Here is a 57,671-nt window from a genome sequence, read left to right on the forward strand (position 1 = left end):
AAAATAAGCTAAACAATTTATTTCGATCACAAGTGCTAGTTATTAGTAAATATATCGGTATTTGGCTAATGTTTATAATTGGTATTTATATATTTGGATGGTCAGTAGGTTGGATTATCCGTGGGTTCAAAAGAAAAGAAAACTGAGGTATACTTCTGTGAGTAGTAGGGAAACTCTGGCATCAAGTCACTATGGCTCGGATACGGGACGGGATACGGGACGTATTTGAAATAAGGAATTAAGCAGGGGGCTTCCTTGGATACTTAATTCAAAGATGCCTTCCGATCATTGATCGGTGCCGGAGTGATCTTGCCCCATAAAAAATGACACACCGTTAAGATACATTCTTCAACCGCTCAAATTCAGCCGGATTCTTGTAGTTCAAATATGAATGCCGACGATAACTATTATAAAACAATTCGATGTAGTTGAAGAGGCTGGATTCAGCCTCTTCAACAGATTCATAATGACACCAGTAAACGTGTTCCATTTTCAGTGTGTGGAAAAATGATTCCATCACGGCATTATCCCAACAATTACCTTGCCGATTCATACTGGCAACAAACCCATGTTCCTTTAAGAAATCTCTGTAGTCATAGCTTGCATATTGACTACCTCTATCTGAATGAACCATCAATCCTGGTTCTGGTTTTCTTTTCCAGAGAGCACGAAGCATTGCTTCTTTTAATAGTTGCGTGTTTGGTTGTTTACCAATCGCCCAACCAACGATCCTTCTTGAGAATAAATCCAACACCGCTACTAAATAAGCACCACCTTTTCGAGTCCACATATAGGTGAAGTCAGTTACCCAAGTTTGATTGGGTTGCTCAACATCGAATTTCCTCTGCAACAAATTATCTGAATAGGTTGCTAATACCGCTTTGCTACCTATTCTACGGAATTTTCGTTTGATCTTCGCTTTGATCTTATATCTGCGCATCAAACGTGCAATTCTGTTCTTGCTGCATTGGTAGCCCTTGTCGACTAATTCACAGGCTATTCTGGGGCTACCATATAACTCGCGGCTTTGTTGATGCGCGATTTTTATTTCTCGAACCAACACTTCATTATATTTATCACGCTGGCATTGACTTCTTCGACGCCATAAATAATATCCGCCCCGCGATACTTCTAATGCATGACACATCCTCTCCACCCGAAATTGGGAGCGGTACTGCTCAACAAACATGTACTTCATTCGGATGTTTTTGAGAAGATGCTCACTGCTTTTTTTAATATGTCACGCTCTTCCTCTACATCAGCCAACTTCTTTTTTAAAATACGATTTTCTTCTTCTGCGGCTGACTGATGGCCTTTACCTGGAAACGACTCTTTTTCACCCATTTCTTCGTATTCTTGCTTCCATCTATGGATTATTACCTGATTGACTTCTAATTTCTTAGCAACTTCGATTACTGGAATGCCTTCATCAAGTACCATCTTGACTGCTTGGAGTTTAAATGCCTTGTCGAACTTTCTTCTGAATTTGTGTTTCTTTACCATGGACACACCTCCGATTAGACTTTAATATTATCTTTTCGGTGTGTCTACTTTTTTGGGGAAGCCCAGGAGTTAACTTGTTAATTTATGATCCGGGACGTTGATTAGTATATTGGTATAGTCCCTCATCCTGGCCCCCGGCATTCGCCAGGCACTGCTCTCCCAAGAGGAGAGGGAGCAAATAGTCCGCCACCAAGCATCAAGTATAATGACATTGGAATTCACCTGAAGGGGAAATGAGATGGCGAAAAAGAAACCGATAAAAATACTTAATGTGGATGATAACGAAGATGTAGCGGAACTTATTGACGGTGTGTTTAAAGGGGAAGGTGAAATCAATGGGCGTCCCTTAGAAGTGACGACAACCTCAGACTCGGTTAAGGCTGCTGAATATATTAAGGAAACGATGTTTGATGCGGCCATTATCAATAAGATGATGCCTCACTACGATGGTTATGATATATGTAAAATGCTCAAAGAGAAGAATCCTGAGGCTGTTGCAATATTGCAATCAGCCGATTGTAATGAACAATCATTTAAAGGAGCGTTTGAATTTGGTTTTAATGAGTATATCGTTGCTCCTTTTGAACCGGAAGTGTTGTTGCGCCGTATAAGTAGATATTTTTAGCCGTTTATAGGATACGGGACGTAGTTGAAATAAGGAATTAAGCCGGCACCGGAGCACAAAAAAATATGGAACAGATGATAGTATTATATTCAATAGCATTTTTCTCTTTGATTATTGGAATGGGAGCCATTTTCACTTTAATTGAGAAATTTCCTGTAAAATTACTTTACTCCCATTATCATTCTCGGCACCCAAGGCCGAAAAAATAATGGGATGATGTGATAGTATTTTTAATTAAGTACTTGCGAGATAGTACTGTATATAGTATCATAATAGTTAGGGGAAATAATGACTAAACTGGATAAACTTTTTTTTGCACTAATGAACAAGAAGAAAGAAATAAGATACCCTGATTTAGTTAAAGTTTTAAAAACGCTTGGCTATCTAGAGCGACAAGGAAAAGGTAGTCATGTAGTGTTTTCACACAAAAAACACGTGACCATAACACTTCCTAAAAATAATTCTGTAAAGCGGTGTTATGTTGAACAAGTTAGGGCAGTACTTGAGAAATATCTTGGTGGAGAGGAGTAATTAACATGAAAAAAAATAATATTAAATCTGATTTATTAAAATACAAAAAGATAAATTACCGAGTAGAGCTGATTCCTGATAATAGAGATGGTGGTTTTGTTGCTGTAATTCCGGATTTACCGGGTTGTATTTCCCAAGGAGAAACAGAAGAAGAAGCTTTAAAAATGATTGCTGAAGCAAAGGTGCTCTGGATCGAGGAAGAATTAAAGCGTGGAAGAACGATTCCCTTACCGCGTGAAAAATATAGTGGAAAATTTATTGTTAGAGTTCCTAAAACGCTACATGAGCGACTTTCATTAGAAGCAGAGCGCGAAGGTGTTAGTCTTAATACTGAAGTTATTTCTATTCTAGAACGTGGTTTTGTAAGAGCTTAGCGTATTCATATTAATGGGTGCCGGAGTTAGAATGTTGAAAAAAGAGCCTGGTACCTAAGCTGCAAGCTGAAAAAGGGCAATATTGAGCAATGAAATATTTAAAATAGTTGCGCAATATTGTATATTTACATTATGCTACATTTTCAATTAAACTCCAGCCAAATTAAAAAGACACAGACCCTATTAGTCGCAATTGCCACGAAAAACCAAGCACACTATTGACATATTATATATATACGGTATAATATCTATACCATGATAGAATATGATAGTGATAAGAATAGTATAAATATTGAGAAACACGGAATATCTTTTGATGAGGCTGTTGATCTTTTTCAAGATCCTGATTTACTTGAATTGAAAGCGAGATCAATGGATGAACCAAGATTTTTACTCATCGGAAAAATTAAAGAAAAGTTTTGGTCAGCTATTGTGACTTACAGGAAAAATAAAATTCGTTTCATATCAGTTAGAAGAGCAAGAAAAGAGGAGGTTGATTTTTATGAAAGCCAGCGAACTTGATAAAAAATTTGATAATGGCGAGTCGGTTTTACAATATTTCGATACAAAGAATGTTAAAAAACCCGAGTTGAAATTAAAACGTGTAAATGTGGATTTTCCTATATGGATGGTCCATTCATTAGATCATGCAGCAAGCCGGCTAGGCGTATCACGCCAGGCAGTAATTAAAATGCTGATCTCAGAACAACTAAAACATGATGGAAACCGGATTACGGGACATGTCTAATCACATAACTTTAGAAAGATGCGAATAAGCTAAAATAGTTTCATTACATGTCTGGCACCTGAGCTGCAAGCTGAAAAAGGGCAATATCGAGCAACAAAATATTTAAAATGTTGGGTGCCGGAGTCAGCTTGTCAGTTTAAGAAAAACAATAAATAAAATGTTATGAAAATGAATACCGTGATGCGATCATATCGGCCGTAGAGACGTTGCATGCAACGTCTCTATAAAAATGTTACATAAATAGGTGACGGAGCACAAAAAATATGGAACAGATGATAGCATTATATTCAATAGCATTTTTCTCTTTGGTTATTGGAATGGGAGCCATTTTTACTTTAATTGAGAAATTTCCTGTAAAACTACTTTACTACCATTATCATTTTCGGAAACCAATAATCTGGACTGCTTTTACAGTCACATTAATTTGGCAAATTTTAGATGGGAAAGATGGGATTCCTGCAAGTTCGGTATTGCCCTTAATGATTATCGCAGTCGCTGTCGTTCTAACGTACAGAGTCCATCAATCAAGTTGGTTTCGAGCAGTCTATTTTCCGAAAATGACGACCGATTTAGCAACGCTTCCATTATCAGATAACAGTCAAATGGCGATCATTGAATACGAAGGGATTACCAAAGCATATTCTTTAGACTATGTCATTCATCATCACATTATAAATGATAAGTTTGACGACAAAATAGTTGCGCTTACTTATTGTGCTATGTGTCGGAGTATTATTCCTTTTGACGTTACAGAAATAGGACCGCTATTCGTTGCTTCTTTCAAAAATGCCAATATGATTGTGGCAGATAGAAAAACAGGAACGTTCTTTCAACAAGTGACATTTAATTCGATTATTGGGAAATTATATCCCTACTCGCTAAAGATGATTATGTTTCAAATTTTACCTTGGCAAGCAGTAAAAAAATTAAACCCTGTGCCGCAAGTTGCGGTGATAACTAAAAATGACCTCAGACCTTTTAGACTTCCAATGCCCGGTGTTTGGAAAAAAGTAATGTCATCAGAACTAACACCGGGTCTTTCAACTATAGATAAGACGTTTCCATCAAAAATACGTGTTATTGGCATCAGTGACGCGTCAATGAACACAAAGATAGTTTATTTGAAATCAGAAATACTCCAACAAGGCGTTGTAAGAAATGATGAATTGGGTATCACCCTTATTTCTATGGGTGACACTATCAATGGCTATAAAAACACTGTGGTTTCGGAAACAATTAACTTAAGACTTAAGGACGGACAAATAATTGAGGATAGTATAAGCGGGACCCACTGGGATATTACAGCGAAATATCTTAATGGAACGATTAAGCATAATCTGGAAAAAATTGCGAGCTCGGATGAATACTGGTTTTCCTGGAAGAAATTTCACCCGGAAAGCAAATTAGTAAGAATAAGCAACAGCGAAAGTACAACACGTATGTAGTGGGGGGCGTAGTTCGGTAATGACGTTTGATGCCGGAATTTAAATATTCAAATAAATTATCAATGAGGTATTATGAAAAAAATAGTATTGCTATTTGCATGCTTGATCATTTTTATTTTCCCAAAGGAGGCGGAAGTGTCGCAAATTCATATTGAGGAAGTTGATGCGGTTCCTTTGGGGGAATATATCCAGGAAAGGGTATCGGAAGATACGCATATTCTTCTGGTCAAGGGTTCAATTAAAAGTGAACTGTTCAAGGATGTGACATTCCCGAAAGAGACGCATTACCAGAAGGGAAAAGAGACTGGCTATCAGGAATTTGTATTTCAATATCAGGTTGAAGCCGTGATCCGATCTGATAAGTTCAAAGCCAAGGATGTGTTTTGGGTTTGGAAAGAGCCTGCCTATACATATGATGACATGAAACGATATCATGAAGAAGGTATGCTGGGATCGCCAATTGTTTTGGAAGAAAAACCGAACTATCCCATCAAGGGTGACCGGTTGATTGTGTTTATTACCAACTCGGAATTGGAAAATAAGGCATGCCCGGAAACGTATATAATCAATAAAAAAGAGGGTATGGGTGCTTCTGAGGAAATCACAAACTTGTTGGGAAAGAAGCTGAAAGTATGGTGGCAATTCTGGTTGTAGAGACGTTGCATGCAACGTCTCTACAACCAATGTTGCGCATGTTCGCATCCATGACAAAAACCCCAAAAAACATAATTTGGTTTGCAAGAAATATCACCCTTTTGTGTCTAAACCTATGAAAAGCAAATAGACCCAAGGGGGTGTTGTATGTCTGAAATGGAGCGCTACAAAAACAAATACCGTGTCGGAACAATCCGCTTGAAGGATTGGGATTATTCATCAAATGGATGTTATTTTGTCACGATCTGCACAAAAAACCAGGAACCGTTTTTTGGTGATTGGGTTGATGGCAGATTGGTTTTAAAGGATGTTGGGAAAATCGCGGAATGTTATTGGCGGGAAATTCCTGTGCATTTTCCGTGCGTGAAATTGGATGCGTTTGTGGTTATGCCGAATCATGTGCACGGGATTATTAATATTGAAAAACCGGTAGGTGGCAATGTAGAGACGTTGCATTGCGTCGGTAGAGACGTTGCCGGACATTGTAGAGATGTTGCGATTGTAAATCGTAGAGACGTTGCATGGCAATCCCGGTTTTATGAGAAAATCATCCGGGGTGAAAGGGATTTTCACCACATCCGTCAATACATCATGAATAATCCGGGGAATTAGCGGAATGACGGGAACCGGTCGCACCCAACGGAAAAAAAACGCTTTTTTGGGGCTTTTTGGCTTGACAGACGGGCCTGAATTGGGTAAATTAGCGACCTTGTTATTTATGATTTTGTAGGAAATGAAGGAGGATTTACTATGTCTACGCCTTTTCCCAAAACCGGAAAGGTGGAACGCAAATGGTTTTTAATCGACCTGGAGGGTAAAATACTGGGTCGTGCTGCTACGCGTGTGGCCATAATTTTAAAGGGGAAACACAAAGCCATTTATACACCGCACCTGGATACCGGCGATCATGTTGTTGTGATCAATGCCGAGAAAATCAGATTGACCGGAAGAAAGCTTGAAAAAAAACTTAATTTTAGACATTCCGGATGGCCGGGCGGCGCGAAGTTCACACCTTATTCTGAGATGATGGCGAAAAAACCGGAAGAGGTTTTTAAGCTGGCTGTGAAAGGCATGCTGCCGAAAAATACGTTGGGCCGCAATATGCTTAAAAAACTTAAAATTTACAAGGGCGACAAGCATGAACAGATTGCACAACAGCCCCAGAAAATGGAGATTTAACGTATGACGGAAACAAGTACACCCACCCCGCCGGTTGAACAGGCGGCAGTAGAATTTTTGGGAACCGGCCGCCGGAAATGTTCAGTGGCACGTGTTCGTTTGAAACCAGGCCAGGGAAATATTTTTATTAACCATCGTCCGGCGGAAGAATATTTTTCACGCCTGGTTCACCGCACACGTATTCGTCAGCCGCTGGAAGCGACTGCGACTGCCAACAAATTTGATGTTCATGTGAATGTGCATGGTGGCGGCTCGACAGGTCAAGCCGGCGCTATTTTACATGGCGTGGCTCGTGCCTTGATTAAGGCGGATGCGGATATGAGAAGTACGCTTTCCAAAGCCGGTTTTTTAACCCGTGATTCCCGGATGGTTGAGCGTAAGAAATACGGCCAGCCCGGCGCGCGTAAACGCTTCCAGTTTTCCAAGCGTTAATTTTTATCAGGTTATCCAGGGCGTTTCCTTCGGGAAACGCCCTTTTTTATTGTGTTTAAAATAAAGGCTTGATCCACAGATTACTCCCTACTCTCTGATATTAAAGCATTTGATTCGTAGGACCGGCAGATTTCGCAGATGAGATCCAAAGGATAAAACCTTAAAGAAAATATTTTTAAAGTTTTTAAAAATCCGTGTAATCTGCGTAATCGGTGGATGAGATTTTGACTTTATTTGGACAAATCAGTTAAAATATTATGGTATAAATCTAAAAAAACCTCTGCGTCCTCAGCGTCTCAGCGGTGATAGATGTTTGTACGGGTGGCTGAACCTGTTGAATCTTTTTTTCCCACATATTGTATGTATTGTGCCCCGCCCGTAGAGACGTTGCATGCAACGTCTCTACAACCACCTATATCCTAATTAATCCCGCATCGTTTAAACATCAAACTCTGGAAATTCCTGGAAAACCCTGTGAAAAAAGTGGGGAGATTTATTTTATGTGTTGACAAAATGGGGAGATAGGGGTAAATTATCCCATGATGTGGGGAAAAGTGGTGGAAAGTGGGGAAAACATATGTTCCTAGGAACGTATACACATACAGTCGATGAGAAAGGCCGTTTATCCATACCCTCGCGTTTTCGGGATGTGCTGTCGGAAAAGCAGCTGCCGGAAAAAGTGATTGTTACGCAGGGGTTGGATGCCTGTCTTGTGGGATATCCAGTCAATGAATGGAAAATTTTCCAGGAAAAAATAGTGAACCGGCCCATGAATAAAAGTGATGACCGGTATTTTATACGGCGTCTTCTGGCAGGTGCGACTGAATGCACCCTGGACAAACAAGGCCGTATTATGCTGCCGGCTGCGCTGCGGAATTATGCGGGTGTCACCCGTGAAGCGGTGGTGGTGGGTGTTTCCAATCGTATAGAAATTTGGTCGCCCGAACGTTGGGAAAAATATTTGCATGATGGTAAATCGCTGGAAGAAATTGCGGAGCAGATAGAAGATTTGTAGGGGCACGGCGCGCCGTGCCCCTACAGCATTGAATCAAAAAGAGAGGAGGTGATTGGAAGGTGAGTATCAAACTTTTGAACGAGGAAGATGTCGCGGTGATTGGTTTGCTGGGTGACATTGATATGCAGGAGGTTGTTAACATTCGCAACACCATTGCCTCTGTTTTGGACAGCGGCTGCAATCAACTCGTTTTGGATTTGTCACGGGTGCAACATATCAATGCCACCGGCATGGGTATTTTAACCGAAAGTCTCCGCCGCATTCGACATTTACAGGGTGATATGAAATTAGCCGGCGTGAATCCCTACGTGGAAAACATTTTTGAATTGACCGGCATAAAACGCTTTTTTGAAATTCACGCAACCCGTGGGGATGCAGTAAAAAGTTTTAAACGCTATAAATACGCTGCCGCATGACAGAGCATAAAACCGTGATGCTGCAAGAGGCCGTCCAGTGGTTGGCACCGAAGGGTGACGGCTGGTGGGCTGATTGTACAGTAGGCGGCGGTGGACATACTGAGGCACTCTTGGCGGCAACCGCACCCCATGGTCGGGTCCTCGGCCTGGACCAGGATGAAGCGGCCTTGGACCGTGCGCAGGAAAGGCTGGCATCCTATGGGTCGCGGCTGGTGCTGGTCCGGAATAATTTTCGTAATCTGGTGGCAGTTGCCGGGGAAATGAAAATTACAGGATTTTCAGGAGTGCTGATGGACTTGGGCGTTTCTTCTTTCCAGATCGACACTGCGACACGCGGATTTTCCTTTCTCCAACCCGGCCCTCTGGATATGCGCATGGATCAACGGCATGGCGTCACGGCAGCCGATATCGTCAATCATGCCGATGAAAAAGAACTGGCAGACATTTTTTATCGCCTCGGCGAGGAGCGGCGCTCCCGGCAGTTGGCACATCTGGTGGTTAAGAATCGGCCGCTGCAAAGCACGGATGAACTGGCCGCATTGGCCCGAAGAGCGGTCGGGCGGTCGGGGAAAATTCATCCGGCGACCCGGGCATTTCAAGCGCTGCGGATTGCGGTAAATGAGGAACTGGATAGTCTGCGCGAGGTGCTTGCAGCAGCTTCGCAGACAATGTGCCTGGGAGGACGGATGGTTGTGATCAGCTTTCATTCTTTGGAGGACCGGATCGTCAAAGAGACATTTCGCCTCAGCGGCTGGGAGCGGCTCACCAAGCATGTCATTCGGCCGAGTGAGGCGGAAACTGCCGGGAATTCACGTGCACGCAGTGCGCGTTTGCGTGCTGCGATATGGCAGGGAGGGGATCAAAATGACCGGTAGAACACTTACCGGAGAGCTGGACCGCGAGTTTATTACGATCTATTTTCTCCAGGAGGAGAAAGAAAAACGCCGTCTGGCGGTTCGCCGTCTTTCATTGGTTCTCGGGGTTATCTTTTTTTTGTTTGCGATTATCGGACTTCGCGTTTGGCAGCAAATGCAGGTGGTGAAGCTGGGGTACGAAATAAACCAGTACCGGCAGCAGTATCATCAACTGTTGGATGAAAACCGGATTCTGTTGAGCCGGCGCAATGCTTTGGCCAGCATGGAAAGAATTGAGACAATTGCCCGCGAGGCATTTGGACTGGAAATGCCCCAATCGCAGCAATTGATTTTTCTGGTGGACCCGGCTGCCAAGCCCGAGGGTATCGGCGGTTGGTTTTCAAAGGACGGTTTTTGGGGACGCTGGTTTAATATGTTAACCACGAATTCCCCGGGTTTTAAACCGGGGATGAAGTGGAATAGTAATAATGATCTTTTACAGATCATATCCAAATCTTCGCTCTCTTGCCCGGCGAATGCCGGGTACCGGGTTAGAGCGGGGAAATTGAAAAAGACTTAGAACAAGTCACATTTTGAAAATGAGGCATTTTATGGAACGATTATCACGATTCAGGCAATGCACCATGACGGGTTGCCTGACGGGGGCGAGAGTTGCGAAACGAAGCCATTGAACGACGCACAATTCTTTTTATACTCGGCTTCGGAGCGCTACTTACGATTCTAACGACACGTCTTTTCTACCTACAAATTATACAACACCAACATCTTTCGCAACTCGCCCTCCGACAACAGGAACGTACGATTGAGATCCAACCGGCGCGGGGCCGGATCTTTGATCGTGAGGGTCGTTCTTTGGCATTGAACCGCCAATCCAGTTCTTTTTATGCTGTGCCGGGAGAAATAAAAAATCCCAAAGCTGTGGCAACTAAATTATCCAGGACGCTGGGCGTTTCTCAGGGTCGGCTGGAGCGGCGCTTTCGCAGTCGCAAGGCATTTGTCTGGATTAAACGCAAGGTAGGCGATCAGGTTGCCAAGCAGGTGGACGGGCTGGGGATTGCGGGGGTGCATGAACTCAAAGAAACCACCCGGGTTTATCCGGAAGGCAAGCTGGCCTGCCACATACTGGGATTTGTCGGGATGGATAATCAGGGTTTGGGCGGTGTGGAACTGAAATTTGACAGTGCCATCCGGGGGCAAAGCGGGTGGATACGAATTAATCGCGATGCCAAGGGACGCAGGCTGCCGACCGCGACACGGGTGCACAAGCAGTCACAATCCGGTCAGGATGTCTATCTGACAATTGACAAAGTCATCCAGCATATTGCTGAGCGGGAATTGGGGCGCGCGATGACTGAGAGCCGCGCCAAGGCGGGGTCTGTCGTGATTATGAATTCGAAAACCGGTGAGGTTCTGGCCATGGCCAATAAACCGGATTTTGATCCCAATTATTTTAATCGTGTTAAAGCGGATCACCGGCGCAATCGTGCGATCACCGATGTGTATGAACCTGGCTCCACCATGAAAATTGTGGCTGCTTCAGCAGCGCTGGAAGAAGGGGTCTATCTGGACGCGGATATTATTGATTGTGAAAACGGCCGGGCAAAATTTTATGGCATGACGGTTCGGGACCACGAACCGCGCGGACGATTAACCTTTCGGGATGTGATCGTGTATTCGAGTAACATTGGTGCTGTGAAAATCGGGATCCGTCTGGGTGCAAAAAAAATGGCGCAGTATTTACAAATGTACGGTTTTGGGAAACCGACTGGTATTGAGCTGCCCGGGGAGTCGAGGGGGATTGTAAAGCCATTTGCCAAGTGGAAGCGATGGACGGAAGCTTCGGTACCTTTCGGGCAGGGCATGGCAGTGACTTCCATTCAATTGATGGCGGCGTATACTGCGATTGCAAATAATGGCCGGGTGTTAAAACCCTGGATTATCAAGGAAATGCGCCATCCGGATGAAATCCGCACCAAGGTTGGAAAAACAGAATATCAGTCGCAGGTGGTATCACCGGGAACAGCGGCTGCAATGCGCAGTATTTTACGGGACGTGGTGGTGCGGGGGTCAGGTGTGGCTGCCGGGTTGGATAATTATCAGGTGGCCGGCAAAACCGGCACAGCACAAAAACCGCTTTCCAATGGTCGCGGTTATGACCCGGTTTATCATGTTGCATCATTTATTGGTTTTTTTCCGGCAGATGAACCGGAATTTTTAATCGGTGTGATGATTGATGCGCCCCAGGGTGTCCAATGGGGCGGGGTGGTGGCAGGACCGGTTTTTCGGAAAATCAGCCGGAAGCTGGTGTCTTATCTCGGCATTCCGCCCGGACCCCAGAAAGTTTATGCATTTGCCAAGGATTATGAAAAAGATCCCATGGTGCAATTAGAGGGGATCGTTCGTGTTCCTAAGGTGACAGGGCTCAGTGTGAGGGAATCCAAAGCGGTATTGAAAAAAGAGGGGTTGCTCCCAGTTTGTCTGGGCAAGGGGACGCAGGTGGTGAGTCAGCGTCCGTTTGCCGATCAGTGGAGCAATCGTGATTCGCGTGTGATTTTATATATGGCGGATTCGGAGGGGGTAACGGTTTCGGAAGCGACACTGACGAAGAGTATTGTACCCAACCTTTCGGGACAGAGCATGCGCAATGCACTTTTGATATTGGAGCAATACGGATTGCATGCAGATATTTCAGGAAGCGGTGTGGTGAAACACCAGGACCCTAAACCGTATGCCAGGATCAGTCTGGGAGAACATTGTTCGATTGTGTGTGAGGACCCGGAGGAATGAGTATGACCCAAGTGCCCCTGTCATTGTTGGCAGCCGCCTTACCGGCGGCGGTGTTGTCGGGTAAGGCGGATCATATGATTACAGCCATTGCGGATGATTCCCGGAAGGTCCAAGCGGGTGCGCTTTATGCCTGTCTTCGCGGAGCGCGCTATGATGGACATGCATTTGCAGCGGATGCGGTCGTTGCCGGGGCCAGGGCATTGCTGGTGGACAAACCGGTGAAGGGGATTGACCGGCATGCGGTGGGTGTGATCACCGTGAAAAATGTTGCTCAAACACTGAAATGGCTGGCACCCCTATTTTACAATTATCCCAGTTTGGCACTGCGGATGGTCGGGATTACCGGGACAAATGGTAAGACAACGGTGACTTATTTACTGCGCGCTATTTTGGAAAAATCCGGAATGCGGCAGGGACGAAAAAGCCAGGTGGGTCTTTTGGGGACGATTCACCATGTGATTGCGGGAAAAATTATACCAGCGAAGAATACGACGCCCATGGCCTGGGATGTTCAACGTTTTTTGGCGGAAATGGTAAGCCAACACTGTCAAGCCGCCGTGATGGAGGTATCTTCTCATGCCCTGGCGGAAGACCGCGTCTGCGGGTGTGACTTTGATGTTGCGGTGTATACGAATTTAACCCCCGAACATCTGGATTATCATAAGACCATGGCGGCTTATGCCAGGACAAAACGGAAATTATTTTCTTCGCTGGGCAGGCCGGGTCTGAAAAAAAGTAAACGCTTTGCAGTGATTAACCTGGATGACCCGCATGCCGGTATGATGATGCAGGCGGCCAAAGGCGCGAAGGTGATTACCTACGGGATGACGTCCCGGGCAAAGGTCACAGCACACGCGATCAAGCTGGGTCCGGACGGGACACGATTTTTATTGAAAAGCGCGTCCCAAAAGATTCCGGTCCGGCTGCGTCTTTTGGGACGCTACAATTTGAGCAATGCCCTGGCTGCGGCAGCGGCGGCGCAGGCAATGGGTGTACCGCTGAAAAAAATCAAACAGGGATTGGAATCCATGATTGCGGTGAGCGGCCGGATGGAGCGCGTTCCCGGTCTGCAGAAATTCAATGTGGTGGTGGATTACGCACATACACCGGATGCATTGAAAAATGCTTTGCAGGCCATTCGGGAGACTACCGCAGGCCGGGTTATTCTGGTTTTTGGCTGCGGCGGGAACCGCGACGTTTCCAAGCGGGCGCCCATGGGGCGGCTGGCAGTTGAACTGGCCGAGGTGGTGGTTATCACCTCGGATAATCCCCGCCGCGAGGACCCGGAAAAAATTATCAAAGATATTCTCGTCGGGTGTCAGGTCAGGACAAAGCGCGGCGCTCAGGCAGACAAGGTATTGGTGGTGCAGGACCGGTCCCGGGCAATCAGAAGGGCCCTGGCCCTGGCCCAGCCCAAAGATACGGTTTTGATTGCGGGTAAGGGGCATGAAGCCTATCAGATTTTAAAAGACAAGACCATTGCGTGTGATGATCGCAGCATTGCCCGTGAAAGCATCAAGCAATTCATCCGGAGGAAATCATGGAAGGCATGACATTAGGGAAAATTGCCAATGCAGTACAAGGCCGGTTGGTCAATGTGCCGCGTAACCGCAAGGTGACCGGGGTTTCCATTGATTCACGTACGGTTCGTTCCGGGCAGCTTTTTGTCGCGCTGGCCGGCACACAGACTGATGGACATGATTATATGGAAGTTGCTGTTGCGGGCGGTGCGGTGGCGGGGATTTGTCAAAAAGCGATGGGAAAACTTCCTTATATTAAAGTTCGCAATGCGCGCAAAGCGCTGGGTGACTTGGCCGCTGCCTATCGACAGCTCTTTCCCTCCCTCCGGGTGGCGGCCATTACCGGCAGCAGCGGAAAGACCGTAACCAAGGAAATGCTGGCGGTGATACTCAACAAGCGGAGTAAAGTCCTGGAGAGTGAAGGTAATTTTAACAATGATCTGGGGCTGCCTTTGACGCTTTTTAATCTTGCGCTGCGGCATAAAATTGCGGTGGTAGAAATGGGAATGAATGCGCCGGGAGAGATCCGGCGGTTGGCTCGGATTGCGTTGCCGGAAGTGGGCATCCTTACAAATATCGGTGATGCCCACTTGGGAAATTTTACGAGCAAACGCGCTCTGGCCAATGCCAAACTGGAGCTGGTCCAGGAATTGAACGATGGGGGAACTGCGGTTTTAAATGCAGATGATCCTTATTTGAATAAGGCAGCGGAAAAATGCGAGCGTGTTCTGACTTTCGGCATGCATCCCCGGGCCGATGTCCGCGTGGTTTCGGCAGGTGTTCACTTGAACGGGACCCGTGTTGTACTCGCTTTTGCCGATCAAAAAGAGGAATTTCGCATGAAGGTGTTGGGTGTCCATCAAGCCTGGAATGCGGCGGCAGCCGTGGCAGGTGCAATTGCCATGGGAATTGGTTTTGATTCGGCGTGTGCCGCTTTGGAAGGGTTTCGGAACATGACCCGGATGCGGCTTGAACTGCTGCGCATTGGACAGCATCGTATTATCAATGATGCTTACAACAGCAATCCGCAATCTGCGGTGGCAGCGCTGAAACTTCTGGCTGAATTGCCCTCGCCGGGTAAAAAATATTTTATTGCCGGGTCCATGCTTGAGTTGGGTCGGCATTCAGGCGACGCGCACCGTGAATTGGGACATCAAGCCGCGATGCTGGGTGTGGATGGTTTAGTTACCGTAGGGAGTGAAGCGCGCAGTATTGCTGTTGGTGCCCGGCGCGCCGGCGGCATTCGGTGGATTACCAAATTAGATGGGGTCCATGAGGTCGCAGAAGCCTTGCGGCCCCAGTTGAGCCTGCAGGGGGACCTGATTTTGGTGAAAGGCTCGCGGGGCATTGGATTGGAACAATTTGTTGATGATCTCAGAAGGAGGACCGCGTAGCAAACCATTGTGCTGATGGTTGAATGTTGAATGGGCGACATACTTGCGACGTTACGATAACGACGACAGCGCTGCCCAGTACCTTACCGACACCACGCGAACGTTTTCCACCGACGCGAACGACTATGACGATACAGACGCTATATAAAATCATTCAACATTCAATTATCAGCATAATCAAAGTGGTTGCAAGGCAGGTCGTTTATGACAGGAGGGTGGTTGAAACGTGCTTTATTATTTTCTCTATCCATTAGCGGATATCTGGACAGGCTTTAATGTTTTTCGATACATCACATTCCGTTCTGTGTATGCGGCACTAACCGCGTTTTTGGTGTGCTTGCTGTTGGGTCCGGTGATCATCCGTATGCTGCGCAAGCGCGGGATCGGTCAAAATATCCGCAAGGACGGTCCGGACCGTCATCAAAAAAAAGCCGGGACACCGACCATGGGCGGTTTGATCATCCTGCCGGCGATTCTGCTGAGCATCGGCTTGTGGGCGCGGTGGGAATATTCAGGCATGTGGATTGTGACCATTGCATTGGTTTGGTTCGGGATGGTCGGTTTTTTGGATGATTATTTGAAAATAATCAAAAAACAGTCTCAGGGTTTGATTGCAAAAAAGAAACTGGTCCTCCAGCTGGTCGGGAGCGGCCTGATTATGCTGCTGTTCCTTTACTGGAATCAGGCTTGGGCACAGCGCGCCAGCATCAACCTGCCTTTTTTCAGTCAATCGGTGGACTTGCCGGTCTGGATATATTTTATTTTGGGTGTCTTGGTAATCACGTATGCCAGCAATGCGGTGAATCTGACCGATGGGTTGGACGGACTGGCGATCGGATCGCTGGCCCTGGTGGCCGGAACGTTTACGGTCATGAGCTATTTAGTCACGCATGTGAAATTTGCCGGTTATTTGAAAATTATTTTAATTCCCGGCGGAGCTGAACTCACTGTGGTGTGCAGTGCCATGGTCGGTGCAGCGCTGGGCTTCTTATGGTTTAATACGCATCCGGCCGAAATTTTTATGGGAGATACAGGCTCGCTTTCTCTCGGGGGCGTCTTGGGAACCCTGGCGGTATTGATTAAACAGGAAGTTCTGTTGGTGATTGTCGGCGGTATTTTTGTCGCAGAGGTCCTTTCGGTGATTCTGCAGGTGGGGTCGTTTAAGTTGACCGGAAAACGGATTTTTCTGATGGCGCCTTTGCATCATCATTTTGAGATGAAAGGGTGGTCTGAACCGAAAATTATTGTGCGTTTTTGGATCGTAGGCATCATGCTGGCGGTCATTGCTTTAAGTACGCTCAAACTGCGTTGACCGGCTATTTGGAAAATGGAGACAGTTGATGAAAGAAAAAATTGAAGTCAAAGATAAATCGGTCTTGATTATTGGTATGGCGCGCAGCGGCTGCGCGGCGGCACGCTTGCTGCATGCGCAAGGTGCCAAGGTAACCATTACCGATATCAAACCGGCGGAGGAACTGGAATCCGCGATTGAGGCATTGACACCTTTGGGAATCACCATTGAGACGGGCGGCCATAATCCGGAGAGCCTTAAAACAGCGGAACTGGTCGTGATCTCACCCGGTGTGCCGGCCGCCCAGCCGGTGGTGCAGGAAGCGGAAAATCTCAAGATCGAGATGATCTCCGAATTGGAACTGGCATATAATTTTTGTGATAATAAAATTGCGGCAATCACCGGGACCAACGGCAAAACCACAACTGTTCATCTTTTGGATGCCATGCTGCGGGATGCCGGTATTTCCTGTGTGATGGCGGGTAATATGGGGAGACCTTTTTCCGAGGTCGTGCTTGATCTTTCAAAAAATACAATAGTGATTCTGGAAGTTTCCAGCTTTCAGCTGGAAAGAATAAAAAATTTTCGGGCCAATGTGGCGGCTATTCTCAACGTCACGCCCGACCATTTGGACCGGTACACCGGCATGCAGGCTTATGTAGAAGCCAAGACCCGGATTGTCCGGTCACAACAGTCAAGTGACGTTTTAATTCTCAATGGCGAGGATAAATATACCCCCTTGCTGGTCAATCAAGCATCCGGCCGGCTTTTGACGTTTTCCGCACTGCGTCCACCGGAGATTGAAGGGACCTGGGTGGAACGCGGGAAAATTTTTTACCGGCTGTTCGGGCTCGGTCAGGATGAAATGATGTTGGCCGATGAAATGCTGATACCCGGACCGCATAATCTTGAGAACGCCTTGGCGGCCATTGCCATGGGTTTGAGCCTGGGGATCGGTGCGAAAAATATGGTTAAAACATTGCGTCAGTTTCGCGGTGTGCCGCATCGGTTGGAACCGGTTAAGCGGTCCCGCGGCATTTGGTTTATTAATGATTCCAAGGGAACCAATGTGGATGCGGTGGAAAAGGCGCTGCAAAGTTACAAGTCGCCGGTGATTTTGATTTTGGGCGGCCGGGATAAAAACGGAGATTTTCGCCGGTTGCGGGAATTGATACTGCAACGCGCCAGAGCGGTGGTGGTCATGGGTGAAGCAGCCAAGACCATTGCGGAGCAGCTCGAAGGCACGGTACAGATTATTCATGAAAATGAATTGGGCGGAGCAGTTCATGCGGCGGTAAGCATAGCGAGTGAGGGTGATGTGGTGTTGTTCTCGCCCGGGTGTGCAAGTTTTGATCAATTTAAAAATTTTGAGGAACGGGGCGAGACTTTCAAGCAGCTGGTGGAAGAGATGGCCCAAGTGACGGGAGACTAGGCAATGTTTTTTTGCGGGCAGCTCATGGGGGCGCAAGATGGAGACTAGACGGGAAATGCGCGGCAATATTGATATCACGTTTTTGGCACTGACAGCCATTTTAGTCGGTATCGGCCTGATTATGGTTTATTCTTCGTCGACCATTTTGGCGATGAAAAATTTTGGTGATTCCTATTTTTTCATCAAGCGTCAAATGGTATGGGCAACCATGGGATTTATCGCTCTTTTGGTGATTGCACGGTATCCCTATGCGTCGCTGCGTAAGTGGATCAAACCGGCAATGGTGATGTGCGGTGTTTTATTGATCGCGGTCTTGGTACTCTCGATTGGAAAAACCGTTGGGGGTGCCCGGCGTTGGCTTTTTTTTGGACCGATTTCTTTTCAACCGGCTGAATTTTTGAAGGTTGTACTCGTGCTTTATATGGCGGATTCCCTGGTGCGCAAAGAAAAAGTCATGGGCTCGTTTGTTCAAGGCGTACTGCCCCATCTGATGGTGTTGGGCGCGATTTCCATGTTGTTATTAATGCAGCCTGATTTGGGAACGGCGATTATATGTATTCTGGTAGGCGGCGGGATGATTTATCTGGCCGGTGCACGGTTATCGCATTTGGTCAGTTTGGGGTTGGCCGCACTGCCGGTTATGTTTTTATTAATTTATCAGGTTGATTATCGCCGTCGTCGTCTGGATGCTTTTTTGGATCCCTGGCAGGAACCTTTGGGCAAAGGGTTTCAGGTGATTCAGTCTTATTTGGCAATGGGAAGCGGGGGGTTGTGGGGAAGGGGTTTATGCGAAAGCCAACAAAAACTTTTTTATCTTCCTGCACCGCATACGGATTTTATTTTTAGTATTTTAGGTGAGGAATTAGGCTTTGTCGGAACCTTTGGATTGGTGCTCGTTTTTGGTTTTTTTCTCTGGCGGGGATTTCAGATTGCCCGAAATTGCAAAGACCGCTTTGGAAAACTGCTGGCCCTGGGGCTGGTGCTTTTGCTGGGTGTGCAGATTGTCATTAATATGGGTGTGACTACGGGTCTGGTTCCCACCAAGGGGACCACGCTGCCGCTGATCAGTACCGGCGGGTCCTCGCTCTTTTTTTCGATGGTGGCAATCGGCATCTTGCTCTCGATATCCCGTTACCATCCGCAGGAGCAGGGATGACGGCCGCGCCCGGGGTTTATGGCATCTGCGGCGGCGGCACCGGCGGGCATATTTTTCCGGCACTGGCTGTGGTCCGGGAATTACAGAAACTGGCGCCGGATGCCAAGGTGTACTATTTTGGGAAAGAGAAGGGGATGGAGGAAGACTTGGCGCAGCAACGGAAGCTTTCCTTTATTGGTTTAAAGCTCAGCGGCTTGTCCCGTTCTTTGACCTGGAAAAATGCGGTCAGCCTTTGGCAGGCAGGGGCCGGAATAGGGCGGGCACGGCACACGATTAATCAAACCGGCATCCAGGCAATCTTGGGGACCGGCGGCTATGTTTGCGGTCCGGTAATGCTGGCCGCAGCCAACTTGGGAATTCCCAGTATTATTCATGAAAGCAATTTTTTTCCCGGTCTTACCAACCGCTGGTTGGGACGCTGGGTGACGCAGGTGGCAGTGAGCCATGCCCCGACGGGAAAACATTTTTCTGCAGATAAAGTGGTGGTCACTGGATTTCCCTTGCGGGAAGGTCTGGATGCGCTTGACCGGGAAAGCGGCTGTAAAGTTTTTGGTTTGGATCCGGCGCGAAAAATATTATTTGTTTTTCCGGGATCTCAGGCCGCCCGGCGGATTAACCGGGCGATTGCCGATTTACTGCCCCGGTTGAACCAGGCGCTGCCTGGGTTGCAAATGATTTGGATGACCGGTGAGGCGGATTATGCGATGGCGAAACGCGTTTGCGAAAAAAGCAGTGTGAAGGTATCGTTGCATGCTTTTGTTCATGAGGTGCCGCAGGCTTATGCAGCTGCGGATTTGGTCCTGGCCCGGGCCGGTGCGGGGACGATTGCGGAATTATCCACGACCGGGAAACCGGCGTTATTGGTTCCTTATCCGCATGCCGCCGCCAACCACCAAGTGCACAATGCCGAGGTGCTGCAAAAATACGGATCGGCTGAGATGATGGAAGATGACGGCCTTAATGATGAAACGCTTTTGGCACGGCTGATGAAGGTGTTCAAACGCTTGCGGTATATGAATGATTGTGGTGCGGTGTTACGGGCGGGTTATCCCAAATACGCAGCGCGTGATCTGGCCGGGATGCTCATTGCACTGGCGGCAAAGAAAACCAAAGAAAGAAGCCGGTTGGGATGAAGCGAAAATTGAAAAGAGACGTTTATGCGGCATAAACAGAAAATACATTTTGTGGGGATTGGCGGATCGGGTATGAGCGGCATTGCCGAAGTATTGCTTAACCTGGGCTATCAGGTTACCGGTTCGGACCTGAAAGAATCGGAAATCGTCCGCCGGTTGCGCCGGCTTGGTGCCAAGGTGAAGATTGGGCACCGTCCTGAGCATCTTTCCGAGACCGTGGATGTGACCGTGGTCTCGAATGCCGTGCCGGAGACCAATCCGGAGATTCGGGTTGCGCGGGAACGCAATATACCGGTTGTACCGCGCGCGCAGATTCTTAATGATCTTATGCGTCTTAAACAAGGGGTTGCGATTGCGGGCACGCATGGGAAAACGTCGACCACATCGGTATTGGCTTGGATTTTGGCGCAAGCCGGTTTGGATCCTACCATGGTGATCGGCGGTGTCTTGAATAATATCAACCGCGGTGCGCGGATGGGAAAAGGAAATTATTTTGTGGTGGAAGCCTGCGAAGCCTATTCCTCGTTTTTGCATCTTTCGCCGGTTGCGGTTGCGATTACCAATATTGACGATGACCATATCGAAAACTATGGTACGCGTGATGCGCTGGATGATGCGTTCGTCGAATTTATCAATCGTGTGCCTTTTTGGGGGACCACCGTATTGAATTTTGATGACCCGGGTGTGCGTACGATTTTGCCGCGCGTGGTCAGGCGCAAGGTGACATATGGCTTTGATACCGAAGCGGAGATCCGGGCGGATGAACCGGTGGTGTCGGAGTTGAATCAGAGTTTTATGGTATTTAGAAAGAACCGGCGTTTGGGGCGTGTGCAGCTTCAGCTCCCCGGGCGTTTTAATGTGTCCAATGTACTTGCCGCAACCGGGTTGGCGCTTGAGTTGGGCGTGCCGTTTACCACCATCCAAAAGGCGGTGGCCGCTTTTACCGGCGTTCGACGGCGTTTTGAGAAAAAAGGCGTTGTTAATCAGGTAAGGATTTTTGATGATTATGCCCATCATCCGACGGAGGTGGCGGCAACATTAAAGGCGGCCCGCTCCTTAAAACCGGGTCGGCTGGTCGTGGTGTTTCAACCGCATTTGTTTTCCAGGACCCAGCGTCTCTACCAAGCATTTGCACGGGCACTGTTGTTGGCGGATGTGATCTATCTGGCGGACATTTATCCTGCGCGCGAGCGTCCTGTGCCGGGTGTGACATCTCAGTTGATTGCGGATCAGATGCGTATCGAGGGATATGCGCCGGATTGCGGCCCCCTGCCGCTGGCGCGTTTAGCCGGGAAATTAAAAAAAGAATTAAAGGCGAATGATTTGCTTTTAACCATGGGGGCCGGTGATGTTTATAAATTGGGCGAGCAGCTTGTGGCCGGGAAAGCAATCCGAAAGAAATCAGCGGTGAAAAAGTATATGAAGAAGAGGAAGAAAAAAGCATGAAACCGAATAGAAACAAAGTCGGAACAATGCCGGCGGGTTTGATGACCACTGCTGAGATCGTTCGGAAAATCGGGCGAAAAAAAATTGTGGTGATCATGGGCGGTTTCTCGGCGGAAAGAGAGATTTCCCTGCTGACCGGCCAGGCCATGTTTCGCGCGCTGCGTACGCTGCGCTGCAATGTCAGTCTCAAGGATATTAAATCTCCGAAAGATCTTTCGGCTGTCACAGCCATGCAACCGGCGGTGGTGGTGAATGGACTGCACGGGCCCGGCGGCGAAGATGGATCAGTGCAGGCTGCATTGGCATGGCAGGGAATTGTCTGTACAGGTTCGGGAACATTGGCCTCGGCCCTGGCAATGGATAAGCATCGCGCCAAGATGATGTTTCGTGCCAACGGTTTACCGACCGCAGATTGGACATTGATTGACAAGCAAACCGGTCGTATGCAGAAGCAACTGCGGCTGCCGGTGGTGGTGAAGCCCAATCGCTTGGGATCGGCCATCGGCATTTCGGTGGTCAAACAGCCGCGCCAATGGAAAGCGGCGTTGGAGCAGGCCCGTGGGTTCGGGGATGATGTGCTGGTGGAAAAATATTGCGCGGGACGTGAAATTTCAGTGGGTGTGGTCAAGGGGCGGCCCTTGCCGATCATCGAGATTGTTTCGAAAAAAGAATTTTATGATTATGAAGCTAAATATGTTGCGGGGATGTCAGAGCATATTATTCCGGCGCGGATTTCTTCTTTTCAGAGTGCGAGAGCCAAGACGATGGCAAAGTTGGCGATAGCCGTGCTCGGTTGTCAAGGCACACCCCGCGTCGATATGATTGTTATGAAAAACGGCCGGATGGTTATCTTGGAAGTCAACACACTGCCCGGCATGACCGCAACCAGTTTGCTGCCGGAGGCGGCACGCTCTGCGGGTATTGAGTTTGAACAGTTGGTAGGATTGCTGGTGTTGGATGCCTGGGATGCGCTGCGATGAACAGCTTTTATGGGTGGACCTATGCCGGCCGACTCAATGTTGCGGTGCGCCGGAATTCCCGGAGAAACAGCTACCTGCCGCAACGCAGGAAAACGCAAAAATTAAACAGCGCCCCGGCGCCCCGGCATGGTCGGCAACTGTCGTTGGGCCGGAGCGGGAGAATTGTGGTTGCAGTTCTTCTCGTCATGCTGAGTTTAATCGTGATGGGAAAAGAAGCGAGTCTAAGGGCGTCTGTTGAGCAGGCGGTGATCAATGGATGGCGGGAATTACAGCAGGTGCTGGGTTGGGAAGGTAAGCAGACGGTCCTGAACAGCGTTCCGGATGCGGCGGTGCGCGAGGATGTTACCATGGCAACGACGGATAAACTGGAATCGGTGGCGTGGGTGCTGGATAAAAATTTGTTTGCTTTGGATAAAAAAGGCGGGGTTTGGAGCTTGCCGGACGATGCCATGCCGGCTGATTTGCCGGTGATTACCGGTCTGGTGGTTCGGGAAGAACCGGGGAAAATGGGCATGCGGTTGCAGGTTGACTACAACACAGTTTTGATTCAGAAGATACTCAATACGCCTTATATCGGGCAGCTCTCTGAGATCCATCTGGGGTCGCCGGCCGGCGTCATTTTGTATACCCGGGATGGCATAAAAGTACTGCTGCAAAACAGTCCGGACCTTGACCGTGATCTCAAACGGTTGGGGGCGGTGATCGGGGACATTCGCGTAAAAGAAAAACGAATCGCATTGGTGGATCTGCGTTACAGCCGGCATGTTGTGGTTCGGCCGAAGCACAGGAGGTGAAAGATGGGAAAAAATATGTATGAAGATCTGATTGTAGGATTGGATCTCGGGACGACCAAGATATGCGCCGTGATTGCCGAAGTGCTGGCAGATGAACAGGTAAATATCATCGGTGTGGGCATCAAACCGTCCAAAGGGCTGCGCAAGGGCGTGGTGGTCAATATTGAAACGACGATTGAGTCGGTCAAAGCGGCGGTGGCTGAAGCGGAACGCATGGCAGGTGTTTCGGTTGGCTCGGTTTTTACCGGCATTGCCGGCGGGCATATCAAAGGGTTGAACTCACACGGCGTCATTGCGGTTTCGCGCAAGGATAAGGAAATTCATCAGGAGGATGTGGACCGCGTCATTGATGCCGCCAAGGCCATTGCGCTGCCTTTGGACCGTGAAGTGATTCATGTGATTCCGCAGGAATTCATCATTGACAATCAAGACGGTATTAAAGAACCGATCGGCATGTCAGGTGTGCGTTTGGAAGCGGAAGTCCATATGGTGACCGGCGCGGTAACCAGTGTGCAAAATATTATTAAAAGTGTGGAACGTGCAGGGTATGCGGTTGAGGATATTGTACTCCAGCCGTTGGCGAGTGCCGAGGCAGTGCTTAGTCCGGATGAAAAGGAGCTGGGTATTGTATTGGTGGATATCGGCGGCGGTACGACGGATATCGCGATTTTTGTAGATGGTTCGCTGTGGCATTCGAGTGTGCTCGCCATTGGCGGCAACATGCTTACGTCCGATATTGCCATCGGCATGCGGACGCCCAACCATGATGCGGAGCAGATTAAGCGCGAGTATGGCTGTGCCATGGTTTCCATGATCAATGAGGGGCAGGAAATTACGGTTCCCGGTGTCGGCGGACGCGAGCCGCGGATTATGCCGCGGCGCGACTTGGCTGAAATTATTCAACCGCGGATGGAAGAGATTTTTGAATTAGTTGATATGGAAATTAAAAAGAATGGTTTTGAAGAAAAAGCGGCGGCCGGAGTGGTGCTCACCGGCGGGTCCTCGCTTTTAGAGGGGACGGAAGTTTTGGCGGAGGAGATTTTGCAAGTCCCGGTCCGGATAGGCGCACCCAAAAATGTTACCGGAATGATTGATGTGATTACATCACCCAAATATTCAACCGCAGTGGGTTTGGTTTGCTTTGGGGCCAAGAGCCGACCTGCCGGGAAACCGGCGCGGTTTACCACTGAGCGCAACCTGTTTAACCGGACAATGGAGAGAATGAAAGAATGGTTTTCGGATTATTTTTAAGAGAAACACCGGTGTGCCGGGTGATACGGCACCTGGAACGATTTTCCCCAAAAGGAGGAGAGGCATCATGAGATTTGATTTTGATGAAGATTTGGCTGAACTTTCCGCAAAAATAAAAGTGGTGGGCGTTGGCGGCGGCGGCAACAATGCAGTGAATCGTATGATTGATATCGGGATTCGCGGCGTGGAGTATCTGTCTGTGAATACGGATGCCCAGGATTTGATTTCTTCCAAGGCCCCGGTACGCCTGCAGATTGGCAGGCAGCTGACCAGTGGGCTGGGCGCAGGTGCTGATCCTGAAGTTGGGCGTAAGGCGGCGTTGGAGAGTCAGGAAGAAATCGCGGCTGCCATCGCAGGCGCGCATATGGTGTTTGTTACGGCCGGATTGGGCGGCGGGACCGGGACCGGTGCTGCACCGGTGGTGGCGGAATTGGCGCGTAAGCAGGGATCACTCACGGTGGCTGTGGTCACGCGGCCGTTTAATTTTGAGGGCCGAACGCGTAAGCAACAGGCGGAGATCGGCTATGTTGCTCTGCAGGAAGCCTGTGATACGGTCATCACAGTGCCCAATGAACGCTTGCTGCAGGTGGTTAGCCAGCAAACCTCGCTGGTGGACGCCTTTAAGTATGCCGATGATATTCTGCGCCAAGCGGTACAAAGCATTGCGGAATTGATTACGGTTCCGGGAATTATTAATCTTGATTTTGCGGATATTAAAACAGTGATGTCGGAAATGGGCGGAGCATTGATGGGTACCGGAACAGCGAGCGGCGAGCAGCGGGCCTTAAAAGCGGCTCGGGAAGCCATCTCCAGTCCCTTGTTGGAGGATGTGAATATTTCCGGGGCCAAGGGTCTCTTGATTAATATTACCGGTGGCAGGACCTTGACCCTGCATGAAGCCAGCGAAGCTTCAGATGCTATTTTTGACTGGGCAGGCAAAGATGCCAATGTAATTTTTGGATCTGTCGTTGATGAAGATATGAATGACGAAGTGAAAGTTACGGTGATTGCCACGGGGTTTGAGCTGCAAAATACGCAGCAGGAAAAAGCACCGCTTAAATATCGCGGTTCCAAATCGCTTGATTTACAGACGTACTTGAAGGGCAAAGAGTCACAGCGGCGAAACACAGAGGGGTTCGTGCTTGATCCGGAAAACCATGAATCGGATCTGGATATTCCGACGTTTTTAAGACGCAAAGTTGAGGCGCGCTGATTTATGCAACGCGGGCATGATCGCTATAGCACCGGGGTGATATTGGTTTTATTCGGATTGATTGCAATGGGCGCGTCTGTTTGGGCTGCCGAACAGTCCGGGATTCGCATGGAACATTTTCGGAAGCCGGAGGTTAAAAATCTGTCGACACACAGCGAGGCCGGCGCGTTGCTGATGCCTTTAAAACCTGCGGTGGCGTATTTGGGCGGAGAAACCACATGGCACGGCACGACCCGCAAGGTGGTCGTCAAGGGCACGTCGGGCCGTACGGCAGTGATAACACTGGGCATGCCAAAAGTATTAATCGGACGCAATCAATTTGTGCGCATCCCGCATCTGCCCCGATTGCGCAAAGGGCAGGTGGTGCTCTCGCCGGAATCTTTGGTTGTCATCTGGAAGCGCATTGGCAATCAGCCGCCGATTTACGATCCCAAGACGGCTGTTTTTAAAATCGGGAAAAGTGGACAGGCGTCGTCTGCAACCGGAGCGATGTCGGGGCCGGTTCCTCAAAAAACCAGCAAAAAAACTCCGCCGATCATTGTCGTGGATGCCGGGCATGGCGGCAGAGATCCGGGAGCCATTGGGCCCTCCCGGCTAAAAGAAAAAACAGTGACCCTGGAGGTTGCAACCCAGCTGGCAGGATATTTGAAAAAACGCGGTTACAAAGTTGTGATGACCCGGAATAAAGATGTGTATATATCATTAAAAGAAAGAGCCGGGATCGCCAACCGGTTAAAAGCGGATTTATTTATTTCGGTTCATGCCAATGCTTCGCGCAATCGCAAAGCCCGTGGCAGCCAGGTTTTTATTTACAACCGGGAAGCATCGTCTAAACATGCGGCGGAAGCCGCGCGTTTGGAAAATCAGGATGCCAATTATCTTGAGATTATCAAAGATGATCTGCGTCAGGGTGTGCATGAAACGTCGAGCATTAATGCTTCCGGTTTTGTCAGTCAGGAACTTAAAAAAATGGGGCTTGAGACCCGGCGCATTGAACGTGCCCCGTTTTACGTGTTGGCAAAATCGCACATGCCGTCGATTTTAATTGAGACCGCTTTTATCAGCAATCGCAGCGAGGAACAAAAATTACGCAGCCGCGCTTTTTGCCGGAAATTGGCGGAAGGCATTGATCGCGGTATCTCGCAATATTACCGGGAACGTATGCGCGCGCAGCAGTAAACGGCCCGGCGGGAAGTGAATTGACAAGATTAAGCGGCGGACCTATAATTTCTTCATCAGTCGATTGCGCGAGCAAGCGCATTTTTTTTAAGTGAGGAATTTCTATGAGACGTTTGGTGTTGAGTTGCTGTCTGCTTTTTTTGTCCGCCGGTTTTTTCGGCTGCGTTGCCGTTGAAACGCAGCCCGAGTTCATGCCCGACGATTCCAGTGATCCTAATCCACGTGTGATACGGAAAATTCGTGTGGGACTCAATCCCATTGGTGTTCAGGTCACCGGGGATGATGCGTATGTTTATGTGGCCAATAGCGGCGATAATTCTGTTTCCAAAATCAGTACAGCGACCTGGCAGGTGGTCTCCAACCTTCAGGTTGAAAAAAATCCCGCTTGGCTGACGATTGATTCCGAGGACAAAAAAATTTATATCACATCCCGAGAGGGGCGCGCTGTCAGTCTTTTGGATGTTCAGGGAAATTATCTGCTCAATGCGATTGATCTGCCGTATACACCGGAAAAAATTGTTCTTCATCCGGAAAAATTGATTGCGTATGTCGGTTCGAGTCATTCATCCCATTTAATGGTTATCGATATCGTTCGGGCCAAGGTTATTCAGAATATGGTGCTCAATGGGGAATGCATTGGGCTCGCCATTACACCGGATGGCAGTGATATCTATGTCAGTACCCGCGCGGATCGTTACAATCTCCAGGTTATTTCAACCGCAGATCATGGTGTGGTTTTCAGGACCGATGTGGGATCTTCACCCCAGGCAGTCGCCATTGATACAAAAGGGGAGTATGCTTATGTCGCCAACCACGGCTCGAATGACTTAACAGTTGTGCATATCCCCACGCGGCATCCGGTAATTTCCATTCCGGTGGGCCAGGGACCGCTTGATGTTGCGCTTACTCCCAGTGGTAAATATGCTTATGTGGCCTGTCAGTTTGATAATTCCGTGGTGGTGGTTGATACAGCCAAAAATCAGGTTGTGACAAAAATTGAGCTGGAAGTGGTGCCTTATGGTATGGATTTCTCCTCAAATGGATCACGCCTGTTTGTTGCCAATTATAAGCAAAAAAGTCAGGGAAAAAATACTCAGGGAATTTCCGGACCGCAATTGACCCTGGGGACCGGTGCGGGGAACCGTATTGACAACAATATGCTGCTGGTGATTGATACACGCAGTTATCACTAATTTCAGGGAGGATTTCGGCGCCTTTTGCGATTCTGATATAGAAGATGTGGTGGGAAATAAAGTCGCAGTGCCGTTGTAATGCAATCCATGAATATTCTTTTTCCGGTTTCCGAATGTGTCCCGTTTGCCAAGACCGGCGGTTTGGCGGATGTGGCCGGTGCGCTTCCGCAATCCCTGGTCTTGCTGGGTCATACAGTTCATGTTGTGATGCCTTTTTACCGTCAGGTTCAAAATACCTCCATGGAAATTATCGATACAGGCGAGTGTCTCCAGGTGCCGGTGGGAAATGAATTGATTGAGGCACGTATTCACCGGACACGTCTTAGCGAAAATGGTCCGGTGATTCATTTTTTGAAAAATGATGCCTTGTTTTTCAGGGATGCGTTGTATCGCGGTTATGATGATAATGATAAGCGTTTTGTGTTTTTGAGCCGGGGAGCTTTGGAGCTGGGCAAGCATTTGAAAAAACAATGGGATATTGTTCATTGTCATGACTGGCATACCGGATTGGTGCCGGTGATGCTTAAAACATTTTATCAAGATACCACGGCGTTTCATAAGACCAAGAGTTTGGTGACGATACATAATTTGGCCTATCAGGGCCATTTTTCGAAAGCGGCAATGCAGCTGGCACAGCTTCCCTGGGAGTTGTTTCATCCTGATGGATTGGAATTCTATGACGGCCTTAACTTTCTTAAAGCCGGACTTGTGTATGCCGATTGGATCAGTACTGTTTCGCGGACGTATGCCCGCGAGATTGTATTGCCGGAGATGGGATGCGGCCTTGAGGGTGTCCTGGCGGCCCGTCAAGCAAAGCTTTCCGGTATTGTTAACGGTATTGACTATACAGTATGGGATCCTGCCCGGGATCAAAGCCTGCCGACTCAGTATGCCGCAGCGAGCCTATTGAAAAAACAAGCAGTCAAGCATGCCTTGTTGGACCGTGCCCGCCTGCTGCCGATAGAGCATGCACCGGTGATAGGTATGATCACCCGGCTGGACGACCAAAAAGGTCTGGATATTTTTGCTAATGCATTGGAACAACTGATGCAGCTGGAAATCCAGATCGTGATTCTGGGCACAGGTGAGCAAAAATATCACAATTTGCTTTTACAAGCCAAGTCCCGTTATCCGCGCAAACTCTCGGTGAATCTTGAATTTAATAATGATTTTGCCCACCTGATCTATGGAGGGACAGATATGTTTCTTATGCCCAGCAAGTATGAACCCTGCGGATTGGGCCAGTTGATCAGCATGAAATACGGGAGTATACCTGTGGTGCGCCGTATTGGGGGCCTGGCGGATACTGTCCAAGAATTTGACGGGAAGAATGGAACCGGATTTTCTTTTGTCCACTATTCTTCCTCCGCGCTGTACAGGGTGATTGCAAGAGCGCTGGATACGTATCACAATCAATCCACATGGCAAATTGTTGTCAACAACGCTATGAATCAGGACTATTCTTGGGACCGGTCTGCCGGTGACTATGTTGCGCTCTATAATAGTATGATTCAAAAATAAGCTTTTTTGTAACAATCGTTTGGTTTTTACCAGACGTCTTTAGGGTGTTCTGGATTGTTTTATGGGTGGCTGAGATGGAAAGTTTTTTTAAAACAAAAAAACGGCAGTGCTTAAAAATCACTTGCATTCAAGGCGTGAATCCTTTATATTATCCATCCGTTAATCAGTGGCAGAGAACCAAGTTTTGATCTGCTGTCAGCTTGTGTCCCCATCGTCTAGTGGCCTAGGACATCGCCCTTTCACGGCGATGACAGGGGTTCGAATCCCCTTGGGGATGCCAAAATAGAAACCCCGCACCAAAAGGTGCGGGGTTTTATATTAAGAATAGTATTTTGGGATTCGAAGCGAGAGAGCGCCGAGCGAATAGGAATCCGCCGGAGTAGGGAACGGTCGCGACCGTTCCCTACCACACCTAACCGGAAAAATAAGTGCCAGCCACCATTTTCAGAATTTTACCGCAGAGCCGCAGACTGCTTTTGACCGGCAAAAAGAGTGCCTAATCGCAGTAAAATTCTTTTCAAAATTTTGTCTGGATAGTACAATATTTAGATTGATTTGTATCTTTTTGAGGAGGGTCGTTCTGTTTTGAAAGCATTAATGATTAGTCCTAACTACCGTGAATCCTTCTGGAGTTATACCGATGTTATGAAAATCATCGCAAAAAAAACCCCCACAGCACCCTTGGGATTGTTGACCATTGCAGCCATGCTGCCTCCGACATGGGAGAAAAAAATTGTGGATATGAATGCCGGGATGTTGCGGGACAGGGATATTCAATGGGCGGAGATTATTTTTATCAGTTCGACCCATATTCAGCAGATAGCTGCCCGGGATGTGATTTCGCGCTGTAAGCAAATGGGTAAAAAAGTTGTTTGCGGAGGACCCCTGTTCACCACAGAGTGGGAAAAATTTCCTGAAGTGGACCATTTGGTTTTGAATGAAGCGGAATTGACGCTCCAGCCTTTTTTAGATGATTTTGAAAAAGGCAATCCGCAGCGGGTCTACAAAACAGAGCAATGGGCAAATTTGCACGAGACCCCGATGCCGCTTTGGGAGTTGGTGGATATTCAGGATTATTTTATGCTGAGCATTCAATTTTCCCGCGGATGTCCGTTCCAGTGTGAGTTTTGTGACGTGATCAAGCTTTACGGTCAGCGTTCCCGCACCAAGACAACCGAACAAATTATTCATGAGCTGGACCGGCTTTATGCACTGGGCTGGCGCGAAGCGATTCTTTTTGTGGATGATAATTTTATTGGGAATAGTCAGCAATTGAAAAGCGAGGTGCTGCCCGCCATGATGACTTGGCAGCAGGAACGGGGTTATCCGTTTCATTTTTATACTCAGGCATCAGTTAATATTGCGGATGATGACGAATTGCTCCGGTTGATGACACGGGTTGGATTTAACCGTGCTTTTTTGGGTATTGAGACCATTCATGAGGAAAGCCTGAAAGAATGTAATAAATATAACAATATGAAGCGGGACCTGGCGGCATGTGTCCGGAAATGCCATGTGGCCGGATTGCAGGTGCAGGGCGGGTTCATCGTGGGATTTGACAGTGATCCGCCTGAAATATTTGACCGGCTGATTCATTTTATTGAGCAAGCCGGGGTGGTCACTGCCATGATTTCTACGCTCAAGGCTATTCCGGGGACGCCAATGGCCAAGCGGCTGGCAGCTGAGAATCGGATTACCGGCGGGTTTACCGGGGATACTTCGGATGATGAGCTGAATTTTATTCCGAAGATGGATGAGAAATTATTGCATGACGGGTTTGAAAAAATCACCACCACAATTTATTCTCCGGAAAAGTATTATGGCCGGCTTAAACGATTCTTGCTCGCGTATCAACATGCGATTCCTGAGTCGCCCTTGCGCTTCCGCGCAGATATGCTTTTGCGTCTCTTCTGGGTTCTGGGTGTAAAAGCGCCTGCGCGGAAATATTTTTGGAATCTGTTTTTCTGGATTTTTAAAAACTGTTTTCATCAACTGCGCACCGGTATGTTTTTGGCGGCATTTGGCCATCATCATCATGATTTTTATGTTAAATATAACAAGGGTAGAAGGAAGATGTGAGGCGTTTATCGCGCCGGCGCGAACACAATGGGCAGCTTGCCCGGCGTGCTTGTCCGGCGAATGCCGGATGTCGGGTAAGCCTGTGGATTTTTATTGAAACCGGTTTTTACGCAGTTTATTGATTTCTTTAATGAGCCGGCCCATCTGTTTTTGTTCTGATTTAATTGCCTGCATCTTGGCAGGATCATATTTGCTCTCCTGATAATCCGCTTCTTTTTTTAATTGATGAAAATGTGTTAACCGTTCCGATGCCAATTGGCTTTTTTCAACGGCGCTTAAAACAGCACATCCGGGTTCTGCGGTATGTGAGCAATCTTTGAATCGGCACATTTTTGATAAAAGGGTAATGTCCTCAAAGGTGTGCGCCAGTCCTTCCGGATTTCCGGTCAGTCCAAATTCGCGCAATCCCGGGGTGTCGATTAAGATGCCGCCTTGGGGTAGCAGGAAGAGTTTTCTTGTGGTTGTGGCGTGTCGGCCTTTGTCATCATCCTCGCGGATGGTCAGGGTTTTTAACTGGGTTTGGCAAAGCGCGTTGACTAATGTGGATTTACCTACACCTGAAGAACCGATCAAACAACCGGTCTTGTTGGAATGGAAGTACTGTAAAATTGCATCCAGTCCTTCATGTTTTAAACTGCTGATGGCATGTACCGCGACACCCAGGGCGACATCTTCCGCCTGCGCGATTTTGGCAGGATAATCCGGGCATAGATCGGATTTGCTCAACAGCACCACTGGTGTGGCGCCGCTATTCCAGACCAGGATCAAGGTACGTTCCAGGCGGGAGGCGCTGAAATCCTGATTCAGACTCATAACTATAAATATGTAGTCCAAATTGGCGGCAATCGCCTGGGTCTCAAAGGATAGTTTGAATGAATTGCGGTCCATGGGCCTGCGTCTTATTAGCTGGGATTTGCGAGCTAAGATTTTCTCGATTAAGGCGCCGCCTTGACCGGAGTGATGAGCCAAAACCCAATCGCCGGCCACAGGCAGGAGATGTTCTTTATCAGTCTGGAATAAGAATTTGCCGGATAATTTTCCTTGAAATTCGTTTTGACCATCAGAGAGTGCCAAGAGGTTTTTGTGAACAGCGATTACCCGGAACGGGCAAAATGCAGCAAGATCCGTTTGCGAGAGCTGGTCCTGGAAAAAGGTTTGCCATCCAAGATGTGTGAGTGAATTCATGATTTCTATCCTCGTTTTTGTCTGTTTTTTATAGCATAGAAATAATAAAAAAGTTATAAAAACAATAATCGTATCGGATAGGGAGATTTAAAAAAATGAATATTCAGCTTGAAAATAAGGACTCAAATCGTCATAATTGGGGAATCATTTCAAAAAAGAATGTTTTGGAGGGATTTTGTTTATTCTTAAGCATAAAGCAGTATTCACACTTGGACTCAAACCTAAATTTCAGACACCTATTTACATTAGTATAATTTAAAAAACGGAAGGAGAGGAACGCATGAGAACAGTGAAAATGTGTTTACTTGGACTGGTAATTGCACTGGCATGCATTTTAACGAATGGTTCGGTTATGGCGGATCAGACCAATTACGCCATCGGTGAGGAAGCAGCTTCGGAATTGAAAATACCCTTGGGGGCAGGACCGGTTGGCATGGGTGAGGCCTTTGTCGGCAAGGCGGATGATGTTAATGCCACAGCGTGGAATCCTGCCGGGCTGGCTCAGATTACCAATCATCAGGCGGGTTTTATGCATAATATTTATCTTCAGGAAACGTCACTCGAATATGTCGCGTATGCCCAGCAACTGTTTGAAGGTGCCGGCGCGGGTGTTAATGTGATGTATCTTAACTATGGTACTATGGAAAAAGTCGACATCACCAGCAGCGGATTGCCCGAAATCGTTGGCGAATTTACCCCCTGGCTGGCAGCGGTGACGTTGGGCTATGGTCAGACCGTTATGACCGACCTCTCCGTAGGCGGCAGTGTGAAAATAGTCGCACAAAATATTGATGAAGAGAGCTATTCCGCCTTTGCAGTGGACTTGGCCGCATTATACAAAGTCGCGGCAGTTGAAGGTTTACAAACCGGCCTGGTTATTCAGAATTTGGGCAGCCAGATGGGTGATGCCAGCTTGCCTATGAATATCAAAGCCGGTGCCGCGTATTTACTGCCAATCAAAGCCAATGAAGGGGATGCTTTGACCGCAGTTTTGGACATCAACCTACCGATCAATGATTTAAACTATTTCTCCGCCAATGTTGGTGCAGAGTATATTTATAATAATTTGGCAGCTGTACGCGTTGGATATAAAATTAAAGACGCAGGAGAACTCGATGGCCTGGTTGGATTGACTGCCGGCGCAGGGATCAAACTCCAGATGTTCAATCTTGACTATGCTTTGGTTTCCTACGGTGACTTGGGCATGACCCATCAGATCATGGCCTCCGTCGGTTTCTGATTAAAGTAGTTATTTTAAAATAAACACAAAAAGCCCGGTTTCTTTATAGAACCGGTTTTTTTGTGTTTTCTAACCTCGCAACTTCGGTGTCCTCGCAACCTCGGTGTTCTGTCAAGTGCCAGCCACTTTTCTCCATTTTTTTCAATCCACGCAATCTGTCGTTTTTTTTCCAGCCCCACCTACCCACACCCAAAGGTGCCCACACACACAAAGGCACAAAGGTGCCAGCCACTTTTATAAAAAAAAGTGAAAGGAAATTGGGAAATGTCTGTCTAACTCAGTAAAACCAAAATAAGGAGGCAGGCAATGGGAAGGCTCTTGCGTTTAAAAGCACCGAATTTAACGTATCACATCACATCTCGTACCAATGGTAAGCGACTATTTATTAAGAAAAGCAAGGATCGTAAAGCACTCTGTCGTATATTGCAGCGTATTAAACTGAAATATGCCGCTAAAATATACGGATTCACACCCATGGGAAATCATTTCCATCTCATTATTAAAACAGAAGAAAAATCTGATATTTCAAGCTTTATGTGTGAATTCAAGACTGCCTATGCAAAATATTATAATACTAAGTACATGATATCCGGCCATTTTTGGGGAGACCGATTTCGTTCTACAATTATAGCAGAGGATAACCATATGCTGGCATGTTTGCGATATATTGACCGTAATCCGGTTAAGGCCGGAATTGTAGATTATCCGGAAAAATATGGCTGTTCCAGTTATGCCTGTTATGCATTTGGTAAAAGTCATGAAGCTATTAACATAGATCACCATCCGACATATTTGCAGTTATCCGGAGATGAAAAGACACGACAGCGCCTGTACCGGGAATATGTTGCGGGAGCGGATGAAATGTCGGATAATTTGCATGGTCGGTTGGAAAAATACCAGACATTCGGAAACGTGTCATTTGAAACCAGTTTGATATAAATAGTAATTGAGTAATTGAGTGGCTGGCACAATAGGGGATTGTGATGCAGGAGTATCTTTTGGCAGGTTTACTATTGGGAATCAATGCCGCACTTGCTCCTGGACCTTTGCTGGTGCTAACAATTTCAGAAACATTGCGGCATGGGTTTAAAGCGGGCGTGGAAGTGGCATTGGCACCTTTTATTACCGATTTACCTGTGATTGTATTGGTGTTGGTTTTGCTTCGTAAGATGGGACAATCCGAACCCATCATGGGCTTGATTACTTTGGCAGGTGGAGTATATTTGCTTTTTCTCGCATATGGGAATTTTAAAGCAGGAAAAATAATAGCAATAGAGTTTGAAGAGACAAAAAAACGAAAATCATTTCAAAAAGCGATTATAACTAATTTTCTCAATCCCAATCCATATCTTTTTTGGAGCACAATAGGCGGGGGTTACTTAATTAACGGAAGTGCCAGGCACAATATTGTTTTTTTAACAATTTTTTATATGATGTTAGTGGGAGGGAAGGTGGTTTTGGCATTTTTGGCGTATTATGGTCGTGCGTATTTACAAAGCCACGTTTACCGTTTTTGTATGGGTGGGCTGGGTGTGTTTATGCTGTTTTTTTCAGGAATGTTTTTTTATAAAGCGATGAAATTATTGTTTTATTAGAAAAAGTGCCTGGCACCGATGGGGGATGAGAGCGGTTTTTATGTGTGCTTAGCACTTTTTGTTTTTATTCGGTCTCAGGTACTGCATTCAAAATGGTGGTAATTATTTTTAGATGGTGTGCGACAATTTGCGGGGGTGTTCCCATTTGGTTTGATTTTTTAGCCAGATGTTCAATCACAGTTTTGAGTTCCAAGACGGTGGGTTGATTAAAATGTCCCTTAGTTTCTTTGAAAATTTCTTTAACGATCAGCACAACACTGGCCCGCGCTTCTTTTTGGGCGGTTGGATTCATCAATAATTCAGGGTTGTGAACGAGGTTCTCTTTTTGTGATTCGTAGAAGCACTGAATAATGAGATCTCTAACTTTTAGGGTGTCCAGATGACGTAGATCATCTTCGCTGGGGAACCACAATGGCATGGATTTAACTCCTCAGTTATATACAGTTAAAGTGGCTGGCACTAATGGTTGATTAATAGCATTTTATAGTAAAAGTGTTCGGAGCGACAGTAAAATGTATTTTTTTTGAAATAGGTTGACGAACGCTTTGGGTTTCGGTATGATTTGGAGCGAATTAACACAATTGTTGTGATTATGTCCCCCGATGCGTCTTTTTCAGGACCGGCGGGGGTTTGTTTTGTTCGCCGGCTTATTGTGCTACGCGAATACGCTGGGCTGCGTAGTGTCCCGGAAATGATGGCCCTTCAGGTCGGGACGGTCTGCCCGGCTTGCCCGGCGAATGCCGGGTGGACTGTGTCCGGCGCACTTGCCCAGCTTGCCCCGCGTATGCGGGGGCGAATGCCGGGTGTCGGATGCTGGGTGCCGGGTAAGTCTCGACTGGAATAAATATCGATCCTTGGAACGCTTTGCAGCCTGTGGATTTTTATCGCTTGCAATTCCATTTTTTTAGAAAGGAATAAGGATATGAAAAAGGCGGTTCTTTTTGATTTGGATGGTGTGATTGTTGATACGGCGCTCTACCATTATAAAGGGTGGAAAATGCTGGCTGATAAACTGGGCGTGCCTTTTGATGAAAAGGCCAATGAAAAGCTGCGGGGTGTTCCGCGGAGGGAATCGTTGCTGATGCTGCTGGGTAGAAATCCGGGTGAAGCTAAAATCAAGGAATATTCGGATTTGAAAAATGCGTACTATCTTCAAAAAGTTAAGGATATTAAACCCAAGGATGCGTTGCCGGGTGCGGTGGAAATGCTGCGGGGGCTGCGCAAGGCGGGATACAAAATCGGTCTGGGATCTTCTTCCAAAAACGCCAGGCTGGTATTGCGTCTGCTGAAATTGACAGATGCATTTGACACTATTGTCGACGGGACTCAAATTATCAAAGGCAAACCTGATCCGGAGTTGTTTGTAAAAGGTGCGCAGCGCCTGGGCGTTTTGCCGGAAAATTGTCTGGTGGTTGAAGATGCCGAGTCCGGCATTGAAGCTGCCATTGCGGCAGGGATGCATACGCTGGGTATCGGCAATCCGAAAAATTTAGGCAATGCAGAATGGGTGGTTGACGGTTTGCATCAAATTGATGTTGAAGGAATTGCGGGGATTTTGGAAGGACCGCCGGCTCCGGGTGATATAGATATTCATCCTGCCAAGATGGCAACGGTTGATTCAACTTGGTTGGTCACGGAAAACGGTTTCCGTCAAAAGCAGCAAGCCTGGCGGGAATCGCTTTTTGCTTTGGGCAATGGGTATATGGGGATACGGGGAAGCGTGGAAGAATATGACCTGCCTTATCCGGATTCCCGGCCGGATACGCTGGTGGCGGGTATTTTTGATAAGTATGAATCCTGGTACCAGGCGATTGTTAATTTGCCGTTTCCTTTTGCTGCGCGCATTCACCTTAACGGTGAAACCATTCGCATGGCATCCGGACAGGTTAAAAAGTACCGGCGTCACCTGGATATGTATCGCGGTGTTTTGACCCGCCGTTTTATCTGGCAGGATAAAAAAGGCCGCGAGACGGATGTGTGCTATGAACGGTTTGTCTCGATGGCCAACCGGCATCTGGCAGCCATGAAGGTCTCGGTCACACCGCTGAATTGGTCGGGGAGCGTGTCATTGGAAAATTTTATTGATGCCGAGGTGGATAATATTGATTTCCACAAAGGCGGTTATCAGATGCGTCCCGAACGGTATTATTTTGTGGAATTGGAATCATCCGGGAGTAGTGAGAAAAACGGGATACATACAACGGTGAAGACCAAGACCAATCCCCATCGTGTTTCCGAAGCGATTCGGATGTGGTTGTTCTGTGAGGGTGAAAAAGTTGCGTCTACGGGTAAAGTGGAGAAGTCGGCGAAGCGGGTTACCCGCCAGGATACGGTCAAGGTCACTAAAGGTAAAACCTATGTTATGGAAAAAATGATTGGTATTACCACCAGTCGTGATGGTTACAAAGGTGCGGCACTGTTGAAAGCGGCGGACCGGATTGCGGTCAAGGCGCTGGAACGCGGATTTGATTATGTACTGGCGGATCATTGTACTGCCTGGATCAAGCGGTGGCGCGCCGGCGATGTGGTGGTCTCGGGGCACGGTAGCGACCAGCAGGCATTGCGTTTTTCTATTTTTCATCTCTGTCAGTTTGTGAGTCCGGATGACAACCGTGTTAATATTGGTTCCCGGGGATTGACGGCAGAGATGCACTATGGCAATTGTTTTTGGGATACGGAACTCTTTATTCTGCCGTATTACATTTACACGTGGCCGGAAGCTGCGCGGGCATTGCTCGAGTACCGCTATCAGACTCTGCCGGAGGCAAGGAATAAGGCCAAACGGCTGTTTTTCGAGGGGGCCATGTATCCCTGGATGTCTTCTTATCCAGGCAAAGAACAGGCGGATTACTGGGAGTATGCCAATATTGCCATTCATATTGTTGGTGATGTTCATTATGCGCTTCAACACTATCGTAAGGCCACGGCGGATTGTGATTTTATGGAAAAATACGGGGCGGAGATTATTTTTGAGACGGCCCGTTTTTGGAACAGCCGTGCTTATTATAATCCCCGCCGCAAGGCGTATGTGATCAATACGGTGAAAGGGCCCAATGAATATGATGGTGTGGTGAATAATAATACCTATACCAATTGGCAGGCGCGTTTTAACTTGTCCGAAGCAGTCAGTGTGGCCAAGATACTTAAAAAGGAAAAAGCCGGACTCTATCGCAGTCTGGCCAAGAAGCTTAAATTGACGGACACAGAACTGCACGCTTGGGACAAAACCGCCCGGGGCATGGTTATTAATTATGATAAAAAGCGGAATCTGTATATTGAAGATGATTTGTTTATGGATAAAGAACCCGTTGATATGAAAAAACTTAAACCCGGTCAGGAGATAATTACAGAACTCGGTGTTTCCTGGGATACGTTGTTGCGCCTGCAGATTGTCAAGCAGGCAGATATTCTGCTCCTGATGACATTGTTCCCGGATCGTTTTACAGATGCTCAGAAAAAAAATGCCTGGAATTTTTATGAGCCCAAGACTTGTCACGACTCCTCGCTTTCGCCCAGTACGCATGCGATTGTGGCGGCACAGTTGGATATGCGGGAGCGTGCCATGCACTACTGGGACGAGACGGCGCGTTTGGATATTGACGATACTATGAAAAATTCTTTTTTAGGCGTGCATTCCGCTTGTGTCGGCGGGACTTGGCAGATTGTCATGCAGGGATTTGCCGGTATGCGTTTGCGGGACAATGGTTTTGCTTTTTCTCCCCGGGTTCCCAAGCGGTGGACTAAAATTCAGTTTCGTTTGCTGCATAAAAACCGGACACTGGAAGTGGTCATGCGTAAAAAGGACGCCACGTTTCGTTTGGCGGCGGGGGCGGAAAAATCACTCCAAATTGAGCTGGGGAAAAAGAAGCTTCTCTTGAAAAGCGGGGAACAGGTAACATTGCGGTATTGATCGACGATTGCTTGCGGGGAATTCAAAAAGACTAGTGTAGTGTCTCTTGAATAACTTTACATTTGTCATTGCGAGCGAAGCGAAGCCCCGACCGGATGGGGGATCGTATGGGACTTCCGTTGGTTGCAATCCTGCTTTTATCATCATTTTGCAATCAAAACAGATTGCTTCGTCACCAAAAACGTTCTTCGCAATGACAATCAAATGTAAAGAAGTGTTGGAGACACTACGCGAGTGTCGTATCTCTTAAATGCCGGAGCGTCTATGGCCGTTAAACAACGCAAACATATTTGGCGGGTTGTGTCGGGTGACCTGGAAATTGAGATTGACTGTTTGGCCGGAGGTAAAATCCGGCGACTGCTTTCCCGGAAGAGCAAACGGAATTTTTTTTTCAAGGACCCGCGCAAGCAGCTGAACGGCAAGGCATATCTGGAACATGATATTAGCGGGTTTGACGAGTGTTTTCCTACGGTGGGCAAGTCGCAGGGGCGGTTCGGCATGGACCATGGTGTGCTTTGGAATACGTCCTGGCAGGCTTCGCGTCAGGGTGATCAACTCATTACCCGGGTGGTCCGGCCGCACGGTATGCCGGTTATTTTCACACGCATTGTTTCGAAAAGCGGACCCAATAAAATTCATCTTGATTACACCATTGTCAATACCGGGAAAACCGCATTTCCGTTTATTTATTCCAGTCATCCTATTCTTGCACTGGATACTCAGTCGCGTATTGTATTGCCCGGCGTGAAGCAGCTTTCAGTTTTGGGCCATAACGGCGCGCTTAAGGCGGGGAATCGTCAGCCCTGGCCGTTGGCAGTTTTGAAAAACGGTACGCCCACGCGGTTGGATACTCATTTTAGTGCCCGGCGCCAACTTGCAGGCAAATGGTTTGCCAAGGGGATTGGTTCGGCGGAAATTTCTTTTCCCAGCACCAAGGAGCGTTTGACACTTACCTGGGACCAGGAGAAACTGCCGTATATGGGATTGTGGCTCTCTTTAGGTATACCGCTCGATAAGCGGCATACGGAATCCAAAGATTGGATTTGTGCGGCATTAGAACCTTGTTCCCATAACCACGATATCATTAACTCGCGGAAGATTGCTGCGCTCAAACCGGGAGAACCCTATTCTTTCTGGATGGAATGGGAATTGGATTCACGGAAAAAGGCAGCTAAACGTGTTCGGCGTAAGATACTTATTAAAAAAATCCGGCGGATGCTCCCGGTACGCAATAAAAGAAATTCAAAGAAAAAAGGCTAAGGGGACGTAAGGTGAATGCTCAACAGCATCAAAATTTTCAGGATTTTTCCATCACAGCATTTGTCGTATTGCTGATAAATATTTTAGTGATTCTGTTAAGTACAACCACACATTTTGTGATTGATAATCCCTGGCCCCAGCTATTGTTTTTAGAGATTTTTAAACAACCGCAGGTACAATTGTTGACTGTGATCATGACACCCATGCCGCTTTTTTCGCCGGCTTTAAATGTGCTGCTGGTCAGTTTGATGCCGTTATTGCTCCATCTGTATGCCCTGGTACTCTTGGGCCGAGTGATTGCCCATTGGGAACTTAAAGCGCGCGTGATTTATGTGTTGATGGCTTGCATTCCGGTTTTTGGGCCGATTGCCACCCAAATAGTTATGAAAAGTTTTCGTGAATTTAAAGAGTGATTTTTTTAGTGGAAAAGATGACCGGGAGCGGGCTTGTGCATTGACAGTGAAAAACGTCTTTGGTATAATTCCCGAAATTTTGAGAAATTGGTTTTCCATTTTAGAGGAAAAGAAGGAGTCGACCCGATGTTATTTAAAAAATATGAAAAAAACCCTATTTTGGAACCGGTTTTGGGCAGTCCATGGGAAGGGCATGCTGTTTGCAATCCGGGGGTGATTGAGGATGGCGGGAAAGTTTACATGCTCTACCGTGCGTCGGGGGAGACGGATGTCTATCGGATTTATTTCGGTTTGGCAGTGAGCGATGACGGATACACTTTCAAGCGTGTTTCTGAGAAACCGAATTATACCGGTATGCATGGGTTTGATTCGGGGTGCGTCGAGGATCCGCGGATTGTTAAAATGGAAGACGGTTATTTTTATGTAACGTATGCTTGCCGCGTGACGCCTTTTACCGCTTTTGTACAAGGCGATCACGCAGCGTTTCCGGAAGGGGCGCCCAAAAGTATGACTGAGAATTTTACCCGTACCGGCCTGATGCGCACAAAAGATTTTAAGTCCTATGAAAATCTTGGTGCCATCACACCGGATGATATTGATGATCGCGATGTGGTTATTTTTCCGGAAAAAGTAAACGGGAAGTATGTGATGTTCCGCCGCCCGGCGCATTATGTGGGAGCGCAATACGGGACTGAAAAACCCGGCATCTGGATGGCATTCTCCGATGATATGAAAACATGGAAAGATGATGTGTTGATTGCCAGGCCGGAAGTGGATTGGGATTGCTGCAAGATTGGCGCGAGCACACCGCCCATTAAGACTGAACAGGGCTGGTTGGTGATGTATCATGGTGTGGATGAAAAACGTATTTACCGTCAGGGTCTGATGATGCTCGATCTTCATGAGCCGACAAAAATTATTGCCCGGCCAAAAGGATTTATTCTTGAGCCGACTGAAAAATGGGAGATTACGGGTGTGGAGCATGATGTGGTTTTTGCCGTGGGCAATATTATTCTCGGTGAAAACATGCTGGTTTACTATGGTGGTGCGGACAAGGTGATTGGTGTTGCTACAGCCAAATTTAAGGATGTGGTTGAGTATGTCATGCAGGCAAAATAATCTTTTAAAAATCAGGTAAATGAGTAGGATAAAAAAAGCGGGGTTAATATCAACCCCGCTTTTTATTATTTAATGAAAAGTGGCTGGCACCCCAAACAGGCACCCCAAACAGAGTAGGGAACGGTCGCGACCGTTCCCTGCGTCATACCCGGTGGGATTTGTTGATATATTGGTTAATGAAGGATTTATCATGTTGGCGCGAACACAATGGGCGTGAGCCCATTGATGAAGCGAGTGAATATCGCCGCCCTGACCGGAAAAAATATGCAAACATCGGGAGGCTTCGCACAAGGCGAACATCTTATGACAAAAATACCACAGGCGTAAGCCTGTGGTATTTTTATTCTTAAGTGTACTTTTTTTTATGCGAGCTCCGCGTCTCAGCGGTAAGGTTTTTGTTCCTGCACCGTACGGAAAAAATACTGAAAATGCAAATTTTAGGTAATTTTTTGGATTACGAGGCACTTTTGGCAAAACAAGCATGTTGTGGCATTTTTATTCATCTGGGTACTGTTTGTTTTGTTCGGATTTCTCTTTGTTTTTTCACTCTTTTTAATTCCTTTAAATATTACATTTTATCTTACAAAAGCCAAACAAGAGTGTTTCACTATGAAACTAGCGCTTTTTTATAAAATAATTTTAGTGTTTTTATGCAGTCATAAATTTGACTCACCTTTTTTTTTGTGATATTTTAGTAATACGATTTTCCACGGATTTATATTTCAAAATCCTTGAACAAAAGGAGTGCTTGCCCCATGAAAAATATTTCTTTTTTTCCAAAAAACAGTATTGAGGTCAAAGACGTAACATCGATGCGATGGTGGCGTCATCCCATCCGAAAAAGTCTGACGCGCGTGATCGCCTTGTTGGTGACCATAACATTTGTGTTTCCGTATCTGACCTGGGCGTTTGAAGCGGATGCGTATCCGGCCGCAGGGTCAGCGGTGACGTTCAATGACGCTAAGGTGGAGATACCGGATGACTATGCGATGACATTGGATGCGAACCAGGGGCAGGCGCATCTGATCGTGCATGTGCAGGATCTGCATTGCAACTACGAGGTGCAGAGCAATATCGCGAATATTATTGACTATATGGCAGACAAACACGCGTTGAAATTGGTGGCATTGGAAGGGGCATCCAAGCCGGTCAATACAACGCATCTCTCCAGTTTTCCGAATGAACAAGTGAAAAAAGAAACCGGGCAATATTTTATGCGCCAGGGCAAGATCAGCGGTGCGGAGTATTATGCAGCCACCGGCCGTCACAAAATCAGTCTGAATGGTATTGAAAAAGCGGAGTTGTATGATGACAGCCGTGAGATGGTGATGAGCTTTTTAAATGATGAGAGCCAGGGTTATATTTATGATTTGTGTGACCTGCTTGATGAGATCAAAGGCGGCATTTACAACGATGGGCTGAAAAAAATTGATGCGCAAAAGCAGGCCTATCGCGAAGGTGATACCTCACAATTGAAGTATGGCGCTTTTTTATGCGGGGCGGCAAAAAAGCAGGGGATTCATTTGGATGCCTATCCGCAGCTGTTGGGATATGTTTCGAAGCGGCAAAATATTATTCCGCAAGATGTTGATCCGGATTTGGTATACAACCAGGTGGATGCACTGGACCGTGAAATTCGCAGAACGCTTTACACCGACAATGCTCAGCAGACCTTGGATATATTCAAACATCGTTTGGAAGTGATGGAAAAGCTGTTGAATATTTCCGCCACCCCGGAAGAATTGATTGAGTATCAGAGCAATCCGCAAGCCTTCCGTGTGGAACCCATTGTCGCATTTATTCAAAAGTATGATGCCATGGGTGACCTGGGCATGGATTTGGAAGTATTTGGTCTGGATACCTATCTGACCAAGGTAATGAAATTTTACCATTTGGCGGATTTGCGTTCGGATGCATTTGTGGAAAATACCCTGTCGGATATGAAAGCCGAAGGCACCAATCTGGCGGTGATGGTAACCGGCGGTTTTCATACTGAACGTGTTTTGGCAGTGATGAAGGCAAGGGGACTTTCTTATATTTCGGTCCGGCCGCGTATGACACATGAAGACTTGGTTAATCCGTATTTCGCATTGTTGCGTAACCGCCGTACGCCGTTGGAAAAATTGTTGGCTGAAAATCAGAATATTCTGGCTTTGGCACCGAGCTTCCCGCAGGTGGGAGAACCCAACACCGTTTTGAGCGCCCAGGATGAAGCCGTTCAGCCGGAGAATGTCAGGATCTTTTTGAATCTGATGCGAATGGTATTGCAGGAAACCGAGATTGCAGCGTTGGTGGAAAATGGTCAGACCACACTGGCCGGTCTGCGTGAGTCAGCCGAAGCCAGCCAGGCAGCCTATCCGTATGCCAATGAAATCCAGATTGATTGGGAAAATGCTCAGGCCAGTGAAAATGCATTTATCGTACCGTTTGCCGGATTGAATGTCTCGGCTGTGATTTTGCCCAAGGAGGCCAAGACGGTTGAAGGCGTGGCTTTGGCAACAATTGAGGGTGAGGGAGCTTATACGGTTACCGTGCTGGACAACGCGACGGTTGCCAAAACGCAGGAAAGAATTTTAAGCACCGGAACGCGTGTGGCTGGAACCGGTGTGCGCGGATTGTTGATGCCGTTGATGAGCCCGGCAGCTGTGATGACTGCCGGCGGCATGGTGATTGCAGCGCTGCAGCCGGTTGCCGGCAACGCCTTTGGTATCGGTAATATGATGAGCGGATTGAGCAATATGGTGAGCGGAATTCGTGGACCGCAGATGCCGGGCGGGCTGAACAATGCTTTGCGAAATCTTCGCGCTGCCAACAGTGAAGCCGGATTTATCTCGCGAAATCTTGCCATCGCACTGGGTGGATTGGCGGTTGCAGGTGTGGGCGTGTATGCATTGATTACATTGGGGGGATTTGCCCTGCTGCCGGTAGCGGCGATTGTGGTCGGTGTGGGGATATTTGCATTTCCGATTATAAGGACGGCGCTAAGCAGAGGCCGGGAAACTCAAGCTGCAGCGAAGCCGGTGGCAGCCCAGACGCGGATCGGAAAAATAGTGCAAAGTCAGGAACCGGATCAGACTAAAACAGAACTCAACACATATTTATATACAATTAAGAATATGCAGAGCAAAGAAGTATTGAAAGCGGAAGTGAAAGAATATGCGGTCGCACTGGAGGCAGGCGAGTTTGTCAGTGACCAGCAGGCGTTGGCAGTGCTTTCAAGTATGCTGGCCGCAGCCTATCAAAATCAAAATGTGGCCAATGTCAGTTACCTAATTCAGGCCTATGTTCTGGGAAACGATGTGATTACAGGGCATTTTGAAATGGATCGGTTGGATGCAGCCAATGTACTGGCGCATGCGACGGTCAGTCCTGAGATTACCGGCACCATCGGTGAACACAACACGGTTGTGCAGGAGACGATGGTTGATTTGTTGGCTTCATCCCTGGTGCAGCTATATGCTTTTGATGCCGAAGCGATGTTGACTAAAAAAGGCCGTATCGCGCGCGGCCATCGTATTAAGGGATTTTATGCCAACCTGGAAAGCAAACTGCAAAGCAGCCGGGCGGAAGCAATCGCATATATGCGGGCCAATATTAATAATCCTGATTTATTGGATCATCGCATGGCCGGAGAATTAAATACCATCCAGTTAACCAGTCGTGTTCTGTATCAAGTGGCCAATAGTAAGGTGGATATGAATAAACTGGTGGAAATGGGCGCTGACCGGACACGGTCATTTGAATTTCGCGGAGCAGTGAAAAACGTTGTTTCCATGAATAAAATAGCGGCGATTCAGGAGCCGCTCACCGTTTATATGACCTTTGCAGCGTATGGTGAGCATGCCAGAATGTTTAATGAAAATTTTCTTTATCATAAATTTGAGCAGGTTAAATTACTGTCTGAAGTTAATCCTAAATTAAAAATGGAAATTATCATTAGTGATGATGAATTTGCCAATACCTATCCTGCCCAGAAAATTAGCGGAAAAGATGAAAACGGCCGGGACTATGAAGAGCCCTTGGGATCAGTGAATATTCATATGGGGGAATTGTTCGGTTTGTTTACCGAGGCATTGACCGGCAATGGCAAGCAGGAAGCAGATGTTCATAACAGCTGGACATCTGAAATAAATGATAATGTGCGTTTGAGAATTGTGGATGTCGACAGTGCGATAAAACGCGAAAAAGCCGATCCCGGAAGCGTACCGGTGATGGCGGAATACATTAATGAAGCTGCCAGCCGCAAGGGCGGGTCCATTGCCTATGCATTGTGGCTGGGCGAGCAGCTTTCGCAGCAGAATCCTGATCGGTCTTTTGTTGCGTATACGGATGCGGATATTTCAACGGACTTGCTGCAAACCGGCTTGCTGGTGGAAAAAATGCTGGACGGTGCCGATGTCACCATTGCCAGTACGGAATTATCGGATTCGGTGATGGAAGGCAAAACCGCCGGCCGTAAAGTTCAGAGTATTGGCATGAATACTTTTTCAAATGGATTGTTGGATTTTAGTACGCAGATAGCGGCGATCTATCATTTGGGGAATGGTGTGCTGAATATACTTGGGCGCAAAGCCATTGCACCCAAGTGGGGAGGACGTATTACAGATACACAGCGTGGATTTAAAATGTTCACCCCCAAGACACTCCGCAAAATGATGGAAACATTCACTCAGTATCCGCAGGAAATGGCCATCGATACATCGTTGTTGGTGCAATTGAACAATATTGGCGCGAGAATTGACGAAGCGGGAATCGCCTGGAAACCGCTGGAAGAAGATTCCACCACCCGTCCGGCGGATGGTGTGAATATGTTGTATCGCTTGTTTACGCAGCGTATCGCGTATGTGCTGCCACGATTAAGCTTTGGTAAACGATTGGCGGCAACCTGGGTTGTTTTGTTGGCAGGCGCTTATTTGAAATTTGCTTTACGCGCTTTTGAACCTGCCAGCCATCCGTTTAAAGGCAAGGCCATCAACCGATTTAAAGCGGAAATGGTTGCCATGGAAGCGAAAGCGACCGGCAAAAGTGTGACGGAAATAACAGCAGAGATGAATGCTTATTACAGCCGGGCAGCGATCGGGGATGCAACTGCCGAAGCCTATGTGGAAGAATTCAAACAAAAAGAAATGGAACGTGTCAGCCAGGCGGAACCGGAAAATGCGGAAGCGATCATCGCGAATTTGAATAAGGTGAAAGTCAAAGCTTATGGTGTAAATGGCATGGTCAATTCGATCATTTTGACGAATCTGTCTTTGTTCGGAGGTCGGACGCAGGAAGTTAAAGTGGCCCTAACCACCAAAAATATCTTAAAGGAAATGGGACTGCTCAAGCTGGTCATGAGTATGTTTTTAGGCGGCGTGGCTGCTTTTGGAGTTTTGTCCATTGTGCTGGCAGGTGTTACACCGGCGGCAATTATAACGATAATCACGGCCGGCGTTTTAGCGTTTTTACCGGCTGTTACCGCGATGAGGAATATCCGGTCCATTAATGTATCGGCATCGGCCAATGAATTGGGACAAAAAGTAATTACAGAAGTGCGCAATCTGGGTATTGCCATCCCGGAAGATACAGCCATTGAAATCCGGGTGGGTGAGTTGAAATCAACCGGTAATAATATGAAAGAATTGGCCAAATGGGATGCGTTGACCAACCGCATCACTGTCAACCGGGAATTGTTGAAAAAAGAGAATCAAGCGGTGTTGGCCGGAACGCTTGCGCAGCAATTGGCGCAGGTATTTGGCGAAGAACTGGATTATGCTCAATTATATGAGATAGGAAAAAAAGTGGTTGAGAGACAAGGTCTATCGGTTGATGAATATATGGAGAGCCAGCGTATTAAGATTGGCTTGGTTTCTGCGTATGCCGGTCAGGGCGGTCTCAAAGAGTATGTAAATCATCTCTTAAATGGTTATGCGCATTTGGTAAAGGATGGACTTGTCAAAGTCGAAGTTTTTGGTCATACCACCGATCTGATGGAAAAGGATAAAATTGAACAAGGTGATAAGGAAAAAGGTCCCGGGTTGGTAGGGTTTGGACCGGACACAAAATTAGGCGGCTATGCTACTTTGACGGAACAAGTAGAAATGGCGCGAAAGATGTTTCAGGAAAATTTAACCTTGAGCGGTCGGACAGTCGCAATTTTGGACGGGACAGGCCGGTTACCTGCGGAGACTACCGGTGTTTTGGTTATTTCGCAGTCAGATGTGCAAACAGCTATTCGAAAAGGTGAATTGATCCGCGGCAATAAAGACAGCTATCGCAAATGGATTGGCGTCCGGGCCGAACAAGCCCGGGTCAATATTGTCGTGCGGGAGGGATTAGCGCAGGATGCAGAGCTTTTTAGCTCCCAACAGCAGGCAGATACCCGCAATATCCTGGATCAGAAATTTATTGGCGAACAGGAAATTACCAATGAATTTGGTACCGTGGTTAAGTTTGTTGTTACGTTACCAGAGGTGGATGAGCGTACGGTGAAAATAAATCTGGCCTCCGGTGAGAAAGTTGGCGTGCCGGTGCGCATCAATCGTGTTACACGCTTTAACGTCACCAGCAATGAGCAACTGATTCAGTCTTTGGCTGAACGCGGGGTGGATATTGTCAATTTTCAGTGGCTGATCACTTCGGCGGTAGATGCGGCGTCCGGTATGTTTAATGCATTTATGCCTGCCGCTGTACGGAAAATTGCTAATATTCCTACCACGGTCACCATGCATCATACCGCGTATACGATGGATATGGAAGCGGCGGGTAAGGTCCCGGATCTTAAATCGAAAGCAATCGTCATGGCAGGATCTGAATTGATTGAAAACGCGTTGTCAGCGACGGATCAGGTCTATGTGCTGCTCAATCGTTATGTGGATGCTTATCGTGATATTCGCAACATTCGTGCGCGGCGTATGCATCATGGCTATTTCAAACTTAAATCAAGGGTAGACCGGAAAGACGGTAAACTATTTATTGGGTCGGTAGGTAAATGGGGTGACTATAAAAAAGTTGAAGATGTGGTCCAATCATTGCAGGAAATGTTTAAACAGGATGCTTCTTTGAAGGGCAAGGCAATCGGTTTGATCGGCGGGGGAGACAACCCGAATGCTCTGGGCTATACCAAGTACATGAAAGAGTATTATCGCAATCATCCGGAAGAAGGTGTTTTGGTGATTGAAGCACGGGAAGTGGTTGAAGCGATCAGGGCTAAAAAACTTTTAGCAGATGATACGGATAGTTATCGTCAATGGATTGCCGGTCGCGCCAAAGAAGCCGGTGTGAATATTGTTTACCGTCCTGGATTTATTGAAAATGCAGAATTTGGACCGATCAATGCAGCCTATGATCTTAGCTTGCAGCCGTATCGGGCAACAACCGGTACTTCCGGTCCGGTACATGAAGCAGCGGGTTATGGCGGTACGCCGACCATTACATCCCTCCAGGAAAAATGGGCGGATGACATGGGTGATTTGCGAGAAGAGGGTATTTTCATCAATGGTATTCGTAACATTGAAGTGACTGATGAAAATGGCAAGAAAAAAATGATGGTGAATGTCCAGGCATTTGGTGCAAAGCTGGTGGAATTGGCAAACAACCCGGAAATGCGGGCAGAGCAGGCAGCGCAAAATTATGCGGCCGGCAAGATATTATTGCCTGTGGATGTTGCGCAACAATACTTTTCGGATTATCAGCGGATATTGGGCAAGGATCAATCGGATGTTGTGGTTGGGAAAGTAGCTTCTGACATGTCATCTCGCGCACCACCGACCGGTATCCGTTTTTGGGTTGGTTTTTTAGGTGTTGGGCTGCGTCTGGTACCGCGTATTTTTGTATCGGTTACCAATACAATTCAGTATACAGCCGGGCGGATAAAGAAGTTCGCGTTTAGTCATGCCAAGGGAGCCAAAGCGAACGAGACAAAGTTTGCTGAAACATGGGATGAAACCCAAGTTGTGAAATCCCGTAAACGCCAGATTTTGGCTGCTTCCGGTATTACAGCTGCTGCATTTGGTTTCTCGTTGATTTCTTATTTCAGTCTGGGCACAGCCGGCCAGGCGCAGATATTGAGCAATGTGACAACCTTTCTGGTCAATAACCAGCAATATTTAATCAATGGCGGAATCTTCGCCGTACTGACGGCGTTACAGGATATTATTGGACAGAAATTATCAGATCGTCCCACCTTCAATTGGAAACAGACATTTTTCTCAGCCATCCTGGGCGGTACGGTAGGCGTACAAGTCGCGCTTCTTTTCACTGCAATTGATTGGGCGTTTCCGCTGACCGGGATTGCAGATTCCAATTTCTTTAAACTTTTCGGAATGAACGAGATACTGAGTGTTTTACCCGGAATAACCATCAAGTTTATCCGTATGTTCGGTGCCCTGGTTGCCGGACTCATGATTTCGCTGGAGTACAACGTACTGACCATGATTTTTGGGAAGAATCTGGGGAATTACACTGTCAAGGACCAGGCGATCAAAGCAGTGGACTTTAATATATTAAAGTCCCCCTTTGCCCTGCTGTGGGGATTTTTTAATCAAAATTATTCCCCGGCAATCATTTCTGTTTTTGGCATGGCGTTTCCTTTTAGGGCGGCGGCGCAGGGATTTTACGATTTTCTGTGGGGCGGGATTCAGGCCTGGGCCTTCAATGCGCAGGAGCCGCTGCGGTATAAATTACAGCGTCTGCTTTATCGTGTTACCGGGCGTGGTTTCACCAATGAAAAGGCAGCGTATGGGATGATTGCGGACGGTCGTGTGTTAACGGTGAGTGAATTTGCCGGATTGGTCAACATTAATGAGGCGGCGGCGAAAAAAGCACTCGAATATCTGGCCTCGCCTTTGGGTGAGAAAGTGGAAATGGGTGGTATTGATAAAAAGATCGCAGCCGATGGTCAAGAGGTCTACTATCAGATCAAAGCTGCTGATATGTCTAAAGCGCGCGTGGTCATTTTAGCCGGCGGCGGCGGGGAGCGGGTTTGGCCGGCCAGTGACGGCACCTATCCCAAACAATTTCAGTCTTTTTCCAAAGACGGTAAAACCATGCTGGCAAAGACGGTTGCGCGTGTCATGAGCATGGGTATTGCCAAAGAACAGATTTTGATTGCCACGCGTTCATCATTTGTAACTCAGGTTCAGGAATCATTACCCACTGATTTCCCTGTAGAAAATATTATCGGTGAACCGGGAAAGAAAGATACCGGTGCAGCCATTGCCCTAAATTTGGCGCATATGGAACCTGGCACCACGGGTGTGTTTTTACCGGCAGATCATGTTATTTCAGAGCATCTCACCGGCGCTGAACAGGCAGAAGCGCTGGATACATTCCGTCAGGCAATTGAGGCGGGTGTGAAAGCATCGCAGAATAAGGAACGTGTGGTCTCGACCATTGGTATTCGCCCCAGTTATGCGGCTACCGGATATGGTTATATCCAGACCGGCGACCAAACAAAAATGGGTGTGGATAAAACCAATGTATTGCAGGGAAAAGGTTTTCAGGAAAAACCAAAAAAAGACGTAGCAATCGAGATGGTGCAAAGCGGCGATTATGTCTGGAATGCCGGTATGTTTGTGATGCAGCGTGACTTTGGACTCGAACTTTTTGAAAAACATGCGCCTGCGATTTCTCAAGCTATGGACGGTATCCGGAATCGGTTGAGTACTATCGCAGAGCTCCGGGCGCAACAGCTTGGTGATGGCTTTGTTGAACCTCGGCAAAGAGCGATTGAACGAAATCAGCGTGAAATTGCCGAGCTCTATAATGGTATTCCCAAAGAAGCGGCTGTTTCGGTTGATTTTGCGATTATGGAAAATCTTAAGCAGGAATTGATGACCGTGGAAGGGACTTTTCCCTGGTTTGATGAGGGAGACTGGGGTTCTATGACTGAGGCCAAGGATCAGGATGGTAATCAGGAAATCGGACCGGGCCAAGTGCGGCTGGAGGGTACGCAGAACACCGTGGTTTATGCCGGCCAAAATATCAATGTGACTGTGCGCGGTTTGGATGATCATGTGGTGGCAGTCAAAGACGGTATGGTGCTGGTGATGCCCAAAGCACTTTCGGATAAATTGAAAACATTAACCGCAGAGTTAAATACGGATGCGGCAATGAAACAGTTTGTTGCCGGTACGGCGTCGGACCGCGGAGCCGGATTGGTCCACCAAAAGGATTCTGAAAACAGCCGGGTGGATACGGATAACGGGTTAGTGGCGCTTTTTGGTGTGACCGGTGTGCGGGTAAAACAAACCGGTGACCGTGTGATTGTGGAAAAGGATGTTGCGACCGGAATCACCCGCCGCGGACAGCGCGGTTCGGCAACCCTGGATTTTGCCATGCTCTTGGGTGGGATTGGCATGATTGGTTTGGGTGTGTTTCTTGGCATTACCGGTGCTGGATTGATGATGGTGGTCGGCGGATTGGCAGCCTCGCTCGGCGTCGCGCTGGCGGTTATGCCGGCATTGTACCGGGTTTGGCAGAACCGGGGTGCGGTGAAGGCCGAGACCCGTCTGGAAAAAGCACTGGATACGGCTACGGGAATTGCGGCGATTTCAGGTTTTATCTGGTTGGGTGCGGTGGTGCTGGGGTCAGTGGTTTCCATGGTAGGTTTCCTGATTGCCACTCTGGGCGGGAGTCCGGATGTTTTTCAATTGGTGGAATTTGTCTCAGCGTATGGTTATTTGGCGATGACCGGACTCTACGGCGTGGCCTTGTCCAGTTTTGGTGCGCTCTATGTTATGAACAGGATTAAACGCTGGTTTTCCGATGGTCTGACAAAAGCATCCTGGACCAAGAACAAAGCACTCAAATTTGGAACCTCGGGCCTGCGCGGTTTGGTAACGGATATGACGGATGCTGAGTGCTATATAAATACTAAAGGTTATGTTGAATATTTGATTGATACCAACCAAATTAAGCGCGGTGACACGATCACTATTGGCGGTGATCTTCGCAGCTCAACCGACCGGATCATGGAAGCGGTGGCACGCGGTGTCTTGGACGCAGGCTGTAAGGTGGAAAATATCGGTAAGGTGCCGAGTCCGACTGTCATGTTCCATGCCATGCAAAAGGGGCAGGCCAGCGTGATGGTGACCGGATCGCATATTCCGGATGACCGCAATGGCATCAAATTTAACAAAGCGGATGGCGAGGTCTTAAAAGCGGATGAGGCAGGTGTTCTTGCCTCAGTGAATAAGGTTCGTGCAGAAGAAGTCGCTAAAAATGTACTTAAAAGTAATTTTGACAATGAAGGCATGCTCAAGGCCGGTGTGGAAAAAGCTCTGGGAAAAGAAAATACTGCAGCCTATACCCAGTTTGTCAGACGCTATCTGGATATTTTTCCGGCAAATGCGCTTAAGGGGCGGAAGATCGTGGTGGAACAGCATTCCGCTGTCGGGCGCGACATGCTGGTCGAGATTCTGGAAGGTCTGGGTGCCGAGGTGGTCGCAGCGCAGCGCAGCGAGGCCTTTGTTCCCAAGGATACGGAAAATATTACCCAGGAGACGCGGGATAATTTTAGAGTACTGGCCAAAGAGCACCAACCCTTTGCTATTGTCTCGACGGACGGTGATTCGGACCGGCCCTTTGTAGTGGATGAAAATGGTTTGTTTAACCGTGGTGATGAATTGGGTATTGTGGTGGCAAGATTCCTGGGTGCGGATTTTGCAGCCGTACCGATCAGTTCGAATGACGCAGTGCTTAATGTGCTGGGGAGTGAAAGCGTACCACTGCAGCTGACCCGGATTGGATCACCGTATGTGATTGCAGCCATGAATGAGGCCATGGCCCAGGGGAAACAACGGGTGGTGTCCTGGGAAGTCAACGGCGGATTTTTGACAGCCAATGACATGGAAATCAATGGCAAAATTCTGAAAGCATTGCCCACACGGGATGCCATTCTGCCGATTATTGTGGCACTATTGGCTGCGCATGAAAAGGGAAGTGTCTCGCAGGTGTTTGGTGAATTGCCGCAGCGGTTTACCCAGGCCGGGTTGCTGGATAATTTCCCACAGTCGGTGAGCCAGGCATTGCTTACCATGCTCAAACCGAGCGATGGAACCATCCTGCAGGTGAATTATCTGATAGGCACCATCGAGGTGGAGCGCAGCGACGGGAGCAAAGAGTCCATCCCCATGGATGGGGAGCTGGCGAAAGAAATGCTGGCAGTGAAAGCGACGCTGGAGAATCAATATTTTACTTCGGAAAATGGTTTCGGCGAGCTGGCCTCCATGAATTTTATTGACGGTGTGCGGATGCGTTTTTCAAATCAGGATGTGGCGCATATTCGTCCGTCAGGCAACGCACCGCAGTTGCGGATGTATACTAACACGGATTCGCAGGAACGGGCCAACCAGGTCGTGGACCAGGGGATTGCAGATGGCGGCATTCTGCGTCAGATGGAAAAAGATTTGAAAGGTGCGGATCAGACAACAACGCGCCAACGCAGCGGCGAGGCGGGATTTGTCACGCTGCCAGTGATGGCATCTGTTGCCGGTCTGGGTATGCTGGCAGGAGCAATTATTTTGGCAATCGGAGCCGGAACGCTGATTATGCCGGCAATTATTTTGGGCGCGGCCGGGTTTGTGTTTTTTATGGGAGGTATTTTATTCGCGCTGCGTGATAACGTCCTGGGAACTCGGGGATTTGTGAATCAGGTCCGGGTCCGGATCAATGGCAAGCGCGCCAACATCCGGATTGATCTCCATCAAGCTGAGACAGTGAAAGGCGCGATTGTTCCGCGTTTTGTCAGTAAACAACAGAATTTCACACTTCGGTTTGAGGATCGTGCGTTATCCGGGAAATTGCTTGAAGTTGAAGGGAAAACCTACCTGAAAATTGGAGAGCGCTGGGTTATGGTCCAGCAAACCGATTTGAATACCCTGCCCCTGGCGGAATTGGTCAACAGCGAATTGTTGTTGGGCAACCCGGGGTTGCGTACTTTCCTGGGGATCAAAGCGGTGACAGCGGATCATTTGGCAATGAAGCTGCCGGAAAATATCCGGGCAGTCACTGAATTGCCGGGTATTGCAGAAACCCGCTATGACCAAACCGTGATTGATGATGCTTTGGAAACCCTGGCAGCAACCGATTTGATCCGTCTGATGGAAAGTGATAATTTACGTACGGAGCATTTGGTTGATTATCTGGATGGCCTGGCAGTGATTGCCGGCAAACAAGCGTTGCATTATGATGAATTCAAAGTCGCCATGGACAAACTTCAGATTTTTCTGGGCATTGCTCCGACGCTAATGGGGTTGAACATATCCCAAGAAATGCAGGCAGATGCCGGCCAACTGATGGTCTATTTTACCAAATTAAAAATGGGCTATCCTGAGCTGCTCATGGATAGAATAAAACAGGATATAAGCCAGATAAAAACCGAAGTGGACAATATGGGGACCATCGTGGATGGCAAGACCGGTGCCATTGCGGAAGGCGACCTGGTCAATGTTAATTTCCTGGATGTAACCCAAAAACAGGATTTGGAAAATCAATTTGCCGCCCAGGGAATTAATCCGGCAGACTATAAAACCATTGCTGAGATCGGCATTGCCGGTCAGGGCAGCCGGATTCTCAAAGATTATTTCCGGCGCAACAAAATGGATACGCAAGTTTTCCCGGCAGCAGATGCTTTTATGAATTACCTGCGCGGCAAAGGCGTGGCAGGCAAAGCGTTGGCGGCCAGGCTTGCCAATCAAACGTATACCGGTCTTATTGGCATGATGGCGGCGCGCAATCCGGGTGCCATCTGGATTGGCGGGATGCCCACCATTCAGTCGATTGAAAAATTAGTAGGCAAGGGCCGACGGATTTTAACCCAGGCAGTGGTCCACTACCTTAATTTGGACGGGACATTTCAAAAGGAAAAAGTCGATGTTGGGGGCCACGGATTTTTGCCCCGGACCTTGGCCAATGATGCGGAAGCATTGGTCGGCATGATTGAGCAAGGCGCGGTCTGGGAGCATATCCAGGGCGATGATCTGGGCAATGAATTTAACTCGGGTGCCATGGCCTGGATGATCAAGACCGGGCAGACGCCGTTCTCGCCTTTGGTCACACCCCAGGAAATACATTTTAATGACCGGTTGGCGAGTATTGTCCGTTTGGTTGAAGCCGGTCGGACGGTGACCATAGCCGGTAAAAAGGTTGCCGCAGTTGAGGGGCGGGTTATTGTTCTGGAAGATGGTGTCCGTCTGGATGTGGAAGCGGAGATGGATAAATTCCGTCAGGACCGGGATGCCATGAATGCAATGGTAGCCCGGGCCGGCGCCCTGAAAGCCGATCCAATTGCACAGCGGGACAGCATCATTGCGGCCATGACGTTTTTTATGGAAAGTATTTATCAACCGGTTGCAGCTGTGAATTATACGGCGGACGGTAAGACCAAGCCTTTATTTGCCTATTCGCAAAAAGCCGGCGGCTCACTCATTGAAGTGGCCGGCGGTGCGCGGTTTGCTGAACAAAGTAATTATACGGATGAAGTAACAATGACCAACAGCCAGGGACGAACATCCGCCTTTCCGCGTAATGTTTTCCTGGCAATTATGCAGCGTGATTTTAATACGAACCATTTCAGCGTTGATCCGATTGCGATTGCAGCCAACCGGGACAGTGAGATTAAAAATGCCTATCATGCGTTTCTGGAATATGCCCAGGTTCTCCGGGAAAATCCGGCTGCGCTGGCAAAGCGGCGCCGGATTTTGGAAGAAAAGGTGGCGGCCCGGATACGTGTTATCGGGACAACCGATTGGGCCTATCGCGGTCTGGCAGTGGAGCGGCTTATGCTGGCGGTTTTCCCG

Annotated in this window: 43 protein-coding genes and 1 tRNA gene (1 of these 44 only partly in view); 40 read left to right on the forward strand and 4 right to left on the reverse strand. The window is 47.7% G+C overall.

Annotated features, from left to right (window positions below):
* Nucleotides 1–334: 334 nt before the first annotated feature.
* Nucleotides 335–1,198 carry an IS3 family transposase gene (locus tag K8S19_01670; protein MCD4812393.1) on the reverse strand — a complete coding sequence of 288 codons (864 nt, stop codon included), beginning with the start codon at nt 1,196–1,198 and terminating at the stop codon, nt 335–337.
* Complete coding sequence (locus K8S19_01675; GenBank protein MCD4812394.1) at nt 1,195–1,503, reverse strand: transposase; 309 nt, start codon at nt 1,501–1,503, stop codon at nt 1,195–1,197. Before K8S19_01675 ends, K8S19_01670 begins: the two co-directional genes overlap by 4 nt.
* A gap of 238 nt (nt 1,504–1,741) precedes the next feature.
* On the opposite strand from K8S19_01675, the gene K8S19_01680 reads away from it, so the two are divergent.
* The 31 genes from K8S19_01680 to K8S19_01830 all read left to right on the forward strand — a co-directional run bounded on the left by K8S19_01680 (nt 1,742) and on the right by K8S19_01830 (nt 32,166).
* Nucleotides 1,742–2,128, forward strand: coding sequence for a response regulator (locus K8S19_01680; protein MCD4812395.1), 387 nt, complete (start codon nt 1,742–1,744; stop codon nt 2,126–2,128).
* Nucleotides 2,129–2,416: 288 nt separating this feature from the next.
* Nucleotides 2,417–2,659 (forward strand): type II toxin-antitoxin system HicA family toxin, encoded by a 243-nt coding sequence (locus K8S19_01685; protein MCD4812396.1) that lies wholly within the window; start codon nt 2,417–2,419, stop codon nt 2,657–2,659.
* Between the two features lie 5 nt (nt 2,660–2,664).
* A complete protein-coding gene (locus K8S19_01690) occupies nt 2,665–3,033 on the forward strand; it encodes a type II toxin-antitoxin system HicB family antitoxin (protein ID MCD4812397.1) in 369 nt (122 codons plus the stop codon).
* Between the two features lie 255 nt (nt 3,034–3,288).
* On the forward strand, nt 3,289–3,555 hold the full coding sequence (locus K8S19_01695) for a BrnT family toxin (GenBank protein ID MCD4812398.1): 267 nt from the start codon (nt 3,289–3,291) through the stop codon (nt 3,553–3,555).
* Entirely contained in the window at nt 3,536–3,781 is a 246-nt protein-coding gene (locus tag K8S19_01700; GenBank protein ID MCD4812399.1) for a CopG family transcriptional regulator, read from the forward strand. Before K8S19_01695 ends, K8S19_01700 begins: the two co-directional genes overlap by 20 nt.
* A gap of 263 nt (nt 3,782–4,044) precedes the next feature.
* Nucleotides 4,045–5,226, forward strand: a complete 1,182-nt coding sequence (locus tag K8S19_01705; GenBank protein ID MCD4812400.1) for a DUF3179 domain-containing protein — start codon at nt 4,045–4,047, stop codon at nt 5,224–5,226.
* 135 nt (nt 5,227–5,361) lie between these two features.
* The gene (locus K8S19_01710; GenBank protein ID MCD4812401.1) at nt 5,362–5,880 is read left to right on the forward strand and encodes a hypothetical protein; all 519 of its coding nucleotides are present in this window, start codon (nt 5,362–5,364) and stop codon (nt 5,878–5,880) included.
* 156 nt (nt 5,881–6,036) lie between these two features.
* The gene (locus K8S19_01715) at nt 6,037–6,492 is read left to right on the forward strand and encodes a transposase (protein MCD4812402.1); all 456 of its coding nucleotides are present in this window, start codon (nt 6,037–6,039) and stop codon (nt 6,490–6,492) included.
* Nucleotides 6,493–6,630: 138 nt separating this feature from the next.
* Nucleotides 6,631–7,059 (forward strand): 50S ribosomal protein L13, encoded by a 429-nt coding sequence (rplM, locus tag K8S19_01720; GenBank protein MCD4812403.1) that lies wholly within the window; start codon nt 6,631–6,633, stop codon nt 7,057–7,059.
* A 3-nt stretch (nt 7,060–7,062) separates the two neighbouring features.
* Nucleotides 7,063–7,491, forward strand: coding sequence for a 30S ribosomal protein S9 (gene rpsI / locus K8S19_01725; protein ID MCD4812404.1), 429 nt, complete (start codon nt 7,063–7,065; stop codon nt 7,489–7,491).
* A 577-nt stretch (nt 7,492–8,068) separates the two neighbouring features.
* The gene (mraZ, locus tag K8S19_01730; protein MCD4812405.1) at nt 8,069–8,506 is read left to right on the forward strand and encodes a division/cell wall cluster transcriptional repressor MraZ; all 438 of its coding nucleotides are present in this window, start codon (nt 8,069–8,071) and stop codon (nt 8,504–8,506) included.
* Between the two features lie 59 nt (nt 8,507–8,565).
* The gene (locus tag K8S19_01735) at nt 8,566–8,922 is read left to right on the forward strand and encodes an STAS domain-containing protein (protein MCD4812406.1); all 357 of its coding nucleotides are present in this window, start codon (nt 8,566–8,568) and stop codon (nt 8,920–8,922) included.
* Complete coding sequence (rsmH, locus tag K8S19_01740; protein ID MCD4812407.1) at nt 8,919–9,797, forward strand: 16S rRNA (cytosine(1402)-N(4))-methyltransferase RsmH; 879 nt, start codon at nt 8,919–8,921, stop codon at nt 9,795–9,797. The genes K8S19_01735 and rsmH overlap by 4 nt, the downstream gene beginning before the upstream one ends.
* The gene (locus tag K8S19_01745) at nt 9,787–10,356 is read left to right on the forward strand and encodes a cell division protein FtsL (GenBank protein ID MCD4812408.1); all 570 of its coding nucleotides are present in this window, start codon (nt 9,787–9,789) and stop codon (nt 10,354–10,356) included. Before rsmH ends, K8S19_01745 begins: the two co-directional genes overlap by 11 nt.
* A 92-nt stretch (nt 10,357–10,448) precedes the next feature.
* Nucleotides 10,449–12,584, forward strand: a complete 2,136-nt coding sequence (locus tag K8S19_01750) for a PASTA domain-containing protein (GenBank protein MCD4812409.1) — start codon at nt 10,449–10,451, stop codon at nt 12,582–12,584.
* Between the two features lie 2 nt (nt 12,585–12,586).
* Nucleotides 12,587–14,137 carry a UDP-N-acetylmuramoyl-L-alanyl-D-glutamate--2,6-diaminopimelate ligase gene (locus K8S19_01755; protein MCD4812410.1) on the forward strand — a complete coding sequence of 517 codons (1,551 nt, stop codon included), beginning with the start codon at nt 12,587–12,589 and terminating at the stop codon, nt 14,135–14,137.
* Nucleotides 14,125–15,498, forward strand: coding sequence for a UDP-N-acetylmuramoyl-tripeptide--D-alanyl-D-alanine ligase (locus tag K8S19_01760; GenBank protein ID MCD4812411.1), 1,374 nt, complete (start codon nt 14,125–14,127; stop codon nt 15,496–15,498). Before K8S19_01755 ends, K8S19_01760 begins: the two co-directional genes overlap by 13 nt.
* Nucleotides 15,499–15,724: 226 nt before the next feature.
* Nucleotides 15,725–16,810, forward strand: coding sequence for a phospho-N-acetylmuramoyl-pentapeptide-transferase (mraY, locus tag K8S19_01765; GenBank protein ID MCD4812412.1), 1,086 nt, complete (start codon nt 15,725–15,727; stop codon nt 16,808–16,810).
* 28 nt (nt 16,811–16,838) lie between these two features.
* Nucleotides 16,839–18,221, forward strand: coding sequence for a UDP-N-acetylmuramoyl-L-alanine--D-glutamate ligase (murD, locus tag K8S19_01770; GenBank protein ID MCD4812413.1), 1,383 nt, complete (start codon nt 16,839–16,841; stop codon nt 18,219–18,221).
* A gap of 55 nt (nt 18,222–18,276) precedes the next feature.
* Nucleotides 18,277–19,377 (forward strand): putative lipid II flippase FtsW, encoded by a 1,101-nt coding sequence (ftsW, locus tag K8S19_01775; protein MCD4812414.1) that lies wholly within the window; start codon nt 18,277–18,279, stop codon nt 19,375–19,377.
* Entirely contained in the window at nt 19,374–20,510 is a 1,137-nt protein-coding gene (gene murG / locus K8S19_01780) for an undecaprenyldiphospho-muramoylpentapeptide beta-N-acetylglucosaminyltransferase (protein ID MCD4812415.1), read from the forward strand. The genes ftsW and murG overlap by 4 nt, the downstream gene beginning before the upstream one ends.
* Nucleotides 20,511–20,534: 24 nt before the next feature.
* Complete coding sequence (murC, locus tag K8S19_01785) at nt 20,535–21,956, forward strand: UDP-N-acetylmuramate--L-alanine ligase (GenBank protein MCD4812416.1); 1,422 nt, start codon at nt 20,535–20,537, stop codon at nt 21,954–21,956.
* Entirely contained in the window at nt 21,953–22,936 is a 984-nt protein-coding gene (locus K8S19_01790; GenBank protein ID MCD4812417.1) for a D-alanine--D-alanine ligase, read from the forward strand. The genes murC and K8S19_01790 overlap by 4 nt, the downstream gene beginning before the upstream one ends.
* The gene (locus tag K8S19_01795; GenBank protein MCD4812418.1) at nt 22,933–23,730 is read left to right on the forward strand and encodes a cell division protein FtsQ; all 798 of its coding nucleotides are present in this window, start codon (nt 22,933–22,935) and stop codon (nt 23,728–23,730) included. The genes K8S19_01790 and K8S19_01795 overlap by 4 nt, the downstream gene beginning before the upstream one ends.
* Nucleotides 23,731–23,733: 3 nt before the next feature.
* A complete protein-coding gene (gene ftsA / locus K8S19_01800) occupies nt 23,734–24,981 on the forward strand; it encodes a cell division protein FtsA (protein MCD4812419.1) in 1,248 nt (415 codons plus the stop codon).
* Nucleotides 24,982–25,048: 67 nt separating this feature from the next.
* Nucleotides 25,049–26,194 (forward strand): cell division protein FtsZ, encoded by a 1,146-nt coding sequence (gene ftsZ / locus K8S19_01805; GenBank protein ID MCD4812420.1) that lies wholly within the window; start codon nt 25,049–25,051, stop codon nt 26,192–26,194.
* Nucleotides 26,195–26,197: 3 nt separating this feature from the next.
* Complete coding sequence (locus tag K8S19_01810; protein MCD4812421.1) at nt 26,198–27,373, forward strand: N-acetylmuramoyl-L-alanine amidase; 1,176 nt, start codon at nt 26,198–26,200, stop codon at nt 27,371–27,373.
* Nucleotides 27,374–27,477: 104 nt separating this feature from the next.
* Entirely contained in the window at nt 27,478–28,566 is a 1,089-nt protein-coding gene (locus tag K8S19_01815; GenBank protein MCD4812422.1) for a hypothetical protein, read from the forward strand.
* Nucleotides 28,567–28,644: 78 nt separating this feature from the next.
* Complete coding sequence (gene glgA, locus K8S19_01820; protein MCD4812423.1) at nt 28,645–30,087, forward strand: glycogen synthase GlgA; 1,443 nt, start codon at nt 28,645–28,647, stop codon at nt 30,085–30,087.
* Between the two features lie 204 nt (nt 30,088–30,291).
* Nucleotides 30,292–30,367: transfer RNA gene (locus K8S19_01825), tRNA-Glu, on the forward strand.
* 305 nt (nt 30,368–30,672) lie between these two features.
* On the forward strand, nt 30,673–32,166 hold the full coding sequence (locus tag K8S19_01830) for a B12-binding domain-containing radical SAM protein (GenBank protein ID MCD4812424.1): 1,494 nt from the start codon (nt 30,673–30,675) through the stop codon (nt 32,164–32,166).
* 90 nt (nt 32,167–32,256) lie between these two features.
* Here K8S19_01830 and rsgA read toward each other — a convergent pair whose 3' ends face one another.
* On the reverse strand, nt 32,257–33,351 hold the full coding sequence (gene rsgA / locus K8S19_01835; protein ID MCD4812425.1) for a ribosome small subunit-dependent GTPase A: 1,095 nt from the start codon (nt 33,349–33,351) through the stop codon (nt 32,257–32,259).
* A 280-nt stretch (nt 33,352–33,631) separates the two neighbouring features.
* On the opposite strand from rsgA, the gene K8S19_01840 reads away from it, so the two are divergent.
* The 3 genes from K8S19_01840 (at nt 33,632) to K8S19_01850 (ending at nt 36,186) form a co-directional block, all read left to right on the forward strand.
* Nucleotides 33,632–34,591 carry a PorV/PorQ family protein gene (locus K8S19_01840; protein ID MCD4812426.1) on the forward strand — a complete coding sequence of 320 codons (960 nt, stop codon included), beginning with the start codon at nt 33,632–33,634 and terminating at the stop codon, nt 34,589–34,591.
* Between the two features lie 306 nt (nt 34,592–34,897).
* Nucleotides 34,898–35,530, forward strand: a complete 633-nt coding sequence (locus K8S19_01845) for a transposase (GenBank protein ID MCD4812427.1) — start codon at nt 34,898–34,900, stop codon at nt 35,528–35,530.
* A 44-nt stretch (nt 35,531–35,574) separates the two neighbouring features.
* A complete protein-coding gene (locus tag K8S19_01850) occupies nt 35,575–36,186 on the forward strand; it encodes a LysE family translocator (protein ID MCD4812428.1) in 612 nt (203 codons plus the stop codon).
* Between the two features lie 64 nt (nt 36,187–36,250).
* Here K8S19_01850 and K8S19_01855 read toward each other — a convergent pair whose 3' ends face one another.
* On the reverse strand, nt 36,251–36,604 hold the full coding sequence (locus K8S19_01855) for a hypothetical protein (protein ID MCD4812429.1): 354 nt from the start codon (nt 36,602–36,604) through the stop codon (nt 36,251–36,253).
* A 144-nt stretch (nt 36,605–36,748) separates the two neighbouring features.
* Here K8S19_01855 and K8S19_01860 point away from each other — a divergent pair, with 144 nt between their 5' ends.
* From K8S19_01860 to K8S19_01885, 6 genes are all read left to right on the forward strand, one after another.
* On the forward strand, nt 36,749–37,030 hold the full coding sequence (locus K8S19_01860) for a hypothetical protein (GenBank protein ID MCD4812430.1): 282 nt from the start codon (nt 36,749–36,751) through the stop codon (nt 37,028–37,030).
* Between the two features lie 78 nt (nt 37,031–37,108).
* Nucleotides 37,109–40,096 (forward strand): beta-phosphoglucomutase, encoded by a 2,988-nt coding sequence (pgmB, locus tag K8S19_01865; protein ID MCD4812431.1) that lies wholly within the window; start codon nt 37,109–37,111, stop codon nt 40,094–40,096.
* 264 nt (nt 40,097–40,360) lie between these two features.
* Entirely contained in the window at nt 40,361–41,356 is a 996-nt protein-coding gene (locus tag K8S19_01870) for a hypothetical protein (protein MCD4812432.1), read from the forward strand.
* Nucleotides 41,357–41,367: 11 nt separating this feature from the next.
* Entirely contained in the window at nt 41,368–41,769 is a 402-nt protein-coding gene (locus tag K8S19_01875; protein ID MCD4812433.1) for a hypothetical protein, read from the forward strand.
* Between the two features lie 126 nt (nt 41,770–41,895).
* The gene (locus K8S19_01880) at nt 41,896–42,888 is read left to right on the forward strand and encodes a glycosidase (GenBank protein ID MCD4812434.1); all 993 of its coding nucleotides are present in this window, start codon (nt 41,896–41,898) and stop codon (nt 42,886–42,888) included.
* A 755-nt stretch (nt 42,889–43,643) separates the two neighbouring features.
* Nucleotides 43,644–57,671, forward strand: part of the annotated coding region (locus K8S19_01885; GenBank protein MCD4812435.1) for an NTP transferase domain-containing protein (this coding region is incomplete at its 3' end). The annotated region continues 11,044 nt past the right edge of the window; 14,028 of its 25,072 annotated nt are in view.

This window comes from bacterium, from assembly GCA_021108215.1.
Classification (GTDB): domain Bacteria; phylum Oederibacteriota; class JAAXVQ01; order JAAXVQ01; family JAUVAV01; genus JAIORK01.

Excerpts from the sequence above, each read along its gene's own strand:
- K8S19_01880 (MCD4812434.1), top strand. The coding sequence starts at position 41,896 with ATGTTATTTAAAAAATATGAAAAAAACCCTATTTTGGAACCGGTTTTG.
- K8S19_01845 (MCD4812427.1), top strand. The coding sequence starts at position 34,898 with ATGGGAAGGCTCTTGCGTTTAAAAGCACCGAATTTAACGTATCACATC.
- rsmH (MCD4812407.1), top strand. The coding sequence starts at position 8,919 with ATGACAGAGCATAAAACCGTGATGCTGCAAGAGGCCGTCCAGTGGTTG.
- murG (MCD4812415.1), top strand. The coding sequence starts at position 19,374 with ATGACGGCCGCGCCCGGGGTTTATGGCATCTGCGGCGGCGGCACCGGC.
- K8S19_01850 (MCD4812428.1), top strand. The coding sequence starts at position 35,575 with ATGCAGGAGTATCTTTTGGCAGGTTTACTATTGGGAATCAATGCCGCA.
- K8S19_01695 (MCD4812398.1), top strand. The coding sequence starts at position 3,289 with ATGATAGAATATGATAGTGATAAGAATAGTATAAATATTGAGAAACAC.
- rplM (MCD4812403.1), top strand. The coding sequence starts at position 6,631 with ATGTCTACGCCTTTTCCCAAAACCGGAAAGGTGGAACGCAAATGGTTT.
- K8S19_01690 (MCD4812397.1), top strand. The coding sequence starts at position 2,665 with ATGAAAAAAAATAATATTAAATCTGATTTATTAAAATACAAAAAGATA.
- K8S19_01810 (MCD4812421.1), top strand. The coding sequence starts at position 26,198 with ATGCAACGCGGGCATGATCGCTATAGCACCGGGGTGATATTGGTTTTA.
- K8S19_01795 (MCD4812418.1), top strand. The coding sequence starts at position 22,933 with ATGAACAGCTTTTATGGGTGGACCTATGCCGGCCGACTCAATGTTGCG.
- K8S19_01790 (MCD4812417.1), top strand. The coding sequence starts at position 21,953 with ATGAAACCGAATAGAAACAAAGTCGGAACAATGCCGGCGGGTTTGATG.
- K8S19_01715 (MCD4812402.1), top strand. The coding sequence starts at position 6,037 with ATGGAGCGCTACAAAAACAAATACCGTGTCGGAACAATCCGCTTGAAG.
- K8S19_01675 (MCD4812394.1), bottom strand. The coding sequence starts at position 1,503 with ATGGTAAAGAAACACAAATTCAGAAGAAAGTTCGACAAGGCATTTAAA.
- mraZ (MCD4812405.1), top strand. The coding sequence starts at position 8,069 with ATGTTCCTAGGAACGTATACACATACAGTCGATGAGAAAGGCCGTTTA.
- K8S19_01815 (MCD4812422.1), top strand. The coding sequence starts at position 27,478 with ATGAGACGTTTGGTGTTGAGTTGCTGTCTGCTTTTTTTGTCCGCCGGT.
- K8S19_01670 (MCD4812393.1), bottom strand. The coding sequence starts at position 1,198 with ATGAAGTACATGTTTGTTGAGCAGTACCGCTCCCAATTTCGGGTGGAG.
- murD (MCD4812413.1), top strand. The coding sequence starts at position 16,839 with ATGAAAGAAAAAATTGAAGTCAAAGATAAATCGGTCTTGATTATTGGT.
- K8S19_01870 (MCD4812432.1), top strand. The coding sequence starts at position 40,361 with ATGGCCGTTAAACAACGCAAACATATTTGGCGGGTTGTGTCGGGTGAC.
- K8S19_01745 (MCD4812408.1), top strand. The coding sequence starts at position 9,787 with ATGACCGGTAGAACACTTACCGGAGAGCTGGACCGCGAGTTTATTACG.
- K8S19_01760 (MCD4812411.1), top strand. The coding sequence starts at position 14,125 with ATGGAAGGCATGACATTAGGGAAAATTGCCAATGCAGTACAAGGCCGG.
- K8S19_01705 (MCD4812400.1), top strand. The coding sequence starts at position 4,045 with ATGGAACAGATGATAGCATTATATTCAATAGCATTTTTCTCTTTGGTT.
- rsgA (MCD4812425.1), bottom strand. The coding sequence starts at position 33,351 with ATGAATTCACTCACACATCTTGGATGGCAAACCTTTTTCCAGGACCAG.
- K8S19_01755 (MCD4812410.1), top strand. The coding sequence starts at position 12,587 with ATGACCCAAGTGCCCCTGTCATTGTTGGCAGCCGCCTTACCGGCGGCG.
- pgmB (MCD4812431.1), top strand. The coding sequence starts at position 37,109 with ATGAAAAAGGCGGTTCTTTTTGATTTGGATGGTGTGATTGTTGATACG.
- K8S19_01840 (MCD4812426.1), top strand. The coding sequence starts at position 33,632 with ATGAGAACAGTGAAAATGTGTTTACTTGGACTGGTAATTGCACTGGCA.
- K8S19_01855 (MCD4812429.1), bottom strand. The coding sequence starts at position 36,604 with ATGCCATTGTGGTTCCCCAGCGAAGATGATCTACGTCATCTGGACACC.
- ftsW (MCD4812414.1), top strand. The coding sequence starts at position 18,277 with ATGCGCGGCAATATTGATATCACGTTTTTGGCACTGACAGCCATTTTA.
- ftsA (MCD4812419.1), top strand. The coding sequence starts at position 23,734 with ATGGGAAAAAATATGTATGAAGATCTGATTGTAGGATTGGATCTCGGG.
- K8S19_01680 (MCD4812395.1), top strand. The coding sequence starts at position 1,742 with ATGGCGAAAAAGAAACCGATAAAAATACTTAATGTGGATGATAACGAA.
- murC (MCD4812416.1), top strand. The coding sequence starts at position 20,535 with ATGCGGCATAAACAGAAAATACATTTTGTGGGGATTGGCGGATCGGGT.
- ftsZ (MCD4812420.1), top strand. The coding sequence starts at position 25,049 with ATGAGATTTGATTTTGATGAAGATTTGGCTGAACTTTCCGCAAAAATA.
- rpsI (MCD4812404.1), top strand. The coding sequence starts at position 7,063 with ATGACGGAAACAAGTACACCCACCCCGCCGGTTGAACAGGCGGCAGTA.
- K8S19_01685 (MCD4812396.1), top strand. The coding sequence starts at position 2,417 with ATGACTAAACTGGATAAACTTTTTTTTGCACTAATGAACAAGAAGAAA.
- K8S19_01700 (MCD4812399.1), top strand. The coding sequence starts at position 3,536 with ATGAAAGCCAGCGAACTTGATAAAAAATTTGATAATGGCGAGTCGGTT.
- glgA (MCD4812423.1), top strand. The coding sequence starts at position 28,645 with ATGCAATCCATGAATATTCTTTTTCCGGTTTCCGAATGTGTCCCGTTT.